This window comes from Blastomonas sp. (genome assembly GCF_030373265.1).
Lineage (GTDB): Bacteria > Pseudomonadota > Alphaproteobacteria > Sphingomonadales > Sphingomonadaceae > Blastomonas.
This window is the reverse complement of sequence record NZ_JAUCZC010000004.1, coordinates 108557-163657: the sequence shown is the minus strand read 5'-3', so window position 1 is coordinate 163657 and position 55101 is coordinate 108557. Positions and strand designations below refer to the sequence as shown.

Sequence of the window (55101 nt, the reverse complement as noted above, 5' to 3'; positions counted from 1 at the left end):
GCAAGCATGGCGAGCATGGGGCGGTGGCGCGGTTGTTCACGCCCGAGCATGGTTTGCAGGCGGGCTATGTCCAGGGTGGGCGATCGACAGCGATGCGTCCGGTGCTGATGCCAGCGAATCTCGTGACGGCGGAATTGCGCAGCCGTTCGCCTGACCAGCTTGCCAGTCTGACGGTCGAGCTCGCGACCAGCCGCGCGCCGTATTATGCCGAGCCGCTGGCGGCGGCGGCGTTCGAGTGGGTGACTTTGCTGACGGCAACAGTTGCGCCCGATGACCAGCCGTTCCCCCGACTGTACGCGGCGCTGGCGGCGTTGCTCGAACTGGTCTGCGTTGCGCCCTCGGCGCGGTGGTGGGCGCGGGCGATGGTGCAGTATGAGGCGTTATTGCTGACTGAACTCGGTTTCGGGCTGGACCTGACGCGTTGCGCGGTGACGGGCGAGCGGGGGGATCTGGCCTATGTCAGCCCGCGCACCGGGCGCGCGGTGACGCTGCACGCCGCAGGGGTCTATGCCGAAAAATTGCTGGCGCTGCCTCCCTTCATGACCAGCGATGCCGAACCAGATTGGGAGCAATTGCTGCAGGGCTTTGCGCTCACCGGGCACTTCATCGAGCGCCAATTCTTCGCCGAACGTCGTGCGGATCCGCTTGCGGCGCGGGTGATGATGATCGACCGGCTGAAACGGATCGCTTGCTGAAATCCACCTTCACGCAAAACAATGTTGCTTGATTGCGCCACCGGACGCTATGCGCGCGGCGATAACTGACAGGGACACACCATGAAAATTGCAATCCTTCCGGGCGACGGCATCGGACCCGAGATCATGGCCGAGGCGCTGCGTGTGCTGCGCGCGCTCGATCTGCCGGGGACGGAACTGCACGATGGCCTGGTCGGCGCTGCGGCGTGGCGCGTGCACGGCCACCCGCTGCCGCCCGAGACGCTGCGCCTGATGCACGACTGCGACGCAATCCTGTTCGGCGCGGTGGGCGATCCCGCCTGCGATGGCCTCGATCGGCATCTGCGCCCCGAACAGGCGGTGCTGGGGATGCGCAAGGAATTGAGCCTGTTCGCCAACCTGCGCCCGGCCAAGGTATTTCCGGGACTTGAGGCGCACAGTTCGCTTCGCCCCGAGGTCGCAGGCGCGATCGACCTGATGATCGTGCGCGAGCTCAATGGCGATGTCTATTTCGGCGAGAAGGGCATGCGCACCACCGCTGATGGCCAGCGGGAGGGCTATGACATCATGTCGTACAGCGAGAGCGAGGTGCGTCGCATCGCGCATGTCGCCTTCCGCACCGCGCAAGGCCGGTCGGGCCGTCTGTGCTCGGTCGACAAGGCCAATGTGCTCGAAACCTCGCAATTGTGGCGCGATGTGATAATCGAGGTCGCGGCGGAATATCCCGATGTCACGCTCGAACATATGTATGTCGACAACGCCGCGATGCAGCTGGTCCGCGCGCCGGGCAAGTTCGACACCATCGTCACCGGCAACCTGTTCGGCGACATCCTCTCGGATCAGGCGAGCATGTGCGTTGGCTCGATCGGGCTGCTCGCCTCGGCCTCGCTGGGCGCGGAGCAGACCGCGTTCGGCACCAAGGGCGCGTACGAACCGATCCACGGCAGCGCACCCGATATCGCGGGCAAGGGGCTGGCCAATCCTGCAGCAATGATCCTCTCCGCCGCGATGATGCTGCGCCACAGCTTCGGGCTTGAGGCAGAGGCGGCGCGGATCGAGGCGGCGGTGGCGAGCGCGCTCAACGCAGGCGCGCTCGGCGCGGACCTTGGCGGGACGATGGGAACGGCCGCGATCGGCGACGCGGTGCTTGCGGCGCTGGATTGATCGTCAGCGTCCGGATGCCCTGTTTCCCGGCTACTGGGTCGCCACCCACCAGTGGTGGCCAGCCGGATCGGTGAATCCGCCTCTCAGGTCATCGTCGGACGTTTTCCGCACCGGGGTTTGAACCGGCGCGGCCCCGGACGCCAATGCGCGGTCATACACCGCTTGCGCATCTGGGACGTAAACGTGGACATGCACCTGCGCCGACAGGTACTCGGTCGCACCTCCGCCAATCATCACGATGCTGTCGTCGATTCGGAGCTCGGCGTGCATCAGCGATCCGTCCGGCCGATCAAAGCGGCGGACCAATGCTGCGTCGAACACGGCGATCAGGAAATCGATCAGCCGCTCGGGCTCGCCGCAGATTAGATATGGGCTAATCGAAGGATAGGCCGAAGGTTTCCAGTCATTCATGGCCATCCCTCCCCGATAAGCACCAAGCGCTTGGCCCTTAGTCCGCATAAGCAGTTTATCGCATGGTGCGCCGGAGTGAAGTGACTATCAGCCCCGCTCGCGCGCCACTTCGCGCCAGCCGATGTCGCGGCGGCAGAAGCCGGTGGGGAAGGTGATCGCGTCGACGGCGGCATAGGCCGCAAGCTGCGCCTCGATCAGGCTGCTGCCGGTGCCGGTGACGTTCAGCACGCGGCCGCCATTCGCGACCAGCGCCCCGTCCTTCATCGCGGTGCCTGCGTGGAAGACCTTTGCGTCGCTGACATTGCCGAGCGCGATCGCGCCGCCCTTTTCGGGAGTGCCGGGATAGCCCTTGGCGGCCATCACCACGGTCAGCGCATAGTCGTCCGAGAAGCGGGGAGGGGGGCAGTCCGCAAGCTCGCCCTTCGCGGTCGCCAGCAACAGTTCGGCCAGATCGCTTTGCAGCCGGGTCATCAGCACCTGGCATTCGGGGTCGCCGAAGCGGCAATTGTATTCGATCAGCTTGGGGCCCCCGCTGGTGAGCATCAGCCCGGCGAACAGCACGCCCGAATAGGGCATGCCTTCTGCTGCCAACGTCGCGACGGTCGGCGCGATGATCCGCTCCATCACCTCGGCTTCGAGCTCAGCCGTCAGCACCGGGGCGGGGCTGTATGCGCCCATGCCGCCGGTGTTGGGGCCGGTATCGCCTTCGCCGACGCGCTTGTGGTCCTGCGCCGATCCGAACGCGACGATCGCGCTGCCATCGGTGATCGCGAAGAAGCTCGCTTCCTCGCCCGTCATGAACTCCTCGATGACGACTTCAGCCCCGGCCTCACCAAACGCACCCGCGAACATGTGCCCGATCGCGTCCTCGGCCTCTTCGGCGGTTTCGGCGATGATCACGCCCTTGCCCGCGGCGAGGCCATCGGCCTTGATCACTACCGGCAGGTCGAAATCGGCCAAAGCCGCGCGTGCTTCGGCGGCATGGCTGGCGCGAACATAGCGCGCGGTGGGGATGTCGGCGCGGTCGCACAAAGCCTTGGTGAAACTCTTCGAGCCTTCGAGCTGCGCGGCGTTTGCGGAGGGTCCGAACACGGGAATACCCGCGGCGCGCAGGCTGTCGGCAAGCCCGTCGACCAAAGGCGCTTCGGGGCCGATCACGACCAGCCCGATGGCATTGTCCGCACAGAACGCCGCAACCGCCGCATGATCGGTCATCGCAAGCTCGACACAGGTCGCATGCTCTGCAATGCCCGGATTGCCCGGCGCGGCGAAGATGGTGTCTACCTGCGGGGATTGCGCCAGTTTCCAGCACAGGGCATGTTCGCGGCCACCGCTCCCCACCAACAGGATATTCATGCCCGACCCCTTTTCAGATGATGCTGCTTCGCGCTCGGGCGGGCTGTTAGCCCAGATGGCACCGGGCGACAACGCCCCGCCGCTGTCGGTGTCCGAAATCTCGAACCTGCTCAAGCGCACGGTCGAGGACCGCTTTGGCCATGTGCGGATTCGCGGCGAGATTTCGGGCTTCAAGCGCGCGGCGTCGGGGCACTGCTATCTCGCGCTCAAGGACGACAAGGCGCTGATCGACGGGATCATCTGGAAGGGCACGGCACAACGGCTGAACTTTGCGCCCGAGGACGGGCTCGACGTCATCGCCACCGGAAAGCTGACGACCTTCCCGGGGCGCTCGAAGTATCAGATCACGATAGAATCGCTAGAACTCGCCGGCGAAGGCGCGCTGATGCAGCTGTTCGAGAAATTGAAGGCGCGGCTTGCGGGCGAAGGCCTGTTCGATCCCGCGCGCAAGCGGCCGCTTCCGTTCCTGCCGCGCACCATCGGCGTGGTGACCTCGCCGACAGGCTCGGTGATCCGCGACATCCTCCACCGGCTCGCCGACCGTTTCCCCAGCCATGTGCTGGTCTGGCCGGTGCTGGTGCAGGGCGATGGCGCTGCGGCGCAGGTGGCAGCGGCGGTGCGCGGCTTTGGCGCAATGCCCGAGGCGAGCCGCCCCGACCTTCTGATCGTCGCGCGCGGCGGCGGCTCGATCGAGGACCTGTGGGCCTTCAACGAGGAACCGGTGGTCCGTGCGATCGCCGAAAGCCCGATTCCCGTGATCTCGGCGGTGGGGCACGAGACCGACACCACGCTCGCCGATTTTGCCGCCGACAAGCGCGCGCCCACGCCGACGGCTGCGGCGGAAATGGCCGTGCCGGTGCGCGCGGATCTTCTTGGGGCCTTGGGCGAACTTGGGCTGCGGGCCAGCCGCGCGGTCAACCGCGCCCATGGACTTGCGCGCGAACGGCTCGATGCGCGCGCACAGCGGCTTCCAAAGCTGCCAGATCTGCTCAGTCCGCAGCAGCAGCGCGCCGATGATCTGGGCGAGCGGCTGCGCGCGGCGCTCGGGCTGCAGCTCGCGCACGCGCGCGGAGCGCTGGGCCGGGTCTCGGGCGCCCTGCGCCCTGCGGTGCTCGATGCGCGGGCAGGGCTGGCACGCGAGCGGCTGGCGCGGCTGCAGCTGGACCCCGTCATGCTCGAACGGATCACGGCGCGGGCGGGCGAGCGGCTCGCCGGGCTGGAACGCGTGCTGGCGCAGCTCGACCCCGACGCCCCGCTGCAGCGCGGCTATGCGCGGGTCGCCGCTGCCGATGGCCGCACCTTGCTGGACCGCACCGCGGCCGCAGGCGAGCCGAGGCTGGCGCTGCATTTTCGCGACGGCGTGCTCGAGGTGATACCGGCAGATGGTGCGGTTTCGCCGCCGGGCCGCACCCCGCCGCATGCGCCGCGGCCCAAGGCCAAACCGACCGAGCCGCGACAGACCAGCCTGTTCTGACGGCAGGGCAGATTTGCGTGCGCGCGCGCAATATCATATTGTGCCTTCAAACAGCAGGAGCGCGTCGTAAACCTGCGATACACAAATGATGGAGCACTATTCCCCCATGCTGATGTCAAACCGAGATCGCGCTGCGCGTGTGCACTATATGCCCAATGGCTTTCGCCTGCTGAGCGCAGGAGACCACGTGCTGTGCGCACAGACCGGCCAGAAGATCGATCTGGAAGAGTTGCGCTACTGGAGCGTCGAGCGGCAAGAGCCTTACGCCACCTGCGAGATTTCGGTGCGCGCTGCGCTGGGGCAGGGCTGACATCGTGGTGCGGATCGGCATAGCAGCGAGCCTGATGTTCGCAGGCAGTGCCGGCGCAGTGCTCGCCCAGGCCGGGCCGGTGCGCGGCGATGCAGCGGTCGCCACGTCGGGGCAGGCCAGTGGCCCGGACTTTCTGGCACGACCCTTCGGAGCGGTACGGCCGCTTTCCAGCGGCATCCGGCTGAGCGGTCCGCCCGTGCAGGGCGCGCTGCTGCGGGGCAAGGTACCGACCGGCGTCGTGGCGCTGGATCTCGACGGTGTGAAGGTGCCCTTGGCAGAGGACGGCGAGTTTCTGCTCGGCTTTCATCGTGATGCGCCGACTTTGGGTGTCCTCACCGTCAACTTCGCCGATGGTACGGTCATGGCCGAACCACTCGCGATCGAACCGCGATCATGGCGGCGCGAGTTCATTGCGATTGCCGCGCGCGGCGGAGTCCCCAGCGAGGCCTTCATGGCGCGGCGCAAGCCCGAGCTGGAAATGATTGCCGCCGCTCGGCTGCGAGCTTCTGACAGCACTGGCTGGCGTCAGCCGTTCATCTGGCCTGCGACGGGCCGTGTGTCGGGAATTTTCGGATCACAGCGGGTTTATGCAGGCGAGCCCGGCGCGTTTCACAGCGGTGTGGATGTCGCGGGGCCGACTGGAACGCCGATCGTGGCGCCCGCCGACGGAGTGGTCATCCTGGCCGCGCCAACTCCATTCTCGCTCGAAGGCAATCTGCTGATGATCGACCACGGCATGGGCCTCAACAGCGCATTTCTCCACCTTTCATCCATCGACGTGAAGGATGGCGAGCGGGTTCGGCAGGGCCAGCAGATCGGCCGAATCGGCGCCACCGGTCGCGCGACGGGACCCCATCTGCACTGGAGCATGAAGTGGAACGACGCCAGGATCGACCCGCAAAATCTGGTCCCGGCGATGAGTGCCCTCGGTAAATAAGCTTCGTCGCTCAGCATGGGCCAACAGCGAGTGTTGCATTCACGCGACAACGATAAGTCTATCGAAGCTGAGACCGTCGTCTCGCGCTTTTCCAGGTAGCAGACTTCTGGGATCGATGACTCCAGCAACCATACCGCACCGATCGAACGCGGTGATCCACGCTGGGCCGGGGCGTTCGGCACGGATCTGCACTTCGGGCTGTCCGATATCGGCTAAAGGCTGCGCTCCATCGACAAGCAGTCGATCGACACGATCACATCGATCCGGACTGTGTCGGGGCGTCGCCCGACAAGCCCAGGTCTGGTTACGAAGTCTGCGACTTCGAAGCCGCTCCGTCACTCGACCCGGCGAACTCGCGTAAACCCGGTGCGGCCTTCAACCTTGGCCCGATATCCTCCCATCGCTCCGCGATCTATGACCAGCATCTGTCCGGGGCGTGGCGAGAAAATGAAACTGGGCGGGTCTGTCTGTTCCCATCGGCTGCCATTTTCGAGACTGATCACCAGCCGCTTGCTGCCGGGCAGGGTTCGCAGGTCGGAAACCTTGGAGGACAGCGACTTGAGCGGCTCGCCATCGGGGCCGCGCAGCAGCGTACTGTCCCCCACGGACAGGCCAAAGGCCGACTCGCGCGCCTTTTCGACTTCGCGCCGCTCGGCCACGATCACTTCGCCGGTCTTCTCAGCGTCTGCAAAAGCCGCGACCTGCTGATCGAAGCAGGCGAGCCGCGCTGTATCCTCGGTGATCGACCTGCACTGCAACATGCCTTCGAATACCGGTCCGGGGTTGGCTCGAGTCGCCTTCTTCTGCGCAATCGCAGCCGGTGACAGCACCAGCGCCGTTGCAACCGAAAGAGTGGCCAGCGCGACGAAATTACGGTGCCTGATCGCTCGCATGAATGAGTCTCCCACGTGTGAGTTTGCACCCTAAGCCACCCCAACATCGTTGCAAGCGAGGATTGCCAATGGGCGCGGAGGGGCGGCGCCGTTCTGTGACCTTTTTGCTACAGCCATCCGGAAACATCATGTTTGAAAGGCACAGAGTGTTGCGTTTCCGGCGCTTTCTTGCGTAAGCCAAGGTCAAGAAGGGTAAAAATGCTCTTCCAACCACAATTTTTTCAAAAGACGGTCGCTCTCGACGGCGACGCTCCAAGGGGAAAAACGCATGACGTCTCGTTTCAAAATCGGCCTGCTGACTAGCAGCCTGCTGGTGGCTGCTGGCAGCTTTGCTGCTCCCGCCATGGCGCAGGATCAATCGGATGAAAGCGCCGCATCGGACAACCAGGCTATCGTTGTTACCGGTTCGCGTATCGCTCGTACCGACCTGAGCTCGACCAGCCCGACCGCTGTTGTGACCGCAGAAGAGTTCCTGCTCTCTGGCGCCACCAACGTTGAACAGGTGCTGAACACGCTGCCGCAGGTTCTGCCTGGCGTCACCAGCTTCTCGAACAACCCCGGCAACGGTGCAGCCACGCTGAACCTGCGTAACCTGGGCGCACAGCGTACCCTGGTGCTGGTCAACGGCCGCCGCTGGATGTTCTATGATACCAACCAGATCGTCGATTTGAACACCATCCCGCAGTTCCTGCTCGAAGGCGTTGACGTTGTGACCGGCGGCCAGTCGGCCGTTTACGGCTCGGACGCGATCGCAGGCGTCGTTAACTTCCGTCTGCGTCAGGACATCGACGGCATCATCATGGGCGGCAACTACTCGTTGACCGGCAAGGGCGATGGCGCACGCTATGACGTGAACTTCGCAATTGGCACCCCGTTCGCTGACGGCCGCGGTCAGGTTACCGTCTATGGTAACTACCTCCGTCGTGAACCGATCTTCCAGGGCGCTCGTCCTTATTCGCGCTTCGCTGCTGGCGATGGCTGCGTCGTCGCTGGTTCGACCAACACCAGCACCGGTCTAGGCACCAATCTTGGTGGCGCCCTCGGTACCTGCACCGCACGCGGTGGTGAGGTTGGCCTGATTCCCGGCGGTTCGGCTGCAACGCCGATTGCAACTTTGCCCGGCGTCGGCGGCGGAAACGGTTCGATTTTCCAAAACACCGGTGGTGGCATTCGTCCGTTCGAGAATCCCGGCGATCTCTACAACTTCGCGCCTGACAACTATCTGCAGCTTCCCCAGGAACGTTACCTGTTCGGTGGTTATGGTAGCTATGAAATCACGGACGGCATCGAAGCCTACGCCGAACTCAGCTATGTCAATAGCAAGGTAAACCAGGAACTGGCTCCGACTCCGGGTGCGGTCCCTGGCGGTGTTTCCCTGCAGATCAACAGCCCATTCTTCAATGCTGCTACCCAGGCTGCATTGGCTGCGGCTGCCACGCCTGCTGATCTGGCGCTTGGTCGTTCACAGCAACTCGTGAACTACCGCTTCAACCAGAGCGGCCCGCGTAACTCTGAGCAGGGTCGCTCGGCATTCCGCATTCTCACCGGTGTCCGCGGCGAAATCGTCAGCAACATCAACTATGACCTGTATTACAGCTATTCGCGGACGGAAAACACGCAGTTCCAGCAGGGTAACGTTGCCATCAGCCGCTTCCGCGCGGCTCTGGAAACCGAAACCGTTGGTGGCGTGACTCGCTGCCGTGATGCTGCAGCGCGTGCTGCAGGTTGTGTGCCTTTGAATGTCTTTGGCCTGGGTCTGGCTGATCCTGCTGCGCTGGACTATGTCACGATCAACTCGACCAACCTGGAAACTTCGGATCTCCAGAATATCGTCGGTTCGATCAGCGGTACCCTCGGAAGCATCTTCGGCAATTCGGAGCCCATCGGTTTCGCAGTCGGTGGTGAGTATCGTCGCGTTTCGGCATCGTACGTTCCCGATACCTTCCTTTCATCGGGTGACGTGATCGGCTTCAACGCCGGCCAGCCCACCGGTGGCAGCTACAACGCCAAGGAAGCGTTCGCCGAACTTCGCATCCCTCTGGTGAGCGACTCGTTCATTCACCGTCTGGAAGTGACGGGTGCGGCACGTTATTCGGATTACTCGCTGGATAACGTCGGCGGCGTCTGGACCTACGCTGCTGGTGGTGAATTTGCTCCGATCCAGGACATCACCTTCCGCGGCCAGTATCAGCGCGCGGTTCGTGCACCGAACGTGCAGGATCTGTTCGGTGGCCAGTCGGTCGGCTTCCCGCAGGCAATCGATCCCTGCTCCAGCCGTACTCCTCCGGCTTTGCAGACCGATACCATTCGTGCGCTCTGCGTCGCCAATGGCGTCCCTGCTGGCAACGTCTTCACCGTTGCGGTGCAGCCGAACCAGCAGATCCAGGCACTGTTCGGTGGCAACCCCAATCTGGGCGAAGAAACGTCTGATACCTTCACCGTTGGTGCGGTTATCCGTCCGAGCTTCATCCCCCGCCTGAACATCACGGTCGACTACTTCAACATCAAGGTGAAGGACACGATCAGCCTGTTCGGTGGCGGTCTGAACAGCGCGTTGCAGCTCTGCTTCACCGTTGCTCAGGATCTGACCAACCCGATCTGCTCCATCTTTGCCGGTTCACGTGCACCTGGGACCGGGGCTATTGGTGAAGGTCAGGGCGGTGTGAACCCGCCTGTGCTTTCGGCAAACATTGCACGGTTGGAAACCTCGGGTATCGACGTTCAGGTCGACTACAACCTGCCGCTGAACTTCTCGCTCACCGGTTCGGACGAATCCCGCCTGACGCTGTTCTTCCTCGGCACGTATCTCGACGAGTATCGCACCACGGCTGTGGCTGCGATCCCCGAGCGGGTTACGATCGGTGAAGGCACCATCGCTCTGCCGAAATGGCGTCACACCGCCCGTATCGGTTATGTCGATGGACCGGCTCAGATCTCGCTGCGCTGGCGCTATAACGGCCCCGGTATCGATACCCGCATCATCAACACCTTCAATGGTTTGGTTCGTACCGATCAGGATCCTGCTCTGTTCCCGAACCGTCGCGTTGGTGCGTTCAACTACTTCGACCTGACCGGCTCGGTGGCCGTGACGGATAACTTCCAGTTGACCGCCGGTGTGAACAACCTGTTCAACAAGACCCCGGTCGTTCTTGGTGCGGCTCAGGAGCAGGGCAACAACTTCCCTGGCTTCTACGATCCGCTCGGCCGTGACTTCTTCGTAAGCGCACGTCTGAACTTCTGATCAGGTTCAAACTCAAAAGGAATGGCGGCGAACTTCGGTTCGTCGCCATTTTTTTGTGCCCTTGAATATGCGGGTCGCTCGCGGAGCTTGGGCGCCGATCAGGCGCGCAAAAGCCGACGGGGATGGCCCCGCCAGCTTGAACGTAACAATGTGATCAATATCAGCGGCTGAGAAGAGCGTCGAAGGCGACGGTCATCCGCTCGCCCTGCGCAAAGGGCCGGGTTCCGTGGAACATATAGCTGGGAAACAGAGCCAGACGGCCAGGTACCGGCTTGATCGTTTCCAGCGCTTCGAGCGGCAATTCCAGATCTGCCGGTGGCGCCCCGACCTCGAGCCAGCCCGCTTTGTCCGGTCCGTCGGCCTCCGGTGGCACGACGATGTAACAGGCCGAGCTCAACACACCCTGCGGATGAACGTGCGGGACATGGTAGCCGGCATCGGTCAGCCTGACCGACCAGGAGCCTGCAATCCGCAATCTGTCGTCGCGATGCTTGAGCAGGGGATGGCTGGCATCGCGCGGTGGCAGGCCTCGCCAGAAGCCGTCGACAGCTGCCTCGATCGCCCGGGCCAGCGTTTGCACCTTGCGATCCTGCCGCCAGAACAGACGGCCCTTGGTCTGCGTGCCGCCGCGGAGCGACTGGTCAACCGGGTGCGCCTTGGCGGTGTGAAGGCCGCGTAGAACCTCTTCGACCTGGGAAAGTGCGTCCGCATCAAGGTCCAGGGCACACGACTGAACAAGCCCGGGTTGACCGGCCAGCCAGTCATGGCGTGGGTCGCCGAGCAGGCGCCACGCCAATGCCAGATTGGCCCAACCGACGATATCGTCCGGGCTGCGTTCCACCAGGGCTTCGAGCAAGGCAGCCGCCTCGTCAGCCTCGCCCATCCGCAGGGCCAATCTTCCGCGCGTCTGCCGGGTCAGATCGGTGTCGGCCATCGCGGCCAGCGCCGCTTTTGCGTGCGCAAAGTTGCCGCACTCGCCTTCCAGCCTTGCGAATTCGAACGCCCAGTTTGCCTGCGGTCCGCATGCGCGTTCGCCATCGCGCAGCGTCTGCAGCGCCGTTCCAAAATCGTTTGCCGAAGCCAGTACGGCTGCGAGCGCTTCATACAGTCCGGGATGCTTGGGGTACTTCGCGATAGCCTCATGAATATGCGCGACATAAGCGTCACCCTCGGCCGCTTCGGCGCGCAGCTTGGCGAATTCGTGATGTCCCTCCAGCCACAACGGATCCTGTCGCAAGACATCCTCGAGAACGTCGAGGCCACTCAGGTCGCCTTTTTCCATCATTGCCTGGACAATGCCCAGGACGAGCACGCGGTCCCCCTGGGCTTGCTGCAGGGCGGCGATATGCCGGTCGACGGTGTCATCCGCGCCCGTCTCAAGCGCCAGCCGCGCGCGTCCTGCGAGCGCTACACGCCGTGTCGGCTCCTGCGCCAGCGCAAGATCGAAAGCGGCGATGGCGTCATAAGGGCGTTCCATGTCCTTCAGAACCGCGCCGCGCGCGGAATGCACCTTGGCCGAGCCGTGACCTGCCTCGATCATCCAGTCAAATGTGTCCAGCGCCTCCGGCCAACGCTTGAGCCGTTGCAGCGCCAATCCGCGGTTGTAGTGCGCGTCGGCAAAGGATGGATCGATCACCAGGGCCTTGTCGTATTTGTCGACCGCAGCGGCGTGGTCGTCGGCCGCTACCAGAAGATTTCCCCAGTTGACCAGGATCTGGACATCGTGCGGCTGATGCTGATGGGCCACAGCAAAGAGTTGGTTCGCCGCCGCATGGTCTCCAGCCGATTTACGGCAGAGAGCACGAAGGTGAAACACATCGGCATTGGGGCCGCCAATGTGTTCGACCTGGCCGAGCAGCCGTTCCGCCTCGGCCAGATGGCCGGCGGCATAGGCCTGCTGTGCGGCCACGAACCGCTGCTGAATATCCTGCATCAGAAACTTCCTCAAAAACTGGGACGGATGGCGTCGCCTATCTGTCGCGGAACCAGCCGGTGATCGACAGACGTCCCATCGGGGCAAAGGGCGGGACATAGCTGACCAGATGATCCTGCGGCACCGCAAAAAGGCTCAGGCTGTTGAACCGCGGTCGATAGCCGACGATGATGTCTCCATCCTCGTCCAGGAAATTGAGATAGCCCCCCCAGTCTGGCTTCCAGTCATCTGGGGCCAGGCTGAGCACATAGGCGATGCGCCAACCCTCGCCAACATGGCTGTCGCTGTGCTTGCCCAGAAACTGTGACGGACCGAATTGCGTCGCTTGAGCGTCGGCCTTGATCAATTCACCGATGCCGGTCACCGATCGTATAAGGTCCAGAAAGGGCTGATCGTTGATGTGCTCCAGCAGGATATCATGCGGAGAGTCCGGCGCCCAGCGGCCCAGATAGGCATCGAGGATCGGGTAACGGGCAAAGGTGAAAGCATAATCGCCGCGCTGCGCCGCGCCGACCACGCTCTCGGCGATGCGCTGTTGGTCAAATGGAGGAAGCGCCGACATCTCGTCGGGGCGCAAGCCATGGGGGCCATCTGCCCCAGCGTTCCAAGCAAGCCCCCACGGCGTATGCTGCGCAAGGATATGTCTCAATTCACGTGCCGCTTCGGGCTTAAGCACATTGCGAATCTGCAGTCGCCGGTCGACCGCAAATGCCTGTGCCAGGGCCTGCCTGTCGAGTTCCGGGTTCAGTTCCAGAAGATGGAGCGGAGCACGTGTGACAGACGACATGGAAAAGTGGCTTCCTGCATTGTGCTGGCGAGCGTCGTGCATAGCGGGGTCTGGGGCACCTCTCAACCCTGCGTTGGTCGGGAGGTTGGCGCGCCATAGCCTATCTGCGCGTTCAACGCCCCATCGATGGCGAACTGCGCTGACCTGGGGCACACCCCGTCGGCAGATCACCGCTGAAGCGGCGCATCATCGGGGCGTTTGCGCACCACGCAGCAGAGCGCCATGCCCGACGAGGCTGAGGACGCAACCGGCTTGATCCAATGTTCGGGCAGGTGCATGAGCCGTGGATGACTGCGATCTCGTTTTCTCTGAACCCTGACCTAGAACCGCGTCTGTTGCGCCAGGCATACAAACGGCACGGCCGCGTGCGGATTCAGGGTTTTCTGGCAAGCAGTGCGGCGGCCGCGCTGCATACCCAGCTTCTCGAGCGAACGGATTGGCTGCAGGTGATCAATTCTGGTGAATTGCTCTACGAGCTCGACAGGGATATCCGCGCGCAAATGGAACCCGGAAAGGCGGCGGCGCTGGATCAGGCCGTCTACGCAGGCGCTCGCAACGGCTTCCAGTTTCGCTTTGAGAGCATTCGTGTCCCGGATGATGCTGACGCCCGGCTCGCGAGTGCTGACCTCCTGGCGGGGCTCGCGACGTTCCTCTCCTCACCCGCAGTCATCGCGCTGTTCCATGACATAACAGGAGAGGGTGCTATCCGGTTCTCGGACGCACAAGCGACAGCCTACTCGCCGGGCGATTTTCTCACCGGGCACGATGATGCGGTGGATGGCAAGCATCGGTTCGCTGCTTATGTTCTTGGGCTCACACCCCGCTGGCGGCTTGAATGGGGCGGGCAATTGCTGTTCCACGGAGACCATGGCACGATCAGCCATGGGGAAATGCCGGGGTTCAACACGCTGGATCTTTTTACTGTTCCCCAGCTTCACAGCGTCTCGGAAGTGACGCGTGCCGCCGCCAATCGCCGCTATTCGGTGACTGGCTGGCTGAGAGGCTGATCCCCCTTACAGGTCGAACAACCCTTCCTGGGCGCCCTCGGGCGGATTGAGGCCCAGGTGCTTCCAGCCGCGCGCATTGAGGCAGCGGCCGCGAGCCGTCCGGGCGATGAGACCCAGCTGGATCAGATAGGGTTCGATCACGTCCTCGATCGTGTCGCGCGGCTCGGAAAGCCCCGCTGCCAGCGTCTCCACGCCAACAGGGCCGCCACGATAAATGTCTGCGATCATCATCAGGTAGCGGCGGTCCATCGCGTCCAGCCCCAGCCGGTCGACCTCCAGCCGGGTGAGCGCGGCGTCAGCGGCGGTCGCATCCACCATGGCTTGCCCTGCGACATTGGCGAAATCGCGCACCCGGCGCAGCAGCCGCCCGGCAACGCGAGGAGTACCCCGCGCGCGGCGGGCAATCTCGGTCGCGCCATCGGCGGCGATGCCCAGCCCCAGCAGGCGTGCGGCGCGCGTTACCACCGCTTCGAGTTCGCCCACGGTATAGAAATTGAGCCGCACCGGGATGCCGAACCGGTCGCGCAACGGCGTGGTCAACAGACCCTGGCGCGTTGTCGCCCCGATCAGCGTGAACGCCGGCAGGTCGATCCGAACGCTGCGCGCCGAGGGGCCTTCGCCGATGATCAGATCGAGCGCGCGGTCCTCCATCGCCGGATAGAGCACTTCCTCGACCACCGGATTGAGCCGGTGGATCTCGTCGATGAACAGCACATCGCCTTCTTCGAGGTTGGTCAGCAAGGCAGCGAGATCGCCGGATTTGGCGATCACCGGCCCCGAGGTCGCGCGAAAGCCCACGCCCATCTCGCGCGCGATGATTTGCGCCAGCGTGGTCTTGCCCAGCCCAGGAGGACCGAACAGCAGGACGTGGTCAAGCGCTTCGGACCGGCTGCGCGCGGCCTCGATGAACACCCGCAGGTTGTCGCGCGCTGCCGCCTGGCCGATAAACTCGGCGAGCGTCTTGGGTCGCAGCGCCGCATCCTGGTCTTCAGGGATGCGGTCGGGGGTGAGGAGGCGGTCTGTGGTCATTGTTCGGCGGTCATGGAGGTCGGTACGTCTCTGGCATGGTGCAGAATGCGAACGATTAGAACTTCATCGTCTGCGCTGCGAAAATAGATGCGATGCGACTTGTACCCGAAACTGCGCATTGCGAAACCCAGATGTTCCTCTGATGTACCGATTAACGGACTTGCTCGCAGGTGGCTGAAGGTGGCCCGTAACCCGTTCAGATACCGCTGGGTTGTGACAGCGCCAAAGGCCGCCTTGCTGTAGATCCTGATGTCGCGCAAATCGTTCTGCGCCGCAACTGCGATGCGCAGCCTAGCCACGCAGATCGGGGTCTTCGGCGATGATCGCGTCTAGAACATCTTCCGGCTCGGCATCGACGATACCGGATGCCAGCCCTTCCTCGATCTGAGCTCTCAACCATGCGCTGTCGTCCGCGGCCTGCTCCTGATCCCGGCGCAGCAGGTCGCGAACATAGTCTGTCGCGTCCGCATAAAGACCCTGAGCGATACGCGCGTCGATCCAATTCTTCAGAGAGGGTGGAATGGAGATGGTGAGCTCTGCCATGCACTAAAGTATAGCCCAAAGTGGCCTGAAGTCCAGCGGCGGCGGTTCACCGCGCCGCCTTCTTGAGCGCCAACCGCACCAGTGCGTCGAGGCTGGCGCCTTCGCCCAGTTCCTCCTCGGCGCCTGCCACCGCTCTTGCCGCGTCGGCGGGCTTGAAGCCCAGGTTCTGCAGCGCGGAGACGGCATCGGCGGCGTGATTGCCGACCAGCGCCGGGATACCCATGCCCGCCGGGCCAAGCGCCATTGCGCCCATCTTGTCCTTGAGTTCGTTGACGATGCGCAGCGCCAGCTTCGGCCCCACGCCCTGCGAACGGGCGATCATCGCCTTGTCGCCCTGCGCCACGGCCCGCGCGAGCTCTTCGGGGGTAAGCGCGGACAGGATCGCCAGCGCCACCTTCGATCCCACGCCCTGCACGCCGGTGAGCAGTCGGAAACCATCACGCTCGCTGGCCGATGCAAAGCCGATCAGCCGCATATCGGTCTCGCTCACCTGCATCTCTGTGTGCAGCACCACTCTGTCGCCCCGGGCAGCGAGGCCCGACAGCGTGCGCGACGAGGCGAACACCAGATAGCCGACTCCGCCGACATCGATCACCGCATGATCATGCCCGATGCTGTCGAGTGTTCCGGTGAGTTTGGCGATCATGCTGTATCTTTCCCTCTCCCTTCCGAGGGAGAAGTTGGGGTTAGCGCAGTTTATCATGCCCCGCCAGATGCGCATGGGTGATCGCCACCGCCAGCGCATCGGCCGCATCGGGTCCGGCGATCTTCACGCCTGGCAGGAGCACCTGCACCATCGCGTCGATCTGCGTCTTTTCGGCCGCGCCGGTTCCGACGATCGCCTTCTTGATCAGCCGCGGTGCATATTCGCCCACCCTCAATCCGGCCCGCGCCAAGCCCAGGATCAGCGCCCCACGCGCCTGCACCAGCTTGAGCGTCGATTGCGGGTTCTTGTTGACGTAGATTTCCTCGATCGCCGCGCTGTCTGGCCGATAGTCGGTGATGATCGCCGCCAGCGCGGTGTCGAGCTCCAACAGGCGCGAAGGCAGAGTGGCCTTGGCGTTGGTCTTGATCTGGCCGTTGGCGATGTGGCTGAGGCGGTTACCCACCGAGCGGATAACACCCCAGCCGGTGGTCCCAAGGCCAGGGTCAATGCCGAGGATGATCAAAGCCCCTCCCCTTCAGGGGAGGGGTTGGGGTGGGGAAGTAACTTCCCAGGCCATCGATCAGGTAAGCTGTCCAACTTTTGCAGGATCAGATCAAGGACCGCTTCAACGCTCTGCCCAACCTCGTAGTTCGTAAACCGCATGGTGACGTATCCCAGTTCGGCCAGAGCGGCATCGCGTTTCGCGTCCCGCACAGGGTCATGCGTGTCACCATCCACCTCCACGATCAGTCCTTTGGACGGGCACAGGAAATCACAGATAAACGGACCGATGACCGATTGACGGCGGAACTTGTAGCCGCCGAGTTGCGAGCTCTTCAGATACTTCCAGAGGACAATTGCGAATGGGGTCGGGTTGTTGCGCAATTCCTTTGCGAACAGAGACAAGCGAAGTGTGTTGTCCATTCCCCACCCCAACCCCTCCCCTGAAGGGGAGGGGCTTTTTTCGAGCTACCCCAGCTTTTCCATCACCTCGTCGGAAACCTCGTAATTGCCCCAGACGGTCTGGACGTCATCGTCATCGTCGAGCGCGTCGATCAGCTTGAACAGCGTCTGCGCATCGGCTTCGGCGACATCGACGCGAACCTGTGGGCGCCAGGCGAGCTTGACGCTCTCGGCTTCGCCCAGCGTCTTTTCCAGTTCGCCGGAGACCGCGTGAAGGTCTTCCATGTTGGTCCAGATGTCGTGGCCGTCTTCGGTGGATTCGATGTCGTCGGCGCCGGCTTCCATGGCCGCTTCAAGCACCTTCTCCTCGTCGCCGACGCTGGCGGGATAGCTGATCAGGCCCATGCGGTCGAAGCCGTGGCTGACCGCGCCCGATGCGCCCAGGTTGCCGCCGTTCTTGCTGAACGCGGTGCGGACATTGGTGGCGGTGCGGTTGCGGTTGTCGGTGAGCGCCTCGACGATCAATGCGATGCCGCCCGGGCCATAGCCTTCATAGCGGATTTCTTCATAGTCTTCGCCGCCGGCAGCCGAGGCCTTGTCGATCGCGCGCTGGATGTTGTCCTTGGGCATCGACTGGGCCTTGGCGGCATTGACCGCAAGGCGCAGGCGCGGGTTCATGTCGGGATCAGGCATCCCCATCTTGGCGGCCACGGTAATTTCGCGGCTGAGCTTGGAAAACATCGCCGAGCGCTTTTTGTCCTGCGCGCCCTTGCGGTGCATGATGTTCTTGAATTTGCTATGGCCTGCCATGGCGGATGTCTGCCTGTATAGTTGAGGTGATGCGAATGCTGGTGCGCGCCTTTACACCAGCCAGATGGTTCATAGCAACCGCTGCCACCAGCCGACATCGCGCCAGCCGTCCAGCTTCCAGCCGACTTCGCGGTAAATTCCGACCGGTGTCATACCCATCGCCTCGTGCAATGCGATGCTGGCAGGGTTGGGCAGGGCGATCCCGGCAAACACCGCGTGGATGGATCGCGCGCGCAGCCGATCGAACAAGGCGGTGTACAGTGCCCGGCCGAGGCCCATGTTTTGTCCATGAGGCGCGACATAGACCGCGATATCAGCAGATGTGGAATAAGCTGCGCGGACCCGGTGGGGGCTCGCATAGGCATAGCCTGCAATGTCCCCGTCGAGCTCGGCTACAACCCAGGCATGCGTGCGGCCATTGCTGGCAATCCTGGCGGACATTTCAGCCGCATCGGGCGCGTCCGTCTCGAAACTCACCCAGGTCTCAGTCACAAAGGGTGCGTAGATCGCGGCGAGCGCTGCCCCGTCTGCCGGATGGGCATCACGGATATGCAGCGCCGCCATCGTTCCGGATCAGCCCAGGCCCAACGCAGCCTTGTAGGTATCGAGGATCAGCTCCATTTCCTGGCGATCGTGCGGCTCCATTTTGCGCAGACGCACGATCTGGCGCATGATTTTGGGGTCGTAGCCCTGCGATTTGGCTTCGGAATAGGTGTCGCGAATATCGTCGGCGACGCCCTTTTTCTCTTCTTCCAGACGCTCGATACGCTCGATGAAAAGGCGCAGCTGGTCGTCAGCCGACATGATGGGTTCGCTCATGATATGTCTTTCAGTCGGGGTGGGGCACCGGGCGAATCTCCCGGCGCGAAAAATGGTGGACCGCTCCCTTAAGAGTGGTCGGCGTTCTTCGCCACGCTTTCCTTCATCCGGGCAAGCTGTTCTTCGCTAGCCTCGCCCTGGTAGCGCGATTTCCACTCCGCAAAGTCCATGCCGTAGATCAGGCGGCGCGCGGAATCGCGATCTTCGGCGCCGCCGGCCTCCTGCACCCAGTCGGCCAAGCAGTTGCGGCAGAACCCGGCCAACCCCATCAGATCGATGTTTTCGGCATCGTGGCGGTGACGCAGATGGCGCACCAGGCGGCGGAACGCGGCTGCGGCCACGTCATCGGGAATGTCGACATCCATTGGCGGAGCAGGGACGGTCTGTGTCATCACATTATTTCCATACAGGTTTTGCGATTGGTGACGCTCTGGCCTAAGCATCGCTCGACATATGCCGCTGCGATGCAAGAGGTCGCAGCACAGACCAGTGCAGGGGAAATCAGTTGAGCAGGACTATCGCCAAGCGCAGCCGCAAGGTCAAGATTCTCGCAACGCTGGGACCGGCCAGCAACAGCCCGGAAATGATCGAACGGCTGTTCCGGGCGGGTGCCGACGCCTTCCGCGTCAACATGAGCCATGGCGACCACGCGACCCATGCGAAGACGATCAACACCATTCGCCAGATCGAAACCAAGCTGCAGCGGCCGATCACGGTCCTGTGCGATCTGCAGGGGCCGAAACTGCGCGTCGGCACCTTCGAGGGCGGCAAGGCGTTCCTCAAGCATGGCCAGCATTTCACGCTCGATTCGAACCCGGCGCCGGGCAATGACGAGCGCGCCTATCTGCCGCACAAGGAGATCTTCGCGGCGCTCGACAAAGGCCAAAGGCTGCTGATCGACGACGGCAAGATGGTGATGCGCGTGCTGCGCCCGGGCGAGAGCGAGATCCTGTGCTCGGTGGAGGTCGGCGGATTCATCTCGGACCGCAAGGGGCTCAACGTGCCCGACAGCCTGGTGCCGATGGCGGCACTGACCGAAAAGGACCGCCGCGATCTGGCTTTCTCGCTCGAGATGGGCGCGGACTGGATCGCGCTGAGCTTTGTCCAGCGCCCCGACGACGTCGCCGAGGCGCGCAGCCTGATCGGTGGCCGCGCGGCGTTGATCGCCAAGATCGAAAAGCCTGCCGCCCTGAACTCGCTTGAGGAGATCATCGAGCTTTCCGATGCGGTGATGGTCGCGCGCGGTGATCTGGGCGTGGAAATGGCGCCCGAGGAGGTGCCGGTGATGCAGAAGCGCATCGTCGAAACCGCACGCCGTTCGGGCAAGCCGGTGGTCGTTGCGACCCAGATGCTCGAATCGATGATCACCAGTCCGTCGCCGACCCGCGCCGAAGTCTCCGATGTCGCCAACGCCGTTTATGATGGCGCCGATGCGGTGATGCTGTCGGCCGAGACCGCAGCGGGCGACTGGCCCGAGCTGGCGGTCAGCATGATGGACCGGATCGCGACGCAAGTGGAAAGCGACCCCGGCTATGCCGCGCGCGTGCACTTCATTGAGACACTGCCAGATTCCACGACCGCAGATGCCCTGTCGGCAGCCTGCGCCGAAATCGCCAAGACGGTCAGGGTCAGCGCGGTTGTCTGCTTCACTCTGTCGGGATCGACCGCGCGACGGGTGTCGCGCGAGCGGCCCTCGGTGCCGGTGATGGTGCTCACCCCGTCGCGCGAGACGGCGCGGCGCGTCGGGCTGCTGTGGGGCGCCTATCCGGTGGTCACCCGCGACATCGGCAGCTTCGAGGAGATGATCGGCAAGGGCAAGCGCATGGCGCTACGGCACGGCTTCGGCGAGGCCGGCGGCCGGATCATCACGCTGGCAGGTGTTCCGTTCGGTACGCCGGGGTCTACCAACGTGCTGCACATCGTCACGCTGACCGGCGAAGAACTGAAGGGTTACAAGGACTGATAGGCCTGCCGCCGTCGGGCAGGGGCAGGCTAACACCAAGGCATTTTTGCTGCGCAAAAATGTGATGCGGAGTTGGCGCCGTGCCAGGTGCGCATGTCAGTTCGAGGTGAGTTCCAGAGTGCCCCTTGCTGCAAGGTCGGCATACAAGGTTTCGGCGTCGTGGAAGACATGGCCCTGCAACCCGCAGGCGATGGCGCCTTCGATGTTCTCTGCGCGGTCGTCGATGAACAAGGTGCGGGCCGGATCGATGCCGAAGCGATCGATGGCGAGACGGTAGATGGCAGGATCGGGCTTGGTTAGTTTCTCCGCGCCCGACACAATGATGTCCTGGAACAGGTCGAACACCGGGGCGGTGGGGCGGAACATCGCCCAGAACTCGACGCCGAAATTGGTGATGCCGAAAATGGGATAGCCCAGCAAGGCCAGCCGCTCGACAAGATCGATCATGCCGGGCACGGGCCCGGGGATAGTCTCCAGCCAGCGTGGCACATAGTGCGCGATCAATGCGGCGTGGTCGGGATATTGCGCGCTCAGTTCGGCCACCATCTCGGAAAGCGGCCGACCGGCGTCATGCTGGTCGTGCCATTCGAGCGTCAGCACGTTGCCCAAGAAGTGGTCGAGTTCCGCCGGGTCTGCGATCAGCTTGGCGTAGAGATTGCGGATATCCCACTGATACAGCACCTTGCCCACATCAAAGATGATGGCATCAACCGGTTGCATCAAATCCCCCTCGAACACGCAAGCAAAAGGCCCCGGAGCCTGCCGGAGCCTTTGCATGATAATCGCAGCTTCAAGCGGTTCGGCACCGTGACCGGTGCGCGCGCCGAATCAACCCTGGCGGGCCTTGAAGCGACGGTTGGTCTTGTTGATCACGTAGGTGCGGCCGCGACGACGGATCACGCGGTTGTCGCGGTGGCGATCCTTGAGCGACTTCAGCGAATTGCGAATCTTCATGACGTTCAGGCCCTTGATTGAAACTTCTGATACAGCGAAAGCCCCTGGCGACCCCGCGTATATGACGCGAATGCCGTGCTGGAGCTTCCATGCCGGAAAGCGGCGCGGATACGTGGCGGGGCTGCTAAAGTCAAGCATCGCCACCGCCGATGGAACCGTTTTTTGTGCGCTTCATTGGTCATTCATCACCAGTTGCGTTAGGCATCAGTCTGGCAGGTCAGGTCAAGCGCCTGAATGTCGCCGAAACAGGAAAGGGCGCAGACATCATGGGCTTCACACCCACACCCCGCAATCTGGCAGTGACCATGGCCGCGGCACTGACGTTGCTGGCCGGCGCCTGTGTCTCGCCTGCCGGTCCCGTGGAGGCGGTGCGTTTCGTTTCGCCCGATCGCGCCGCCGAACTCGGACGTGGTCCGATTCGCGTCATTGCGGGCGAGGGGATGGATTCGACGTCGCTCGAATTTCGGAGCTATGCGGCTGCGGTCGAGCGCGAGCTTGAACGCGTAGGCTATCAGGTTCTCCCGGTCGGCGCAGGCGCTGCCCGCGATGTGCAGACTGCGGTGATTCGTATCGATCGGATGGTGGTCGCGGCGGGCGGACCTCAGCGTAACCCGGTGAGCGTCGGTGTCGGCGGTGGTACTGGCGGATTCGGATCGGGTCTGGGTGTGGGCATCGGCCTCAACCTGGGTGGCCGCCCCAAGGACCGTATCGCTACTGAGCTGTTCGCCAATATCCGCGCCGGGGACGAAGCCGTGCTGTGGGAAGGGCGCGCAATGGTAGAAGCCAAGGCCGGCTCGCCAATGGCCGAAACCCAGTTGAATGCCAGCAAACTGGCCGAGGGCCTGTTTACAGACTTCCCCGGTGAATCCGGAATGACTATCGAGGTTCCATGAGCACAGACACTATCCCGAGCATTTCAAGCGCATTCGATTCCGGAAACATCATCGTCCAGTCGGTTTCTCCGGCTCCCTCAGGGGGCTGGCAGGCCGAGCTGGCGATTCGCAAGGACAAGGATTCGGACTTTTTCCAGTGGTTCCATTTTCGCGTCGCGGCTCAGCCGGGCGACGAGCTGGAACTGGTGATCACCGGCCTCAAGGATTCGGCCTATCCCGGTGGCTGGCCCGGCTATCGCGCCTGCGTCAGCGAGGACCGCGATTTCTGGGGGCGCACCGAAACGTCCTATGACGAAGCGGCAGGCGCGCTGACCATCCGCTACCAGATGACGGGAGGCGTCGCCTGGTTCGCCTACTTCGCACCCTATTCGATCGAGCGGCACCACGACCTTGTCGCCGAGATGGCAAGCCGCGCCGGTGTGCGCCACCGCGAATTGGGCCTCAGCCTCGACGGCCAACCGATCGATTGTCTGGAGATGGGCGAGGGCCCGGTGCAGGTGTGGTTTTATGCCCGCCAGCACCCGGGCGAAAGCATGGCAGAATGGTGGATGGAAGGCGCGCTCGAGAAGCTCACCGATCCGGCGGATCCGCATGCGCGGCTGCTGCGCAACAAGTGCACGCTGCACATCGTGCCCAACATGAACCCCGATGGCTCTGTGCGGGGTCACCTGCGCACAAACGCGGTCGGCGTGAACCTCAACCGCGAATGGCACGAGCCGACCGCCGAGCGTAGCCCCGAAGTGCTGTGCGTGCGCAATGCTATGGACGCCACCGGTGTCCATTGGGCGATGGACGTGCATGGCGACGAGGCCATCCCAGCGGTGTTCATTGCCGGGTTCGATGGCATCCCGTCGCGAACCCAAGAGCAGGGCGCGCGCTACGAACGCTATCTCAGCCTGCTGGCCAGCCGCACGCCCGATTTCCAGACGGAGAAAGGCTATCCGCGCACCCCTGCGGGCAGGGCCAATCTGTCGATGTCGACCAACCAGCTTGCCGAGCGCTTCGGCCCGTCACATGGCTGTGTGGCGATGACGCTGGAAATGCCGTTCAAGGACAATGACGACCTGCCCGATCCCGATCAGGGTTGGAGCCCGGAACGGTCAAAGCTGCTGGCGCATGATTGTCTGGCGGTGCTGGCGGAGATGATTGCGGACTGACTCTCGCCATTGTTCATGGCCAGGAAAGGCGAAATGCGGCATTCTTCCGGTCACCCGAACCGGAAGGACTGCCGCCATGTCGCTTCATCGTCGCCTGATCGCCACCGGACTGATCGCCACCGGAGCTGCTATATTCGCGCTCCAGCCCCTGGCGATTGCCCAAGACAAGGCGCCCAAGAAGTCGAAGGTTCCTCCTGCCGAGATTACCGGCGAGCCGGTAAGCTGCATCAACCTGTCGCAAATCCGCAATACCGCGGTGCGCGACGATCGCACCATCGACTTCATCATGTCGGGGGGCAGGGTGTATCGCAACGAGCTGCCCAACCAGTGCGGCAGCCTGGGCTTCGACCGTGCGTTCAGCTATTCGACATCGCTGACCCAGCTGTGCAATGTCGATATCATCACCGTGTTGCAGAACGTCGGCGGCGGGCTGATGCCAGGTGCGAGCTGCGGCCTAGGTGAGTTCACTCCGGTCAAGCTGATCAAACAGCCAAAATAGGCCTGCTTAAACGTCGTCGTCAGAGATCATTTCCTCGCGGTTGAGTTCGCCGGTCATCGCAGCGACGGTGACTGCTACGGCCGCATCTCCGGTGATGTTGGTGGTGGTGCGGATCATGTCCATGATGCGGTCGACCCCGGCCACGAGCGCGATGGTTTCCAGAGGAACGCCAACCGACCCGAACACCAGCGCCATCATGATCAATCCCGCGCCTGGAATGCCTGCTGCGCCAACCGCACCGAGCGTCGATGTCACGGCGATCATGACATAATCACCCCAGCTCAGATCGACCCCGAAAATCTGCGCGCCGAACAGCGTGGCGAGCCCGAGATACATCGCGGTGCCGTTCATGTTGATGGTCGCGCCCAACGACACCACGAAGCTGGAGACGCTGGTCGATACGCCCAGGTTGCGCTGGGTGCAGCGCAGCGTAACGGGCAGCGTGGCGTTGGACGAGGCGGTCGAGTAGCTGACCGCAATGGCATCGATCATCCCGCGGAAGAAATCGATCACCGGTAGCTTGGCCATGAACTTGATCATCACAGAGTACATGACGAGGATGATGATCGCGCACCCAATATAATTGAGAGCCACCAGCTTGGCGAGCGGGATCAGCCCTTCGAAACCGAACGTTCCAGCCACCCACGCCATCAGGGCGAATACGCCGAACGGGGTCAGCTCCATGACCAATATGGTCACCTTCTGCATGATGATCGCACCCGAATCGAAGATCCTGGCGACCGGTTCGCCGTCCTTTTCGGCCATCAGGATACCGATCCCGAGCAGAAGCGAGAACACGATCAGCGCCAGCACGTCCATCGTGGCCATGGCCTCGACGACATTTTCCGGCACCATCTTCAAGATCATGTCGGTGACAGTGGTCTGGGGCGGGGCCGGGGTCTGGGTGACGCCTGCCAGGCTCGCGTCGACACCCAGTCCCGGTTGGATAAGCGTGCCCAGAGTCAGACCCAGAATGACGGACAGTTGCCCTGTCACGAGGAAGAGCAGCATTGCGCGGCCACCGACCGCACCAAGCTTGCGGATATCGCCGATCGAGGCGACGCCCGCGACCAGCGAGAAGAAGATCAGGGGAACGACCAGCATCTTGATCGCGCGGATGAACAGGTCGCCGATCCATTTGATCGCGACAGCGCCTTCACCCCATAGCAGGCCGGTGACGATGCCAAGCACGAGAGCGGCGATGACCCGCTGCCACAGCGGAATACGAAACCAGAAACCCAAATTGCATCCCCTGCTCAGCGCCAGCGCCCGACGCTAGCCATGGCACCGTGTCTTCGCAAGGGCAGGGCTAGCTCAACTGAACGCAACGATCGCCAAACATGTGGCCAGCCCGACCCCGATCGTCAGGGGGATACCGGCCTTGAAGAAGTCGGTGAAGCGATAGCCGCCCGCTGCATACACCAGGGTGTTGGTCTGATAGCCGATCGGCGTGGCGAAACTGGCCGAGGCAGCAAACATCACCGCGATCACCAGGGGGCGCGGGTCGATCCCCAGGTCGGTCCCCAGCTTGATCACGATCGGCGTGACCAGAATGGCCACCGCGTTGTTGGTGATGATCTCGGTGAGCAGCACCGACAGGACATAGACCGCAAATACGACCGCCCAGACGGGGACCCCCTGCAGATAAGGCGCCAGCGCATTCACCACCATCGTTACGCTGCCCGATTCCTCGAGCGCCAATCCCACGGCCAGCATCCCGAAGATCAGCACCAGGACGTTGCCGTCGATCGAACTCCAGGCCTCGTCAGCATCGATGCAGCGCGCGATCAGGATGAAACCGACCGCCAGGATCGCGGCGACCTCGATCGCCATGACGTTGAACGCCGAGAGCAGCACCACGGCCGCCAGCGCCGCGATCGCCAGGGGCGCCTTGTCTCGGCGGAAGGCGAGCGCGCTGGTGTTCGCCACACCGAACAGGTTCGGGTTCTCATACATCCGGGCGATATCGGCTTTTGATCCCGTCACGATGAGCTTGTCGGCAGCATGGATCTTGGCATTGGGCAAATCGGATCGCGGCAGATTGCGAAACCGGCTGAGACCCAAAATGCGCACGTTGAGCATCGACAGAAAGGGAATGTCGTAGAGGCGATTGCCGATGCTGGGGTGACTGGGAGCCACCATGGCCTCGACCACCACATCGCCCATCGCGCCGGCATCACCCTTGCGCACGATGCCGACCTTGAAATCGTCGCTGGTGCGCAGCGACATCAGTTCGGGCAGGTTTGTCCTGATGACGACGATATCTGCAGGATTGAGGATTTCGTTGGCCAGATTGTGCCGCAGATAACGCCCCTCGCGTTTGATCGCCGTGACCGTGATCTTCGACCGTTTGGCGATAGGCGTCTCGCGAAGGGGTTTGCCGCGCAGGGTGGAGGCATTGCGGATGGTCAGTTCGGTCAGAAATTCCTCGTCGGCATCTCCGCCGGCAAGGCCATCGTTGTCCTTGGGCAAAAGCCATGTGCTGAACACGGCGAGCATCGTCATCCCGGCTGCCCCCGCGATCAGCCCGTAAGGCGTGATCTCGAAAATGCCGAAGGCTTCCAGCCCGCTGTCGCGCGCGACGGCATCGACGATCAGATTGGTCGAGGTGCCGATCAGCGTGGTCGTGCCGCCCAGAATGCATACGAAGCTCAACGGGATGAGCAGTTTCTTGGCCGAATATCCGGTCGCCTGTGCCAGCTTGAGGATGATCGGGATCATCACCACCACCACCGGCGTGTTGTTCATGAACGCCGATGCGACATAGACGCCGAAAAACATCTCGGCGACAGCCAGCCTGGGGCGCTTGGACGCGCGCTGGATGATCGCACCCGCAATCGCGTCGATCGTGCCGGTGCGCAGCAATGCGCCCGACAGGATGAACATTGCGGCGATGGTGATCGGAGCGCTGTTCGAGAAGGCCGAAAACAGCTGCTTGGAATCGATGATGCCCAGAAACAGGAACGAGCATGCGCCGAGGATCGCCACCACCGCGGCGGGGAAACGCTCCATGACAAAGCCGACAAACATCAGTGCCAGGATGACGAGACCAATCTGGGCCTGCCAATTTTCAATGAACAGGCGGATGTCATCCATGGTCCGTGTGGTCCCCCTTCACCACGTCATTGCACCACGCTTTACCCGCTCTTGAGTTCCCGTGTCAGCCTCAAACTCGCGCGCCAGAACAGAAAGGCCGGGATCAGGCCAAGCCAGGCTGCGCCATAAAGCACCCAGCGAACGCTGTCCGCGCCCGCCAGCGGCTGGAAGCCATCGGACATCATTCCGAACAGCAGGGGGCCCAGGCCAAGGCCGATCAGGTTTTGCGCAAACACCATCACCGATGCCGCGACCGCGCGCAGTTCAGGCCGGACAAGTCCCTGCACGCAGGCATAGGCCGGGCCATAGTACATCGCGTTCATGATCGTGGGCAGGAACAGCAGTGCCATCGATACCCGCCAGTCGGTGGCGGAATAGGCGAGGAACAGGATGGGCGCAGCAACCGCCATCGCGATCGCCGGGCCGGTCAGCAGATGCTTGCGGTCGCGCTTGCCGAAATGGTCCGCCAGCTTGCCGCCGATCCAGGTGCCGAGCATTCCGGCGATCCCTGCACTGACCCCGAGATACAGGCCGGTCTGGCCAGGGCTAAGCTCAAAGGTGCGGATGAACAGCACCGCCACCCACACCGCCTTGCCATAGGAGAGGAACGCGGTGACGCCGCCCGCCAGGCACAACAGCACGAAGCAGCGCGAAGTCGCCAGTTCGCGCAAAGCATCGCGGACCGGGACCTGCACCTTGGCCGCGGGCTGCTTGGCGCCAGCGACCATTCCGGCGCGGCGCGGTTCCTTCATCAGGAACGGGACCAGCAGCGCCAGCACGATACCCGGAATGCCCACCGCCATGAACGCGGTGCGCCAGCCATAAGCGTCCGCCAGCCCGCCGCCGATGACCATGCCCAGCAGCGATCCGATGGGGATGCCGAGGCCATAGAATGCAATGGCCGAGGAGCGCTTTTCGGGTGGTACGCTGTCGCTGATCAGCGAATGCGCGGCCGGCGTGCACCCCGCTTCGCCGACGCCGACACCGACGCGGGCCAGCAGCAGTTGCGGGAAGGTGCGCGCCATGCCGCACGCCATCGTCATCGCGGACCAGATCGCGACCGACCAGGCGATCAGTGACACCCGGTTGGTGGTGCTACGGTCGGCATAGCGCGCGATCGGGATGCCCAGCAACGTGTAGAACAGCGCGAAGGCCAGCCCGGTCATCAACCCGAGCTGCGTGTCGCTCAGCCCGAAATCGCGCTTGATCGGCTCGGCCAGGATCGAGACAATCTGCCGATCGAGAAAGTTGAAGATATAGATGACGAGCAACGTCCACAGCATCACGCGCGGTACGGCAGCGGTGGGCACGGGCGCGGTGGAAACGGTCGCAGGCGCAGCCGTTCCGGGCGGCGGCAACACGGCGCCTGGCCCTTGAGGGTTCACGGTCATTCACTCTCCAGTCGCGCCATCTTCTGCTCTGCTGAGCGGATGGCTGCTTGCGGAGCCATGCTAGACACAGATAGGGCGGAGAGGCAATCGCTCTTCGGTGAATCGTTACGTTTACGTCAACTGCACGTGGTTCGTGATAGGGTCAGCCGCATTGCGCGCGATGCAGCAGCTTCTGATCGGCCAGCACCAGCGCGACCATCGCCTCGACCACCGGGGTTCCGCGGATGCCGACGCACGGATCGTGGCGGCCCTTGGTGACGATCTCGCTGGCCTCGCCGTGCCGTGTGATCGTCTCGACCGGGGTGAGGATCGAGCTGGTCGGCTTGAACGCGACGCGCACCACCACGGGTTGGCCCGTCGAGATTCCGCCCGCGATGCCGCCTGCGTGGTTGGCGAGAAACTCCGGATCGCCATCGACCCCCGGACGCATCGGATCGGCATTGTGCTCTCCCGACAGGCGGGCAGCTGCAAAGCCGTCGCCGATTTCGACGCCCTTGACCGCGTTGATCGACATGCACGCCGCGGCAAGCTCGCTGTCGAGCTTGGCATACAGCGGCGCACCCCAGCCGGCCGGAACACCGGTTGCGACGCATTCGACCACCGCGCCCAGCGAACTGCCGGCCTTGCGCGCGGCATCGACCTTGGCCTCCCAGCGCTTGGCGGCTTCGGGGTCGGGGCAGAAGAACGGGTTGCGCGCGATTTCGGCGGCGTCGAAGCGGGCAGGGTCGATGCTGTCACCACCCAGTTCCGCGACATAGGCGATCAGCGTTACCTCGGGTATCACCAGCCGCGCGACACCACCAGCCGCGACCCGCGCTGCGGTCTCGCGCGCGCTCGAGCGGCCACCGCCGCGATAGTCGCGAAAGCCGTACTTCTTGTCATAGGCATAATCGGCATGGCCAGGACGATAGGCCTTGGCGACCTCGCTGTAATCCTTGGAGCGCTGGTCGACGTTCTCGATCATCAGCGAAATCGGCGTGCCGGTGGTGCGGCCCTCGAACGCACCCGACAGGATCTTCACAACGTCAGGTTCCTGCCGCTGCGTGGTAAAGCGCGAGGTTCCGGGGCGGCGCGCATCCATGAACGGCTGGATGTCGGCCTCGCTGATCGGCAACCCCGGCGGGCACCCATCGACCACCGCGCCCAGCGCAGGGCCATGGCTCTCCCCCCAGGTGGTAAAGCGAAACACGCGGCCGAAGGTGTTGAAGCTCATGGGCAAGTCCAGTCAGGCGCAAAAGGTCGCCTGCGCTTTGCGGCAATGTGCCTGCGCTGTCCAGATGGCTAACCGGTGTGCGTCAGAACCGGTTACGCTGCGCGCGACGATGGTCGTGTCATATCGCCCCGACCGGCGATCAATCCTGCGACGGAAATATCCTCATCGATTTCGTCCCAGTGCAGCCCAACGGGCGACAAAGTGACCTCGGCACGCTGTTCCGGGGTAGCATCCAGCAGGCGAGGAAACCACGTCAGCGGGATGCCCAGCGTCCGCCCATCCGACAGGTCAACCCACAAGGTATCCTCGTCGCAACGGGCCGAGGTTGGGCTAATTGAAATATCCATGCCACGCTCTTTCAAACTGACTGCGCTTTGCTCGAACAACCATCATAGCATATGCCAGATCGCGCCGATTCAATCCATGATTGTATGCAAGCGCGATCTCCTCACCGATCCAGAATTTTGCTTCTCCGTCGCCCTTGCTGACATGAATATGGCACGGCTCAAGTGGACTGCCCTCGTCCGAGTAAAAGAAATAGCGAAATCCGCGATCTCTCAGGACAGTCGGCACTGGCTCACTGGTCCAGAGCGATGTCCGGGGCGTCTTCCTGCTTCATGCCGACGACATGATAGCCGGCGTCGACATGGTGCGTCTCGCCGGTGACGCCCGAAGACAGGCTGGAGCACAGGTACAGACCCGCGCCGCCGACATCGTCGATCGTCACGTTGCGGCGCATCGGGGCGTTGTATTCGTTCCATTTGAGGATGTAGCGGAAATCGCCGATCCCGCTCGCCGCCAGCGTCTTGATGGGGCCTGCGGAGATCGCGTTGACGCGGATGTTCTCCGGACCCAGATCGTTGGCGAGATACTTCACGCTCGCCTCCAGCGCGGCCTTGGCGACGCCCATGACGTTGTAGTGCGGGATCACCTTTTCGGCGCCGTAATAGCTCAAGGTCACGATCGATCCGCCATTGGGCATCATTGTCCGTGCGCGCTTGGCGACCGCGACCAGCGAATAGGCCGAGATGTTCATCGTCATCAGAAAGTTTTCGAGACTGGTGTCGACATAATGCCCGCGCAACTCGTTCTTGTCCGAAAAGCCGATCGCGTGGACGACGAAATCGATCGTTGGCCAGCGTTCGGCCAGCGTGGCGAAGGCACTGTCGAGCGCGTCCATATCGGACACATCGCATTCAAAGGTGAAGTCGCTGCCCAGCTCGGCGGCGAGCGGCTTGACGCGCTTGCCCAGCGCCTCGCCCTGATAGGAGAAAGCAAGCTCTGCACCCTGCGCAGCGAGCTGCTGCGCGATGCCCCAGGCGAGCGACTTGTTGTTGGCGAGGCCCATGATCAGGCCGCGTTTGCCCTGCATCAAACCGTTCATGGATGTATCCTTATTCAATAGCTGTGTTCTGCGGCACGCCGCCGCGCGCGCGGGCGATCGCCGCGTTGAGTTCGGCCCCGATTACCATAGCAAGCCCGATGAGGAAGAAGAAAATGAGGCTGACCATCACGCCGGCCAGGCTGCCATAGGTCAGGTCGTAATTGGCAAAATTGCTGAGGAAAAACGGCAACACCGAAAGGCTGACCATCCACCAGATGCTGATGAACACAGGCCCCGGCCAGATCGGATGCCTGGCGCGCCGATAGGTCGTGGGGGTCAGCATGCCGAAGATGAGATACAGCATACCCAGCAGCACCAGGAAGGTGAACACCTGGCTGAACGCCACCAGCGACAGCGCGTCGTCAGGAAACCGGAAGCTGGCGGCGATCACCTCGGCCGCGCCGACCAGCACCACCTGCATGCTGAGCGCGAGCATGGTGGCGATCACCGCGACGATGATCAGCGCCACCGATCCCAGGCGATAACGCCAGAACGGCTTGTCTGAGGTGGCACCATAGGCCCGGCGGATCAGCGACCGGATCGTCTCGATCAGGCTACCGGTGGTCCACAGCCCGACGATCACCGCGAGCCACAGCAGCGGGCCGGACCGCGCCGTCATCGCCGACTCCATCGGTGCTGCAATGACCGCCGCGGTGCTGGGCGGAACCGCAGCCAGAAAAGCGTTCACCGCTTGCTGTCCATATTCGCTGCGGCCGAACACCCCGCCCAGCGCCGCTGCGACGATGAAGAACGGGAAGATGGTGAGCAGTGCCAAATAGGCAAAGTTGCCAGCCACCACGCCGCCGTGGACGAACACATTGCCTGTCACCTCGATCACGATCGCCTTCGACCGCGCGTAGGTTTGCCAGAAATTCTTCGGCTTCAGCAGATCGGTGCGCGACATCCCGGCAAGCGGATCAGGCGATCAGGCCGCTGCGCGGATCGTAATCCGCCTGCCAGCCTTCGACGAATTTCGTAAGCGCCGCATCTCCGGCCTCGGGCAGGCGGATCTGCAGCTCGATGATCTGGTCGCCGCGAACGCCGGTCTTGCCGTGAAAGCCCTTGCCCTTGAGCCGCATCTGCTGGCCCGACTGGCTGCCCGGCTTGATCTTCATCATCACCGCGCCATCGACGGTGGGGACGCGAACCTCACCGCCCGCCACCGCTTCCTTGAGCGTGATCGGCAGGTCGAGCCGGACGTTGTCGCCATCCCGGCGGAAGAAGCGGTGCGGACGCACTTCGATCGTCACGATGCCATCGCCAGCGCCGCCGGGGCCGGGCTGACCCTTGCCCGAAAGACGCATATTGGTGCCGGTTTCGACGCCGTTTGGCAGCTTGAGATCGATCGTCTTGCCATCGGCGAGCGTGATCCGCTGCGGCTTGAGCGCGGCGGCGTCGGTAAAGTCGACTGCGAGCTTGTAGGCGACATTGGCCCCCTTGGGCGCCGAACTGCGCCCGGCGCCGCGATAGGTGGCACCGCCGCCGAGGCCACCGAACAGCCCGTCGAAAATGTCGGCAAAATCGACGCCATCGTTGCCGAAGCCCGAGAAACCGGCGTTCTCGTTCGCACGGCCCTGCTGGCGATACCCGCCGCCACCGCCGCCGAAGCCGAAGGGCGCTGCGGGATTGCCGTCGATATCGATCTCGCCCCGGTCGAACCGCGCGCGCTTGTCCTTGTCGGACAGCAGGTCATAGGCGCGGGTTACCTCGGAAAAGCGCGCGGCGGCCTCTGCATTGTCCTTGTTGTAGTCGGGGTGCAGTTCCTTGGCGAGCTTGCGGTACGCGCTCTTGATGTCCTTTTCGCTCGCGCCTTTGGACACGCCGAGAATTGCATAGGGATCAGCCATGAATGTGGTCGCCATCGTTGGTAGGAATGTCCATTGTTGCCGATTTACAACAATATCTGGGGTTGGGGCAGGGCATATTTCAAGCCGGTATCAGATGATCCGAGCGACCGCGCAGAAAAAATCCACGCAAGCCCAGATACAAAGCCAACCCGAAGGGCCCCGCCGCAAAGGTGAAGAACAGGATGGGAGCCTGGATCAGCCGGCCTTTCAGACCGTCCAGACCGTGCGCATCGGTGTTGCGCGCGATCCAGAGGCCGACGAACAGGTCGAAGGTCAGATAGTGCACCCAGCCGATGGTGACCCCGGGATCGCTGGCAAAGATGCTGCGCACGCCTTCGATCGTGGAGAAATCGGCGCCGCCGCCGGTCGGCACTGCCCCGGTCAGCACCAAGGTCAGCCCGGTCGCATAGCCCAAAGCGAGGATCAGCACGGGGCCGAAGAACAGCGCGCGCATAACGATTTCGCGCCGGGGTGCCAGGATCAGCACCGCCCAGGCGAGCATCGCCAGCAGGTTGGCGGCCCCGAAAATCTGCTCCCACATCCTGGTAAGCGCCCCTTTTGCAAAATCCAGTTCATCGCACGGCCGTTGCGCGCTAAGACGCAGCAACGCCGCGCGAACTGTCTTATCGGATTAAGGCAGTCAATGAAACCGGCTCCTGCAGGACGAGACATTCATGGCTGACGATCCCTTTGCCCTATTCGACGAGTGGTACGTCCGCGCGCGCGAAACCGAGATCAACGACAGCAACGCGATGGCCCTGGCCACCGCGGACGCGGCGGGCCACCCCTCGGTGCGGATGGTGCTGCTGAAGGGGCATGGTCCCGATGGTTTCGTGTTCTACACCAATTATGAAGGCCGCAAGGGCGGCGAACTGCTTGCCAACCCGAACGCGGCCTTGCTGTTCCACTGGAAGTCGCTGCGCCGCCAGATCCGGATCGAAGGGCCGGTAACCCCGGTCGATGATGCGACGGCGGATGCCTATTTCGCCACACGCTCGCGCGACTCGCAGCTCGGCGCCTGGGCATCCGATCAGTCGCGCCCGCTGCCCGAACGCGGCATCTTCGAAAGCCGCTTTGCCGAGGTGGAGGCGCGGTTCGCCGAAAAGCACGTGCCGCGCCCGCCGCACTGGTCAGGTTTCCGCGTGACGCCGCAGCGGATCGAATTCTGGGAAGACCGCGACCACCGGCTGCACCACCGCCGCCTGTTTACCCGCACCCCCACCGGCTGGGACGAAGGACTGCTGTACCCATGACATATTCGCCCGAAACGCTGCCCTATTGCCATATCGATGCCTTTGCCGACCGGCCTTTCACCGGCAACCAGGCCGCGGTGATGCCGCTCGATGCCTGGCTCGACGATGCTGTGCTGCAGGCAATCGGCGAGGAAAACAACTTCGCTGAAACCGCGTTCATCGTCGCCATCGACAGTGCCGAGGCCGATTACGAACTGCGCTGGTTCACGCCTGCGGTCGAGATCGCGATGTGCGGTCATGCAACGCTCGCTTCGGGCCATTACGTCTTCGAGAACGGATTTACCGGCGAAACGGTGCGGTTTGCGACGCGCAAGGCGGGCGTGCTGGTGGTCACGCGTAACGGCGATCGGCTGGCGCTGTCGCTGCCGGCTTATGCGCCATCGCCTGCGCCATTGCCCGATTGGACTGCGGCGCTGGGGGCGCTTCCGGCGGAATATCATGTCTATCCCGGCGATTATCACGTGCTGCTGTTCGACCATGCCGACGAGGTGCTCGCGCTCAAGCCTGACATGAAGACGCTGGCGGCGTTGGGCGATCACCAGTTCATCTGCACCGCCCCGGGCAGCGACACCGACGTGCTCAGCCGGGTATTCGTGCCGGGGGCAGGGGTCGACGAGGATAGCGTCACCGGATCGGCGCACGCGGTGTTGACTCCGTTTTGGGCCGCAAGGCTAGGACGGACAAGCTTCACCGCGTTCCAAGCGAGCAAGCGCGGCGGGCTGCTCCACTGCACTCTAGTGGCAGGCGGCGACGGCGACCGCGCGGTGCTTGGCGGGAGTTGTGTGACCGTGGTGACTGGCACGTTCCGGTTGCGGTAAGCGCAAGTTTCTCCCCTCCCGCCTGCGGGAGGGGCAGGTCCGGCTTGCCGGACCGGGGTGGGCTGGGAGCACAATTGGCTGCGGCGCAGGCCCACCCCGTCTTCGCCTTTGGCTCAGACACCCCTCCCGCAAGCGGTAGGGGAGAGTTCAGTGTCCACCTTAAGGAAATGCCGAATTCGGCACACCCTTGCTGGCCGCCACCTTTGCATCCCAGGTCGGCCAGTCGATACTCCGCCCGGGATACGCGACCTTGGCGAACGGCCAGTCCCTCGCCACCCACGCGCGGGCCCAGGCGTATAGCTCGGCGTCGAAGCCTGCGTCGTACTCCGCCTTGGTGACCCACATCGTCACCACCGCATCATAGCCCTCGACCTCGCTGGGATAGACATAGACGCAGCCGCGCTCGCGGCTGCCGTCGGGGGTCAGCACCGCATAGGCAAACGATGTGCGTTTCTCGAACCGTGCCTGCTCGGTCTGCATGTCCTTCATCGCATCGGCGGAAGACACGTCCTTGTGCGGCCAGCTGGTGGATCGGGTGAATGTCTGCTGCAGGTGCTCGATCGACGACATATAGGCGGCGAAATCGATGTCCACGAGCTCCGGGCCCAGTGGGACGATCTTGAAGCCGGGTGTTTCAACCAGCGTCGGCACCTTGAAATCCGCTGCGACAAAGGAATTGGATGACGCGGGTCCGGCCACCGTTTGCGCGGATACCGGGTCCGCGAAGGCGGGATGACCCGCTATCAGGATTGCCAATGCCGCAATGACGCCGCCCTGCTGCTTCCAACCCATGCCGAACCCCCCAAGATATGATCCAGCGCCCAGTCTGACAGAGGAAGGGCGGTCAGCCTAGCCCCTGGGCAACTAGTCCCGCGGGAACAGCACCGCGATCCTGCCGAGCTGCTCCTTGACCGGCTCGAGTTCGTTGTCCTGCGTCTTGCCCAGCCGCACGATGGTCAGCCGCTGGCTGGGGCTGACGATGACGAACTGGCCCAGATGTCCTTGCGCGGCGAAAACATCGCCGGGGAGCAGATCGGGATAGAGGATCTTGCGCTGCCCCGCGGCGCTCGGCTTGTTGAGCCAGATGTGGCCGCCATAGGTCGGATTGTTGGGCGAACTGGTCAGCATGAAATCGACCCAGCCGCGGGTGAGGAACTGGTTGCCCGAAATCGAGCCCTTGTTGCGCAGGAATTCGCCGAATTTTGCCCAGTCGCGGGCATTGCCCTGAATGATCGACCCGCCGATCATCGTGCCCGATGCGTCGAATTCGGGCACCATCGAGGTGATACCCAAGGGTTCGAACAGCCGCCCGCGCATATAGTCGAGCATCGCCCGGCGACGCATTTCGGGGTCCTTGCTGTCGGTGAGCTGGCGGGTGATGATGTCGGCGAGGATGACTGAGGTGTTGGTGGAGTATTCGAACTTTGCGCCGGGTTCGGCCTCCAGCGGCTGGCTGGCGGCATAACGCACCATGTCGTCGCGGCCGTCGAGGAACAGCATGCGCACCTCGTCCGATTCAAACGGCGGATCGCCCGCTTCGGTGTGCTGCAGGCCCGATGCCATGTGCAACAGATGGCGCAGCGTGATCGCACCGCGCGGATCGCCGGGGCGCTTCCAGTCGGGCACCGGGGCAGGGGCATCAAGCGCCAGCCGTCCATCGGCCACCATCAGGCCGACCAATACCGCAGTCATGCTCTTGGCCATCGACCAGCTGATGAAGCGGGTGTCGTGATCGTAACCCGGCGCGTAGCGCTCGGCCACGATCTCGCCGCCGCGCATGATCAGCAAAGCACGAGTCTCGGCCATCTCGTCTTCGTCGAAGAGCCTGTCGATCTCGGCGTTGAGCGTCGCAGTGGACACGCCGGGCACGTCGGCGATCATCGTCTCGCCGCTGTCGGCCGCCTTGCTCTCGATGCCATAAAGGCCGAAAGCGGTTGCGCCAAGAAGGCCGGTTGCGGCAAGGGCGAGGAAAATGCGGTGCTTCATGGCTGCATCCATCAATCAGGCGGGGACCAATGGCAACTCGAATTATCAGTGCGATGCAGGGCGGCGGTGGGCACAGCAAGGCCAAATGGGTGCTGCTGGCGCTTCTGGTGCTGATCGTGGCGGTGTTGATCTATGCGTGGCCGACCATGCGCGCCTACAGCCAGACCGGGGCGGCCTATTCGGCGCGGGTGGTCTGCTCGTGTCGCTATATCGGCGGGCGCGGGCTTGATGACTGCGAGAAGGATCTGGAGCCGGGAATGCAGATCGTCAGCCTTAGCGAAGCCGCCAATGCGAAACGCATCGATGCGACGGTGCCGCTGATGGCGAGTGAAGCGGCCGAGTTTAGAGAAGGTTTCGGCTGTGTGCTGATGACCGAGAAGGCGCGCGAGGCCGCGCGCTGAGCGGTCGATGATCAAAAGTTGAGGATCATCTGTCCATAGGCGTAACGGGTATCGCCAAACCCCGGTGCATTGGGTGCGTCATCCAGATAGCTGCCAGTGGTGAGCAGCGCGGTACCGGCCTCCAGCCGCACCCTGTCTTCGATCAGCCAGTGGCCGAGTCGCACTTCAAGCATGTGCCCGGCAAATCGGCCCGATGTTCCTGAAGGGTCGGCAGGACCGCTGTTGCTGAACCGGTCCCGCCGGCTGTGCACCCAAGCGGGGCGCCACAACGCCATCACGTCCCAGCGCGATGCGGGTGCTGCCTCAAGCCTCAGCCCGGGCGCGATGATGTTGGTCCGCGCAAGCGGGCCGAAAATACCACTTGGGCCGAACTCCCATCGGCGCGCCCCATACAGAGTGTCGAAACGCGTGAACGTCGCGCTGCGTGGATCGTCGCCGCTGGCGATGTCGAACATCAGCGACACCCGCGGATCGCCCGGCAGGTCGGCGCTATAGCCGATTTCGGCATGCCCGAAGAACGCCCTGACGTCCTGGCGCTGCGCATTGGGCGCCAACGACTGGCGGATGGTGCCGGTCTGGACAGCCCCTTCCATGTCGATATCCCACGTGCCGGCCTCCGGCGCGCGATGCAGCCTTGCGCCCGCGGTCAGCAACTGGCGGTTGCGCGTGGCGCCATTGTCGCCATCGCGTTCGTTCAGGCCGAAGACGTTGGCCTGCAGCGTTATGCCATCGAACAGATCCGGCCGGGTGTAATGCGCCCCCCAGAAAGCGAGGTCGAAGCTCTCGCGGTCCCAGCGGACGCGGTTGGCGATCACCCCCTCACGATCGTTGGGCAGCCGGGTATGCGGCAGGACATAAAAGGCGGTGAGGGTGTCGTCGTTCGGGCCGTTCCAGTCGAGCCGCAGCCCGGTGAAGCTGTTGATCGTGTTGCGAAAGGCGTTGCGGGCAGACAGCCTGCGCGAGCCGAGGTTGAGATGCAGCCGCCCCGCCGTCAGCGCCACCGGCCCGTCGCGATAGCCGATAGACGCGCGGCTGAGCTCGAGCGCGTTGATCTCATTGGCGCCGGTGGCCCCGGGCGCATCGATCCAATAGCCGCGCGCGTCGACAAGCTCGGCCGAGAGGTGCCATGGCCCGCTGCGATAATCGGCGGCAATGGCGGTCTGGACAAAGAGACCATCGTCGCGGGACGGCAGGGCGGGGCGGTACTGCCCTTCGAGCATTTCATAGCGCACGCGCAGCGCACCCGAGAGGGTGAGGCCATCCTCGTCCGATGATTGCGCGTGCGCCGGGGCAGTGGCCATGCAGGCTGCCGTCATCACAGATAGGATTGCAAACGTGCGCACGGACATCCCCCGTGCGAAGGGATAGCCCAATTGCCGCAGGTTGTTGAGAGCGAACCGCTCAGGCAGCGAGGGCGGCAACGACCGGCTCGGTGCTGGCGATCCAGCCGCCGCCCAGCACGCGGGTGCCCGCATAGAGCACCGCGGCCTGGCCGGGCGCGACGCCGTATTCGGGCTGCAGGAACACCAGCCTGCGGTCCGGCCCGGTGCCTTCAATCCGCGCGGGCGCAGGCTTGGCAAGCGAACGCACCTTGACCTGCATCGGGCCTTCATAGCTGCCGCCGATCCAGTTCATGTCCACCACCTGCGCAGCGCGGGTTGCCAGTGCCTCGCGCGGGCCGACGATCACCTGGCGCGTGGCCGCGTCGATCTTGACGACATAGAGTGGCTCGGGCTGTCCGCCGATCTCGAGCCCCTTGCGCTGGCCGATGGTGAAATGGATCAGCCCCTTGTGCTCGCCCAGCACGCGGCCATCGATATGCACGATCGCACCGCCGGTATCCGCGTCGGGGCGGATCTTGCGCACCACCGAGGCATAATCGCCATCGGGGACGAAACAGATGTCCTGGCTGTCAGGCTTGGCCGCAACAATCAGCCCCATCTGCTGCGCCAGTTCGCGCACCTGCGGCTTGGGCAGATCGCCCAACGGAAAGCGCAGGAAATCCATCTGAGCATCGGTGGTCGCGAACAGGAAATAGCTCTGGTCACGCGCAGGGTCGTGCGCGCGGTGCAATTCGGAGCGGCCATCGCTGCCCGTCATCCGGCGGACATAGTGCCCGGTGGCAAGGCAGTCCGCCCCCAGATCGCGCGCCATCTGCAACAGATCGGTGAATTTCACCCCCATGTTGCACTGGATGCAGGGGATCGGCGTCCTGCCGGCCATATATTCGTCGGCAAAGCGCTCAACCACGGATTCGCGGAAGCGGCTTTCGTGGTCGAAAACGTAGTGCGAGATTCCGAGGCGATCGGCGACGGCGCGCGCATCGCGGATATCCTGGCCTGCGCAGCATGATCCCGCGCGCTTGACCGCAGCGCCATGATCATAAAGCTGCAGCGTGATGCCGATGGTTTCAGCGCCCGTTGCGGCTGCCAGCCCCGCCACCACCGACGAATCGACTCCACCCGACATCGCCACGACGATTCGCCGGGCCTTCATTTCGCCGTTCAGCTGGAAATCGGGGGTCATAAGGGGCTGCATGCGGCACCATGTAGCGGTGACGGCAGCTTTCTGCCAGCCCGCACCGGCAAAAAATTGCCGCCGCGTCATCGCGCCAAAATGCCGGAATTGCGGGGGTTCAGCAGCATTGGTCATGCCGAATTAACCAAGGCTAATCAGCGATGAAGGCCGCTTTTACCTGCTCTTACGGATTGGTTGGTAGACGGCTCACTATGGAAATGAGCTTCCCCCATGACATGCCCGTTCCGGCCAGCAGCACCGCGATAAGCCTGCGCCGCCTGGATATGGACATTCTGCGCGTGCTCGCCTTTTCGCCAGTGATGGCGTTGAGGCGTGCGCGGTTCGCGGGGTCTGCGATACAAGGTGGTGACCACACTCTGATGGCGCTGTTTGCCGGCACCGGACGGGCTGATCATGTCGCGATGGGAAGCTTCAATCCACACTTTGCCGTGGCGCTCGACCAGTTGAGCGTGGCGGAACAGCAAGATGAAACTGGCGTTTACCATTCTGCTTCAGTCAATCGCAAAGCCGCTCGATTACTCCGTTCGAACGCACCCATTGAAACAAATCAGGCCTTTTGAGGACATGATGATCGAGAATCAGAAAATCAAACCAGCCCAGGTCATTGGTCCGCTCGGCGAGCCTTTGACTCTGGATAACCTGCCGGCCCCCGGCACCAAGCGCTGGGTTGTACGTCGCAAGGCTGAGGTCGTGGCTGCGGTCAACGGCGGACTGCTGACGATCGACGAGGTCTGCGAACGGTATGACCTCACACTGGAAGAGTTTGCCTCTTGGCAGCGCGCGGTCGATCGGTCGGGCATGCCCGGGCTGCGGGTGACCCGCATCCAGCACTATCGCGATCTTTACGAGCGCCAGCAGCGTTACTGACGCCCGCCAATCGGCGACGAGACACGAGAAAGGGGTGCGATCCGGCTTGGATCGCACCCCTTTCTCGTTTCAGTGGCCTTGCCGCCGGGGAAGGATCCTCAGCTTTCGGCTGTGGCAGCCTCGACATCGCCCGACTCGGCAGCCTTGCGACGCGGGGCCGCGCGGCGCTTGGGCTTGGGAGCGTCTGCTTCCGGAGCGGTTTCAGGCGCTGCGCCGATGGCAGGCGGCAGGATCATCGGATCGAGACCGTTGCCTTCGGCGCCTTCGGCCGCGCGCGGCGGACGACCACGGCCCCGGCGCGGAGCCGCAGACTGATCCTGTTGGGCAGAAGCGACAGGCGAGGGCGCCTGGGGAGTATCTTGTCCGGCCTGCGGGCGGGCAGTGCGTTCCCCACGCGGCCGCGACGAACGCTCACCACTGGAATCATCGTTGCGGCTGGCATCGCGGTTGGAGTCGCGGCCTTCCGGCCGATCCTCACGCGGACGCCGTTCACGCCGAGGCTGGTTGTCGCGCGCCTCGTTGCTGCGGCCTTCGCTCTGGCGGGATTCACCCTGGCGGCTTTCGTTCTGGCGGCCCTCATTGTGACGGTTGCCCGAACGGACGTTGCCCCGATTGTCGTCGTCGCCTTCGTCCTGATCGTCATCCTGACCGTTGCGGCTCTGCTCGTCGGCATGGTCGAGCGACGAGGTATAGCCGCGCTGGCCATTGCCCTGATTGCCTGAATAGCCGCCGGTGTTGTCGTCATCGTCATCGGCATAGTCGCTGCCGGCATCGCGTCCCTGGTCTTCGCGGGGACGACGATATTCGTCCTGGCGAGCCCGGTTGTCGGCCAGCACGCGGAAATAGTGATCGGCAAACTGCAGATAATATTCGGTGGCCACGCGGTCGCCGTTCATCTGCGCGTCGTGCGCCATCTTCTTGTATTTCTCGAGCATCTGGGTGGCATTGCCACGTGCCCGGCTGTCGATCCGGTTGCCCTGATCCATGCCGCCGCTGCGGCCGGTGGGCTGCGGACGGTTATTGCCACGGCCGCGACGACGGCTCGTTCCACGATTGTTGTTCAAGATAGACGCTTCCTTATCAGTCGCAAATTGCCTGCGTGTCCTCTGCGCGCCCGTGCAGCCCGACACCTAAGAGGTGCGCGGCGCGTCCCAAGCCTTTCATCTGCTTTGAGTGGCCTTGATAAGCTGCCCTAATAAGATGACTGGGGTCAGCAAGCGTGACGGGCCATCTGCCTACATCACCTGCCTTGCTGTTCCGGTGGTAGCGGGTCGCCAATGCCTTGCCAAGCGAAATATCAAGCGACGCTGTTCCGGCGCAACATCAGTGCGCGGTCGTGCCCGGCGAGGTCCTGACGGCACGTGACCTCGAAACCACATGCTGCCGCCAGCGCGGACACATCTGCACGCTGGCTCGCGCCGATCTCTAAGATCGCGATGCCGTCTCCGGCCAGCAGATGGGGCAGGGCGGGGATGAAGATCCGGTAATCGTCGAGCCCATCGGCGCCTGCGAACAAGGCGCTGTGCGGTTCGTGCTGCATGACCTGTTCGGCAAGCGCGGCATCGGTCTCGACATAGGGCGGATTGCACAGGATCAGGTCGAACGGGCCGGGCATGCCGCGGTGCCAGCCGTCCTTCAGCCAGTTCCCATCGAGCATGTGCGCGCGGTCATCGAACCCGAGCGCCGTGGCATTGGTCCGAGCAATGTCCAGGGCGTCGGGGCTGGCATCGATACCGATGCCCTGTGCTGCGGGCCATTGCGCGAGCGCCGCCAGTAACAGCGCGCCGGATCCGGTGCCCAGATCGAGAATACGTTGCGGGGGGTGGTCCGCCAGCGCGTCGATTGCCGCCTCAATCAGCGTTTCGCTGTCGCTGCGCGGGATCAGAACGGCTGGGGTCACCTTGAGGGTCAGCGTCCAGAAGTCCTGCCGACCGATAATATAGGCCACTGGCTCGTGCGCCTGGCGGCGGGCGAGCAGGGCAGCGAAGCTGTGCGGGGCTTCATCGCGCATGCGGCTGAGCAATAGCGCGCTGCGGTCGATGCCCAGGCACTCGGCCATCAGCAGCTCGGCGTCGAGCCTGGGGGTGTCGGAGGCCCCTGCCAACGTCTGCGCCGCATCGCGCAGCGCGTCTGCAATAGGTGTCACCCTACCACTCTCGTCATTCCTGCGAAGGCGGGAATCCCGCTTTTGCGCAGCCGTTGCCGAGAAGCGGGACCCCCGTCGCCGGGGCGACGGCGCAGGTGTGTGGTGCAGCCAAGGCCATCACCCCGCCATTTCCATGTTCGCCAGCCGGCTCGCTTGGTCCTGCGCGGTGAGCGCGTCGATCAGTTCGCTCAGGCCGGCACCCGCCAAAATCTCGTCGAGCCGGTGCAGCGTCAGGTTGATGCGGTGGTCGGTCACGCGGCCTTGCGGGAAATTGTAGGTGCGGATGCGTTCGGACCGGTCGCCCGATCCGACCATCGACTTTCGCGCATCGGCCTCGGTTGCCGCCGCCTTGCTGCGTTCGAGCTCGTACAGCCGCGCACCCAGCACCTTCAGCGCCTTGGCCTTGTTCTTGTGCTGCGATTTCTCGTCTTGCTGGGTGACGACGAGGCCCGAGGGCAGGTGGGTGATCCGCACCGCGCTGTCGGTGGTGTTGACGTGCTGCCCGCCCGATCCCGATGCGCGATAGACATCGATGCGCAGATCGTTGTCGTTGATCTGGATGTCCACCGCTTCGGGCTCGGGCAGCACCGCGACTGTCGCGGCCGAGGTGTGGATGCGCCCGCCGCTTTCGGTGACGGGGACTCGCTGCACCCGGTGCACGCCGCTTTCGTATTTCAATCTGGCGAACACGCCCGCACCGTTGACCGAGGCGATGACTTCCTTGAACCCGCCGACGTCTGACGAACTCGCCGACATGATCTCGATCTTCCAGCCCTGCTCTTCGGCAAAGCGCGAATACATCCGCAACAGGTCACCCGCAAACAACGCGGCTTCATCGCCGCCGGTGCCAGCGCGGATCTCGAGCATCGCCGGGCGCATATCGGCACTGTCGCGCGGCAGCAGCTGGATCGCGAGGTGCTGTTCGGCCGCGGGCAACCGGTCGCGCAGATCCTGTGCTTCCTCGGCCGCCATTTCGATGATTTCGGGTTCGGAATCGGGCGCTGCGATCAGCCCCTGCAGCACGTCGAGCTCGGCACGCAATCGCCGCACTTCCCCCGCGGCGCGCGCGACCGGCTCGAGCTCGGCATAGTCCTTCGAGGTCCGCACGAACTCCTCGCCATCGAGCGCGCCCGACGCCATCCGCGCCTGCAGTTCCTGATAGCGCGCCTCGATCTGCGCGATCCGTTCGGGGGAGATGCGGGTCATTTAGACGCCCTGCCGATGGTCCGGTCCCCTGCGAAGGCAGGGGACCGTCTCCGCAAGGTGGTGCCGGATGCGAGCGCAGGAGATGGACCCCTGCCTTCGCAGGGGATCATGATCGGGCGTGGAGAGGTCAACGCGACCTTCATTCCCTGGCGATTCCCTGATCCAACAGTTCGGCCACCCTCGCGTGGATAGCGCTATCCGGCGCGGCCTTGATGTTGGCCTTCGCCGCCTCGCCATCATGCTGGAAGGAAATCAGCACCTTGGCGTTGATCTTTGCTGCCTTGTCGTAGCGCTTGCGCGGCGATCCGGTGGTGATCATGTCGCTGGAAATGCCGTGGTTGCGCAACGTCGCCTGCGCGGACGTGGCATCCGCGAGCGCCCGGTCATCCTCAAGCGCGATAATCACGTCGAGGCCATTGCCCAGGGCTGCAGTGTCACACAGCATCGCCAGCCGCTCGATCCCTGCGGCCCAGCCGACCGCAGGGGTGGCGGGGCCGCCAAGGGTCTCGATCAGCCCGTCATAGCGGCCACCCGCCAGCACCGTGCCCTGCGCGCCAAGCCGGTCGGTGACGAACTCGAACGCGGTGTGGCGGTAATAATCGAGCCCGCGCACCAGCCGCGCGTTGCGCGTCCAGGCAACGCCAGCGGCATCGAGACCGCTGGTCACGCTCTCGAAAAATGCACCCGCCTCGTCGGTCAGGAACCCATCGATATCGGGCGCACTGTCGGCGATCGGGCGGTCCTGCGCCTCCTTGCTGTCAAGAATGCGCAAGGGATTGCGCTCCAGCCGATCCTGCGAATCCTTGGAAAGATCGCCTTCATGCGCCTGAAAATGCGCGATCAGCGCGGCGCGCCACGCCTCGCGGCTCGTGGCATCGCCCAGCGTGTTGAGCTGCAGCGTCACGCCATCGGTGATGCCAAGTTCGCGGAGAATATGGTCGGCCATCACCAGCAGTTCGACATCGGCATGGGCGTCGCCCGCACCAATGATCTCGGCGTCGATCTGGTGGAACTGGCGGTAGCGCCCCTTTTGCGGGCGCTCGTAGCGGAACAGCGGTCCGTGCGTCGCCAGCTTGAGCGGCGCATATTGCTGCCAGCCATTGGTGAGATACGCGCGCGCTAGCCCTGCGGTGAACTCGGGCCGCAGCGTCAGCGAATCGCCGCCCCTGTCATCGAACGAATACATTTCTTTCGACACCACATCGGTGGTCTCGCCCAGCGACCGCGCGAACACCGCAGTCGCCTCGAACACCGGCATTTCCACCCGGCGAAAGTTGTAGAGGCGGCGCACGCGACCGAACGTATCGACCACATGGCCGAAGCGCTCCTGCTCGTCGCCAAAGATGTCCTGCGTCCCGCGGATCGCGCCCGGTGTTGTAATTTTGCCCATAATCCGCCGCCATTAGCGACTTTTTCGCGTCACGCCAAACAGGCGGGTGCATTTTTTTGGGACGGAGGCTTATGGTGAGGTTCAATTGCCGGTCACCGGAACGCAAGCGCCATCAAATCCTCTCCTGGAACGGAGAGGTGGCAGCCCGCCAGGGCTGACGGAGGGGAAGCGGGATTGCGCCTTTTCTGCCAAAAGGCGCAATCCCGCTTCCCCTCCGCCGCTACGCGGTCCCCCTCCCTGTACCGGGGAGGATTTTGAATGATAAGAAGGGTCGAACACTTGCGTCATCTCCTCACTGCCTCCTGCCTTGCCATTTCCCTCGCAGCCTTTCCCGCCTTTGCTCAGGCACCGGTGCAGAACAGCGTGCCGCAGCCGCAGCCAATCGTCGATACGGTCCCCGCCGCGCGCGACATTGCCTTCCCCGGGGTCATGGCGATCGAGGTCGACGCAACCGACGTCCAACGCGCGATCTTTTCGGTCAAGCAGACCATTCCGGTACCGCAGGATGCTCGCGCCGCCGGGCGGTTTACCGTGCTGTACCCGCAATGGCTGCCGGGCAACCACGCACCGCGCGGCGAGATCGAGAAGGTGGTGGGACTGACATTCAGTGCCGGCGGCAAGCCTTTGGCGTGGCAGCGTGATTCGCTCGACGTCAACGCGTTCCATGTCACCGTTCCGGCAGGCGCGCGCGATATCGTCGCGAACTTCCAGTTCGTCAGTCCTACGGCCTCGAACCAGGGCCGGGTGGTGATGGCGCCCAAGATGATGAACCTGCGCTGGAACAACGTGTCGCTGTACCCGGCGGGCTATTTTGCCCGCAACATCCCCGTCGATGCCAGCGTCACCTGGCCTGCAGGCTGGCAGGCGGGCAGTGCGATGCGCGCCAAGCGCACGACAGGGGCCAAAGTCGCCTACGAACGCGTCGATTTCGATACCCTGGTCGACAGCCCGATGTTCGCCGGCGCGCATTTCAGAAGCTGGCCGCTGTCCGACAAGGTGACGCTCAACGTCGTGGCCGATGCGCCCGAGTTCCTCGCCGCCACCCCCGACCAGATCGAGGCGCACAAAAGGCTGGTGGCCGAGGCCGAGCATCTGTTCGGCGCGCGCCAGTATGACCGCTACGATTTCCTGCTGTCGCTGTCGGACGAAATGAGCGGGATCGGCATAGAGCATCACCGCAGCAGCGAAAACGGTGTCGGCACGGGCTATTTCACCGACTGGGCCAAGGGACCGGGATCGCGCAACCTGCTGCCGCACGAGATGACGCACAGCTGGAATGGCAAGTTCCGCCGTCCGCAGGGCATATGGGCGCCGGATTTTCGCACCCCCAGCCGCGACGATCTGTTGTGGGTGTATGAAGGCCAGACCCAGTTCTGGGGCTATGTGCTGGGCGCGCGATCGGGGCTGTTCAGCTTTCAGGACACGCTCGATGCCTTGGCCAATATCGCCGCAGGGCTGGACCGCCGCACGGGGCGCGAATGGCGACCGCTGGTCGATACCGCGCATGATCCCATCATTTCCGCGAGGCGCCCCAAGGCCTGGGCGAGCTGGCAGCGCAGCGAGGACTATTACAATGAGGGGATGCTGGTGTGGCTCGAGGCCGACCAGATCATCCGCCGCGAATCGGCGGGCACCAAATCCCTGCAGGATTTTGCGCGCAGCTTCATGGCCGGGCGCGATGGCGATTGGGGCGTCGTGACCTACGAGCTGCCTGATGTGATCGCCGCTCTCAACGCCGTGCAACCGTACGATTGGCAGGGATTTCTCCAGAGGCGCGTTTACGAGGTCACCAAGGAAGCCCCCAAGCAGGGGCTCGAGCTGGGGGGCTATGAGCTGGTCTATGTGGCGGAACCCAGCGCCTATATCCGGTCCGGCGAAGCCGCGTCGGGCACTGCGGATTTGAGCCATTCGATCGGCCTGACCGTGGACCGCGAAGGCAAGGTCACGCAGGTGATGTGGGGCAGCCCGGCGTTTGACGCCGGGATGACGGTGGGCGATCAGATCACCGGTGTCGGCGGCCGCGATTACTCCGGCGATGCGCTGAAGGCGGCGGTTGCCGCAACCAGCAGCGGCACCAAGCTCGAGCTGTTGGTCAAGCGTGGCAAAAGATACCGTGAAACCACGCTTTCCTATAAAGGCGGCTTGCGCTATCCGGCGCTCCGCAAGACGGGGCAGGGCGAGACAGGCCTTGACCGGCTGCTTGCGCCGCAAACCCGCTGAACGCTGAAAAACGGGCGCGACCGTTCAGCGAAAAACCAGAACAAAGGCCTTCTTCCTTATGTTTATCAAAGAAATTCCGATCGGCAAGAATCCGCCAAACAATGTCAATGTCATCATCGAGGTGCCCACTGGCGGCGAACCGGTGAAGTACGAGTTCGACAAGACGTCGGGCGCGCTGTTCGTTGACCGTATCCTGCACACGCCGATGCGCTACCCCGCCAATTACGGCTTTATCCCGCACACGCTGTCGCCCGATGGCGATCCGCTCGATGCGCTGGTGGTGGCACGTTCACCGTTCATCCCCGGATGCGTGGTCCGCGCCCGGCCGATTGCGGTGCTCAATCTGGAAGACGAACACGGCGGCGACGAGAAGATTGTCTGTGTTCCCGACACCGACACCTTCCCGTACTATACCGATGTCCGCGAAAAGAGCGACCTGCCCGACATCGTCTTTGCGCAGATCGAGCACTTCTTCACCCACTACAAGGATCTGGAAGCCGAAAAGTGGGTGCGAATCGGCAAATGGGGCGACGCTGCAGAAGCGCGTCAGGTGATCATCGAGGCGATCGAACGCGCCAAGACGACCAAGGCCGGCTGATGCGCCGCGGGCCAGGGGATCGTCGCACGACGCCGCGCATCTGCGCGCTGGTCGCGATCGGTGCCTCTGCCCTGATGCTTGCCGGGTGCGCGACCCCTGAGGCGCGCACCCGCGCCGCGCTGGAAAACACCGGTCTCAGCGCTCCGGTCTCGGAGTGCATGGCGCAGCGGATGGTCGACCGGCTTTCGCTGGCGCAGTTGCAGCGGCTTGGTCGCCTCGGGCGCCTACAGCGCGCTGGCGACTTCGAAGAATTCCTGCGGCTGACGCGCGGCTTGCGCGATCCTGAAATCCTGGCTGTGGTCAGTTCGTCGGGAGTGGTGTGCGTTGTGCGCAACTGAGCGGCACCCAACACAGACCGACTGGCGCGATTGCGGGGTTTCCTTTACGGCGCGTCTATGCTTTAGCGCCCCTCACAACCGTTCATCGACCGCTTACTGGCCCGGTGTCGACCGCTTGTGAGTCGCACGCCCGGCCCGCTCAGAAAGGCATGGGATCCTTCATGAACATCCACGAATATCAGGCCAAGGAACTGCTCGCGAAGTACGGCATCGGCATCCCCACCGGGCATGCTGCATTGACCGTCGAAGAAGCGGTAGCCGGCGCCGAAAAGCTCCCCGGACCGCTGTATGTCGTCAAGGCGCAGATCCATGCCGGTGGTCGCGGCAAGGGCAAGTTCACCGAACTGGGCGCGGATGCCAAGGGCGGTGTCCGCCTCGCCAAGTCGATCGACGATGTCCGCAAAGATGCCGGCGAAATGCTCGGCAACACGCTCGTCACGATCCAGACCGGTGACGCGGGCAAGCAGGTCAACCGCCTGTACGTCACCGACGGCGTCGATATCGAATCCGAGTACTATCTCTCGATGCTGGTCGATCGCAAATCGGGCCGCGTCGCGATGATCGTCTCGACCGAAGGCGGCATGGACATCGAGACCGTGGCGCATGACACCCCTGAGCGCATCACCACGATCACCATCGATCCCGCGCAGGGCTTCCAGCCGCACCACGGCCGCGCCGTGGCGTTCGCGCTCCGGCTGACCGGTGACCTCAACAAGCAGGCCGCCAAGCTTGCCCAGCAGCTCTATACCGCATTCATGGATCTCGATTGCGCGATGCTCGAGATCAACCCGCTGGTCGAAACCAAGGACGGCAAGCTGCTGGTGCTCGACACCAAGATGAGCTTCGATTCGAACGCGCTCTATCGTCACCCCGATGTCGAGAAGCTGCGCGACGAGACCGAGGAAGACCCGATGGAGGTCGAAGCCTCCAAGTACGACCTCGCCTATATCAAGCTCGATGGCGACATCGGCTGCATGGTCAACGGCGCCGGCCTTGCCATGGCGACGATGGACATCATCAAGCTCAACGGCATGTTCCCCGCCAACTTCCTCGATGTCGGTGGCGGCGCGAGCAAGGAAAAGGTGACCGCGGCGTTCAAGATCATCCTGTCCGATCCGGCGGTGAAGGGCATCCTGGTCAACATCTTCGGCGGCATCATGAAGTGCGACATCATCGCCGAAGGCATCGTCGCTGCGGCCAAGGAAGTGAACCTTTCGGTGCCGCTGGTGGTTCGTCTCGAAGGCACCAACGTAGCCGAAGGCAAGGCGATCCTGGCCAATTCGGGCCTGCCGATCGTCAGCGCCGACAATCTGGGCGACGCTGCCGAGAAGATCGTCGCACAGGTCAAGCAGGCGGCTTGAGCTTGCGATCCCGGTCCCCTGCGAAGGCAGGGGCCCATCTCCTGACCGCTGCGTCCAGTTGACAGCTTAGGAGATGGACCCCCGCCTTCGCGGGGGACCGGGGCTTGGGGCGCAGGGGACATCTGTGCACCACTTGACGTTTACGTGAACGGAAACTAAATCTGTCTCACGACCATTAGGGAAGGAAGCGCCATGAAGATCCTTGTGCCCGTGAAACGGGTTATCGATTACAACGTGAAGCCGCGCGTGAAGGCGGATGGGTCGGGTGTCGACCTCGCCAACGTCAAGATGAGCATGAACCCGTTCGACGAAATCGCCGTCGAAGAGGCGCTGCGCATCAAGGAAGCGGGCAACGCCGAAGAGGTCATCGCCGTCTCGGTCGGGCCTGCCAAGGCTGCCGAAACGCTGCGCACCGCGCTCGCCATGGGCGCCGATCGCGCGATCCTGATCGAAACCGACGAAACCGTCGAGCCTTTGGCCGTCGCCAAGCTGCTCGCCAAGGTGGCGGCTGAGGAAAATCCCGGCCTGATCCTGCTGGGCAAGCAGGCGATCGACGATGACAGCAACCAGACCGGCCAGATGCTCGCAGCCTTGCTCGGCTGGGGCCAGGCGACGTTCGCCAACACGGTCACCGTAGAAGCCGGCAGCATCACCGTCGCGCGCGACGTCGATGGCGGCCTGCAGACGGTCAAGCTCAATACGCCTGCGATCGTCACCACCGATCTTCGCCTCAACGAGCCGCGGTATGCCTCGCTGCCCAACATCATGAAGGCGAAGAAGAAGCCGCTCGATACCAAGACCCCTGCGGATTACGGCGTGGACATCACCCCGCGTCTGACCACGCTCAAGGTTGCCGAACCGCCGGTGCGCAGCGCCGGCATCAAGGTGGCGGATGTCGACGCTCTGGTTGAAAAGCTCAAGACAATGGGAGTTGGCGCATGAAGACGCTCGTATGGGTTGAACATGACAATGCGGTCATGAAGGATGCAACGCTGGCTGTGGTCACCGCCGCCAGCCAGCTGGGTGAAGTCCACGCGCTGGTCGCGGGCAAGGGCTGTGCTGCGGTGGCCGATCAGGTCGCCAAGGTCGCCGGTGTCAGCACCGTGCACCTCGCAGATGACGCGGCACTCGAAAACGCATTGGCTGAAAACGTCGCGCCGCTGATCGCCGACCTGATGGGCCATCACGACGCGTTCCTCGCGCCCGCCACCACCACCGGCAAGAACATCGCGCCGCGCGTGGCTGCGCTGCTTGACGTGATGCAGATCTCGGACATCCTTTCGGTCGAGGGTCCCAAGACCTTCACCCGTCCGATCTATGCCGGCAACGCGATTGCCACCGTCGAATCGTCGGATGCAAAGCTGGTGATCACTGTGCGCGGCACCGCGTTCGACAAGGCCGCGACCGAAGGCGGCTCGGGCAAGGTCGAATCGATCGGCGGCGCATCGGATGCCGGCCTGTCGAGCTTCGTCAGCGCCGAGATCGCCAAGAGCGAGCGGCCTGAACTGACCAGCGCCAAGATCATCGTATCGGGTGGCCGTGCGCTGGGTTCGGGCGAGAAGTTCGAGGAAGTGATCACGCCGCTCGCCGACAAGCTCGGCGCAGGCATCGGTGCATCGCGCGCCGCGGTCGATGCCGGCTATGTCCCCAACGACTATCAGGTCGGCCAGACCGGCAAGATCGTTGCGCCTGAGGTGTACATCGCGGTCGGCATTTCCGGCGCGATCCAGCACCTTGCCGGCATGAAGGACTCCAAGACCATCGTCGCCATCAACAAGGACGAGGACGCCCCGATTTTCCAGGTGGCCGATATCGGCCTGGTCGCGGACCTGTTCACCGCGGTACCGGAGCTGACCAGCAAGCTTTGATCGACGGGACCAACCTATTGCAGAAAAGGCGGCTCTTGCGGGCCGCCTTTTTTGTGTCTGATGCGTTATACGGTTCTGTAGCGGCGCTTTTCGGATGCCGAACCGGGCTCTCGGCCATGGTTTGCCGGGATATTCGCCTTGAACCTGGATCGCCGCCATGCTGCCAATAATGCAATGGGTGCTCAAGCGCGGCTTTCAGCTCTTGGCGCTGTTCCTGCTGATCGTGACGATCCTCGCATTGTGGCAGAACCTGCCCGGCCGGGTCGCCGAATGGCAACGCGAAGCGGTTGCGATCCAGTCGACATCGGATACGCTGACCGCATCGCAGGGCGCGTTCGCGCAGCAGGCCGACAGTGCTGTCCGATCCGCCGACGCCGAAATCGAACGTTTGCGCGGGGCCACGGCGGCGCAGCTCGATATCGCAGCGCGTGACATCGCGGACAGGCGTCGTCGGACGGACGCGCGTATCCTGTCGCCGACGCAGCTGGCTCTGGCCGCCGCCCAGGGATCATCGGAGCGTATCCTTGCGAGCTACCGCGCCGAATATGTCGACAGTCCGGTGCTCACACGGGCGGCCGCGCTCGTCGCATTGCGGCGGCAGAATCTGGCGACCGCGTTTGAGCGCCAATCGCTTGCATCGGCAACAGCGGCGCACGAACGCCAACGCCAGGCCTTCAATGCGCGGGTGCGCCAGCGCAATGCCCTGGCCCAGCTGGCGCGGACCCAGCGTCGCGATCCGCTGTGCCGCAGTGTGGCTGTCCCGGTGGTCTGCACACGGGTGATCCAGCTTCGGCAGATGGACAGCGAACTGGACACAGCGCGTGCGGCGCTGGCGGCCAGCGCTCAAACGCTCGCGGGCCGGCGCGCGGCTGTGCGCGCCATGTCGCTGCAGCGCGAGACCGTGGCGGATAGCGCGCAGATCGCTCGCGAGGCCAACCGCGCATTGGCTCAGAGGGTCGATGCTCTGTCGGCAGATGCCGCTTCCAGAGCCCCTAATCTGGTTCGCTCGGCGCTGAAGCAGCACGGATTGCATGCGGCCCTGCTGGTGCTGCTCGCGGTGCTGCTTCCGCCGGTTTATGCGATGTTCCGCTACTTCGTGCTGGCAAGGTTGATCGACCGAAGCACCGGGCTGACGCTTCGCGACGCTGGTCCCGGTTCCGCTGCCAGCCGATCGGAAACCTCGATCCAGGTTCCGATCGACAGCCACACCGAATTGCTGCTGCGATCAGGCGTGCAGGAACGCGCGGTCCATGCGCGCGCCGATGATGTTCTGGTGCTCGACTGGTCGATTCCGTTGACCTGCCTGGCAGCGGGTCTGGTCAATCTGCAACGCTTTAAAAGCCCCCAGCCCGATCATGTCACGGTTTCGGCAGCCGATGGCGAGCAGCACCATGAACTGGCGCTGGTGACGGTCCCGGCTGGTGGGGCCGTGGTGCTCAAGCCGCGCGCGCTGATCGGTGTGATCAAGCCGCGCGGCGAACGTCTGGTCATCGAGCGCCGGTGGCGGTTCGGGTCGCTGGTCTCGTGGATGACGATGCAGTTTCGGTATCTGATCTTTGCAGGGCCGTGCACCTTGATCGTGCAGGGCAACCGGGGGGTGCAGGTCACCCAGGCGACCGATGGCCGGGCGATCAGCCGGCGGCTGGTGCTCGGGTTCGATGCCGGGCTGGCTTACAGCGCGGTGCGCTCCGCCTCGTTCCGCCCGTATCTCTTCGGTCAGGCCAGTCTGTTCGACGACCGGTTCGATGGGACAGGCAGCTATATCCACCAGCCCCGGCCAGACGGGGCGGTCCGACGCGGGTTTCTGGGGCGCGGGCTGAAGGGCGTAGGCGACGCGGTGCTCAACGCCTTTGGCGTTTGATCACCGCGCAGCATCATCAGTGCCTGAAATGGCGCATCCCGGTGAAGACCATCGCCAGGCCCGCCTCATCGGCTGCGGCGATCACTTCGTCATCGCGCATCGAGCCGCCCGGCTGGATCACCGCGGTGGCGCCTGCTTCGACCGCTGCCAATAGCCCATCGGCGAAGGGAAAGAACGCGTCCGACGCGACCGAGGAGCCCTTGGTGCGGGGTTCGGACCAGCCAAAGGTTTCTGCGGCCTCGATCGCCTTGGAAGCGGCGATCCGCGCCGAATCGCGGCGGTTCATCTGGCCTGCGCCAATTCCTGCGGTCGATCCATCCTTGGCGTAGACGATCGCGTTCGACTTGACGTGCTTGGCGACGGTCCAGGCGAACAGGCAATCGGTGAGCTCCTGCTCGCTCGGTGCGCGCTTGGTCACGACCTTGAGGTCATCGCGGGTGATCCGGCCGTTGTCGCGCGACTGGAACAGCGCACCGCCCGCGATCGTGCGCAGGCTCATGCCGCCGCGCGCGGGATCGGGCAGATCGCCGGTGAGGATCAGGCGCAGATTCTTCTTTTTAGCGAACACGGCTTTCGCGGCCTCATCGGCATCGGGCGCGCAGACCACTTCGGTGAAGATGTCGCTGATCGCCTCGGCGGTTGGACCGTCGAGCGGACGATTGACCGCGATGATCCCGCCGAAAGCCGATACGCTGTCGCACTGCAGCGCGGCCTTGTAGGCGCTGACCAGATCATCGCCGCTCGCCACACCGCACGGGTTGGCGTGCTTGACGATGACCACGGTCGGCGGGCCGTCGCGGAATTCGGCGACTAGTTCGAGCGCGGCATCGGCGTCGTTCAAGTTGTTGTAGCTCAGCTCCTTGCCCTGCACCTGGCGGTGGTCGGCGAGCGATCCGCCGGGCGCGAAGGCGGGGAG

Annotated in this window: 59 protein-coding genes (2 of these 59 only partly in view); 23 read left to right on the top strand and 36 right to left on the bottom strand. The window is 63.6% G+C overall.

Annotation, left to right across the window (positions count from 1 at the left end; all coding sequences use genetic code 11):
• Positions 1 to 695: the 3' portion of a DNA repair protein RecO gene (gene recO, locus QUV11_RS04020; RefSeq protein WP_300880679.1), read on the top strand. The gene continues 40 nt to the left of window position 1, outside the view; only the last 695 of its 735 coding nucleotides appear in the window; its start codon lies off the left edge, out of view; its stop codon occupies positions 693 to 695.
• 81 nt (positions 696 to 776) lie between these two features.
• Positions 777 to 1838 carry a 3-isopropylmalate dehydrogenase gene (leuB, locus tag QUV11_RS04015; protein WP_300880678.1) on the top strand — a complete coding sequence of 354 codons (1062 nt, stop codon included), beginning with the start codon at positions 777 to 779 and terminating at the stop codon, positions 1836 to 1838.
• Between the two features lie 30 nt (positions 1839 to 1868).
• Here the strand turns inward: leuB and QUV11_RS04010 are convergent, their stop codons facing one another.
• A complete protein-coding gene (locus QUV11_RS04010) occupies positions 1869 to 2249 on the bottom strand; it encodes a VOC family protein (protein WP_300880677.1) in 381 nt (126 codons plus the stop codon).
• Between the two features lie 87 nt (positions 2250 to 2336).
• Positions 2337 to 3605 (bottom strand): phosphoribosylamine--glycine ligase, encoded by a 1269-nt coding sequence (purD, locus tag QUV11_RS04005; protein ID WP_300880676.1) that lies wholly within the window; start codon positions 3603 to 3605, stop codon positions 2337 to 2339.
• On the opposite strand from purD, the gene xseA reads away from it, so the two are divergent.
• The 3 genes from xseA to QUV11_RS03990 all read left to right on the top strand — a co-directional run bounded on the left by xseA (position 3604) and on the right by QUV11_RS03990 (position 6326).
• Positions 3604 to 5079 (top strand): exodeoxyribonuclease VII large subunit, encoded by a 1476-nt coding sequence (gene xseA, locus QUV11_RS04000; protein WP_300880675.1) that lies wholly within the window; start codon positions 3604 to 3606, stop codon positions 5077 to 5079. The genes purD and xseA overlap by 2 nt on opposite strands.
• Positions 5080 to 5185: 106 nt before the next feature.
• The gene (locus tag QUV11_RS03995; protein ID WP_300880674.1) at positions 5186 to 5389 is read left to right on the top strand and encodes a DUF2093 domain-containing protein; all 204 of its coding nucleotides are present in this window, start codon (positions 5186 to 5188) and stop codon (positions 5387 to 5389) included.
• 34 nt (positions 5390 to 5423) lie between these two features.
• Positions 5424 to 6326, top strand: a complete 903-nt coding sequence (locus QUV11_RS03990) for a M23 family metallopeptidase (RefSeq protein WP_300880673.1) — start codon at positions 5424 to 5426, stop codon at positions 6324 to 6326.
• Positions 6327 to 6661: 335 nt separating this feature from the next.
• Here the strand turns inward: QUV11_RS03990 and QUV11_RS03985 are convergent, their stop codons facing one another.
• Positions 6662 to 7219, bottom strand: coding sequence for a hypothetical protein (locus QUV11_RS03985; protein ID WP_300880672.1), 558 nt, complete (start codon positions 7217 to 7219; stop codon positions 6662 to 6664).
• 268 nt (positions 7220 to 7487) lie between these two features.
• Between QUV11_RS03985 and QUV11_RS03980 the strand changes: the two genes are divergently transcribed.
• The gene (locus QUV11_RS03980; protein WP_300880671.1) at positions 7488 to 10460 is read left to right on the top strand and encodes a TonB-dependent receptor; all 2973 of its coding nucleotides are present in this window, start codon (positions 7488 to 7490) and stop codon (positions 10458 to 10460) included.
• 160 nt (positions 10461 to 10620) lie between these two features.
• On the opposite strand, the gene QUV11_RS03975 is transcribed toward QUV11_RS03980, so the two are convergent.
• Together QUV11_RS03975 and QUV11_RS03970 are read right to left on the bottom strand one after the other, a co-directional pair.
• Positions 10621 to 12492, bottom strand: a complete 1872-nt coding sequence (locus QUV11_RS03975; RefSeq protein WP_300880670.1) for a putative 2OG-Fe(II) oxygenase — start codon at positions 12490 to 12492, stop codon at positions 10621 to 10623.
• On the bottom strand, positions 12431 to 13180 hold the full coding sequence (locus QUV11_RS03970; protein WP_300880669.1) for a 2OG-Fe(II) oxygenase family protein: 750 nt from the start codon (positions 13178 to 13180) through the stop codon (positions 12431 to 12433). The genes QUV11_RS03975 and QUV11_RS03970 overlap by 62 nt, the downstream gene beginning before the upstream one ends.
• 287 nt (positions 13181 to 13467) lie before the next feature.
• Between QUV11_RS03970 and QUV11_RS03965 the strand changes: the two genes are divergently transcribed.
• Positions 13468 to 14187 (top strand): 2OG-Fe(II) oxygenase family protein, encoded by a 720-nt coding sequence (locus QUV11_RS03965; protein WP_300880668.1) that lies wholly within the window; start codon positions 13468 to 13470, stop codon positions 14185 to 14187.
• Between the two features lie 6 nt (positions 14188 to 14193).
• On the opposite strand, the gene ruvB is transcribed toward QUV11_RS03965, so the two are convergent.
• The 10 genes from ruvB to QUV11_RS03920 form a co-directional block, all read right to left on the bottom strand.
• A complete protein-coding gene (gene ruvB, locus QUV11_RS03960; RefSeq protein WP_300880667.1) occupies positions 14194 to 15216 on the bottom strand; it encodes a Holliday junction branch migration DNA helicase RuvB in 1023 nt (340 codons plus the stop codon).
• Complete coding sequence (locus QUV11_RS17180; RefSeq protein WP_367279840.1) at positions 15213 to 15515, bottom strand: type II toxin-antitoxin system RelE/ParE family toxin; 303 nt, start codon at positions 15513 to 15515, stop codon at positions 15213 to 15215. The genes ruvB and QUV11_RS17180 overlap by 4 nt, the downstream gene beginning before the upstream one ends.
• A complete protein-coding gene (locus QUV11_RS03955; RefSeq protein ID WP_300880666.1) occupies positions 15508 to 15759 on the bottom strand; it encodes a type II toxin-antitoxin system ParD family antitoxin in 252 nt (83 codons plus the stop codon). Before QUV11_RS03955 ends, QUV11_RS17180 begins: the two co-directional genes overlap by 8 nt.
• Positions 15760 to 15805: 46 nt before the next feature.
• Entirely contained in the window at positions 15806 to 16405 is a 600-nt protein-coding gene (gene ruvA, locus QUV11_RS03950; protein WP_300880665.1) for a Holliday junction branch migration protein RuvA, read from the bottom strand.
• 40 nt (positions 16406 to 16445) lie between these two features.
• Complete coding sequence (gene ruvC / locus QUV11_RS03945; protein ID WP_300880664.1) at positions 16446 to 16928, bottom strand: crossover junction endodeoxyribonuclease RuvC; 483 nt, start codon at positions 16926 to 16928, stop codon at positions 16446 to 16448.
• Positions 16925 to 17329 carry an endonuclease domain-containing protein gene (locus QUV11_RS03940; protein ID WP_300880663.1) on the bottom strand — a complete coding sequence of 135 codons (405 nt, stop codon included), beginning with the start codon at positions 17327 to 17329 and terminating at the stop codon, positions 16925 to 16927. Before QUV11_RS03940 ends, ruvC begins: the two co-directional genes overlap by 4 nt.
• Before the next feature lie 45 nt (positions 17330 to 17374).
• Positions 17375 to 18118: a YebC/PmpR family DNA-binding transcriptional regulator gene (locus QUV11_RS03935; RefSeq protein ID WP_300880662.1), complete on the bottom strand. Its 744-nt coding sequence runs from the start codon at positions 18116 to 18118 to the stop codon at positions 17375 to 17377.
• A 69-nt stretch (positions 18119 to 18187) separates the two neighbouring features.
• Positions 18188 to 18682: an arsinothricin resistance N-acetyltransferase ArsN1 family B gene (locus QUV11_RS03930; RefSeq protein ID WP_289618915.1), complete on the bottom strand. Its 495-nt coding sequence runs from the start codon at positions 18680 to 18682 to the stop codon at positions 18188 to 18190.
• 9 nt (positions 18683 to 18691) lie between these two features.
• On the bottom strand, positions 18692 to 18937 hold the full coding sequence (locus tag QUV11_RS03925) for a DUF2312 domain-containing protein (protein ID WP_289618916.1): 246 nt from the start codon (positions 18935 to 18937) through the stop codon (positions 18692 to 18694).
• A gap of 68 nt (positions 18938 to 19005) precedes the next feature.
• Positions 19006 to 19329, bottom strand: a complete 324-nt coding sequence (locus QUV11_RS03920; protein ID WP_300880661.1) for a DUF1244 domain-containing protein — start codon at positions 19327 to 19329, stop codon at positions 19006 to 19008.
• A 113-nt stretch (positions 19330 to 19442) separates the two neighbouring features.
• Between QUV11_RS03920 and pyk the strand changes: the two genes are divergently transcribed.
• Positions 19443 to 20900 (top strand): pyruvate kinase, encoded by a 1458-nt coding sequence (gene pyk, locus QUV11_RS03915; RefSeq protein WP_300880660.1) that lies wholly within the window; start codon positions 19443 to 19445, stop codon positions 20898 to 20900.
• Positions 20901 to 20996: 96 nt separating this feature from the next.
• Here the strand turns inward: pyk and QUV11_RS03910 are convergent, their stop codons facing one another.
• Both QUV11_RS03910 and ykgO read right to left on the bottom strand, forming a co-directional pair.
• Positions 20997 to 21620, bottom strand: a complete 624-nt coding sequence (locus QUV11_RS03910) for an HAD family phosphatase (protein WP_300880659.1) — start codon at positions 21618 to 21620, stop codon at positions 20997 to 20999.
• A 108-nt stretch (positions 21621 to 21728) separates the two neighbouring features.
• Positions 21729 to 21854, bottom strand: a complete 126-nt coding sequence (gene ykgO, locus QUV11_RS03905; RefSeq protein WP_003046794.1) for a type B 50S ribosomal protein L36 — start codon at positions 21852 to 21854, stop codon at positions 21729 to 21731.
• A gap of 149 nt (positions 21855 to 22003) precedes the next feature.
• Between ykgO and QUV11_RS03900 the strand changes: the two genes are divergently transcribed.
• From QUV11_RS03900 to QUV11_RS03890, 3 genes are all read left to right on the top strand, one after another.
• The gene (locus tag QUV11_RS03900) at positions 22004 to 22747 is read left to right on the top strand and encodes a DUF4136 domain-containing protein (protein ID WP_300880658.1); all 744 of its coding nucleotides are present in this window, start codon (positions 22004 to 22006) and stop codon (positions 22745 to 22747) included.
• Positions 22744 to 23904, top strand: coding sequence for a M14-type cytosolic carboxypeptidase (locus QUV11_RS03895; RefSeq protein WP_300880657.1), 1161 nt, complete (start codon positions 22744 to 22746; stop codon positions 23902 to 23904). Before QUV11_RS03900 ends, QUV11_RS03895 begins: the two co-directional genes overlap by 4 nt.
• Positions 23905 to 23980: 76 nt before the next feature.
• A complete protein-coding gene (locus QUV11_RS03890; RefSeq protein WP_300880656.1) occupies positions 23981 to 24403 on the top strand; it encodes a hypothetical protein in 423 nt (140 codons plus the stop codon).
• Between the two features lie 6 nt (positions 24404 to 24409).
• Here QUV11_RS03890 and QUV11_RS03885 read toward each other — a convergent pair whose 3' ends face one another.
• The 10 genes from QUV11_RS03885 to QUV11_RS03845 form a co-directional block, all read right to left on the bottom strand.
• Entirely contained in the window at positions 24410 to 25645 is a 1236-nt protein-coding gene (locus tag QUV11_RS03885; protein WP_300880655.1) for a dicarboxylate/amino acid:cation symporter, read from the bottom strand.
• A gap of 72 nt (positions 25646 to 25717) precedes the next feature.
• Entirely contained in the window at positions 25718 to 27499 is a 1782-nt protein-coding gene (locus QUV11_RS03880; RefSeq protein ID WP_300880654.1) for an SLC13 family permease, read from the bottom strand.
• 41 nt (positions 27500 to 27540) lie between these two features.
• Positions 27541 to 28890 carry an MFS transporter gene (locus tag QUV11_RS03875; protein ID WP_300880653.1) on the bottom strand — a complete coding sequence of 450 codons (1350 nt, stop codon included), beginning with the start codon at positions 28888 to 28890 and terminating at the stop codon, positions 27541 to 27543.
• A gap of 142 nt (positions 28891 to 29032) precedes the next feature.
• Positions 29033 to 30103 carry a chorismate synthase gene (aroC, locus tag QUV11_RS03870; RefSeq protein WP_300880652.1) on the bottom strand — a complete coding sequence of 357 codons (1071 nt, stop codon included), beginning with the start codon at positions 30101 to 30103 and terminating at the stop codon, positions 29033 to 29035.
• A gap of 92 nt (positions 30104 to 30195) precedes the next feature.
• Positions 30196 to 30450, bottom strand: a complete 255-nt coding sequence (locus QUV11_RS03865; RefSeq protein ID WP_300880651.1) for a DUF2442 domain-containing protein — start codon at positions 30448 to 30450, stop codon at positions 30196 to 30198.
• Positions 30434 to 30676 (bottom strand): DUF4160 domain-containing protein, encoded by a 243-nt coding sequence (locus tag QUV11_RS17175; RefSeq protein ID WP_367279839.1) that lies wholly within the window; start codon positions 30674 to 30676, stop codon positions 30434 to 30436. The genes QUV11_RS03865 and QUV11_RS17175 overlap by 17 nt, the downstream gene beginning before the upstream one ends.
• A gap of 4 nt (positions 30677 to 30680) precedes the next feature.
• Positions 30681 to 31487, bottom strand: coding sequence for an enoyl-ACP reductase FabI (gene fabI / locus QUV11_RS03860; protein WP_300880650.1), 807 nt, complete (start codon positions 31485 to 31487; stop codon positions 30681 to 30683).
• 10 nt (positions 31488 to 31497) lie between these two features.
• Complete coding sequence (locus QUV11_RS03855; RefSeq protein WP_300880649.1) at positions 31498 to 32391, bottom strand: YihY/virulence factor BrkB family protein; 894 nt, start codon at positions 32389 to 32391, stop codon at positions 31498 to 31500.
• A gap of 13 nt (positions 32392 to 32404) precedes the next feature.
• Positions 32405 to 33334 (bottom strand): J domain-containing protein, encoded by a 930-nt coding sequence (locus tag QUV11_RS03850; RefSeq protein ID WP_300880648.1) that lies wholly within the window; start codon positions 33332 to 33334, stop codon positions 32405 to 32407.
• 79 nt (positions 33335 to 33413) lie between these two features.
• On the bottom strand, positions 33414 to 33875 hold the full coding sequence (locus QUV11_RS03845; protein WP_300880647.1) for an ABA4-like family protein: 462 nt from the start codon (positions 33873 to 33875) through the stop codon (positions 33414 to 33416).
• Positions 33876 to 34008: 133 nt separating this feature from the next.
• On the opposite strand from QUV11_RS03845, the gene pdxH reads away from it, so the two are divergent.
• Entirely contained in the window at positions 34009 to 34587 is a 579-nt protein-coding gene (gene pdxH, locus QUV11_RS03840; protein WP_300880646.1) for a pyridoxamine 5'-phosphate oxidase, read from the top strand.
• The gene (locus QUV11_RS03835; RefSeq protein WP_300880645.1) at positions 34584 to 35405 is read left to right on the top strand and encodes a PhzF family phenazine biosynthesis protein; all 822 of its coding nucleotides are present in this window, start codon (positions 34584 to 34586) and stop codon (positions 35403 to 35405) included. Before pdxH ends, QUV11_RS03835 begins: the two co-directional genes overlap by 4 nt.
• Before the next feature lie 159 nt (positions 35406 to 35564).
• Here the strand turns inward: QUV11_RS03835 and QUV11_RS03830 are convergent, their stop codons facing one another.
• The gene (locus tag QUV11_RS03830; RefSeq protein WP_300880644.1) at positions 35565 to 36197 is read right to left on the bottom strand and encodes a twin-arginine translocation pathway signal protein; all 633 of its coding nucleotides are present in this window, start codon (positions 36195 to 36197) and stop codon (positions 35565 to 35567) included.
• A 72-nt stretch (positions 36198 to 36269) separates the two neighbouring features.
• Positions 36270 to 37391 carry a serine hydrolase gene (locus QUV11_RS03825; RefSeq protein WP_300880643.1) on the bottom strand — a complete coding sequence of 374 codons (1122 nt, stop codon included), beginning with the start codon at positions 37389 to 37391 and terminating at the stop codon, positions 36270 to 36272.
• Between the two features lie 29 nt (positions 37392 to 37420).
• Here QUV11_RS03825 and QUV11_RS03820 point away from each other — a divergent pair, with 29 nt between their 5' ends.
• Positions 37421 to 37792: a hypothetical protein gene (locus tag QUV11_RS03820; protein WP_300880642.1), complete on the top strand. Its 372-nt coding sequence runs from the start codon at positions 37421 to 37423 to the stop codon at positions 37790 to 37792.
• A gap of 11 nt (positions 37793 to 37803) precedes the next feature.
• Here QUV11_RS03820 and QUV11_RS03815 read toward each other — a convergent pair whose 3' ends face one another.
• A complete protein-coding gene (locus QUV11_RS03815; RefSeq protein ID WP_300880641.1) occupies positions 37804 to 39093 on the bottom strand; it encodes an alginate export family protein in 1290 nt (429 codons plus the stop codon).
• Positions 39094 to 39193: 100 nt separating this feature from the next.
• The gene (gene mnmA, locus QUV11_RS03810; RefSeq protein ID WP_300880640.1) at positions 39194 to 40318 is read right to left on the bottom strand and encodes a tRNA 2-thiouridine(34) synthase MnmA; all 1125 of its coding nucleotides are present in this window, start codon (positions 40316 to 40318) and stop codon (positions 39194 to 39196) included.
• Between the two features lie 152 nt (positions 40319 to 40470).
• Between mnmA and QUV11_RS03805 the strand changes: the two genes are divergently transcribed.
• A complete protein-coding gene (locus QUV11_RS03805) occupies positions 40471 to 40890 on the top strand; it encodes a hypothetical protein (RefSeq protein WP_300880639.1) in 420 nt (139 codons plus the stop codon).
• A 7-nt stretch (positions 40891 to 40897) separates the two neighbouring features.
• Positions 40898 to 41197 (top strand): DUF1153 domain-containing protein, encoded by a 300-nt coding sequence (locus QUV11_RS03800; protein WP_017670538.1) that lies wholly within the window; start codon positions 40898 to 40900, stop codon positions 41195 to 41197.
• 98 nt (positions 41198 to 41295) lie between these two features.
• On the opposite strand, the gene QUV11_RS03795 is transcribed toward QUV11_RS03800, so the two are convergent.
• From QUV11_RS03795 to hisS, 4 genes are all read right to left on the bottom strand, one after another.
• A complete protein-coding gene (locus QUV11_RS03795; protein ID WP_300880638.1) occupies positions 41296 to 42261 on the bottom strand; it encodes a DUF4167 domain-containing protein in 966 nt (321 codons plus the stop codon).
• A gap of 233 nt (positions 42262 to 42494) precedes the next feature.
• Complete coding sequence (gene prmC / locus QUV11_RS03790) at positions 42495 to 43343, bottom strand: peptide chain release factor N(5)-glutamine methyltransferase (protein WP_300880637.1); 849 nt, start codon at positions 43341 to 43343, stop codon at positions 42495 to 42497.
• A gap of 117 nt (positions 43344 to 43460) precedes the next feature.
• Positions 43461 to 44549, bottom strand: coding sequence for a peptide chain release factor 1 (gene prfA / locus QUV11_RS03785; RefSeq protein WP_300880636.1), 1089 nt, complete (start codon positions 44547 to 44549; stop codon positions 43461 to 43463).
• 139 nt (positions 44550 to 44688) lie between these two features.
• Entirely contained in the window at positions 44689 to 45939 is a 1251-nt protein-coding gene (gene hisS / locus QUV11_RS03780) for a histidine--tRNA ligase (RefSeq protein ID WP_300880635.1), read from the bottom strand.
• 279 nt (positions 45940 to 46218) lie between these two features.
• Here hisS and QUV11_RS03775 point away from each other — a divergent pair, with 279 nt between their 5' ends.
• The 7 genes from QUV11_RS03775 to QUV11_RS03745 all read left to right on the top strand — a co-directional run bounded on the left by QUV11_RS03775 (position 46219) and on the right by QUV11_RS03745 (position 54185).
• On the top strand, positions 46219 to 48159 hold the full coding sequence (locus QUV11_RS03775; RefSeq protein WP_367279838.1) for a M61 family metallopeptidase: 1941 nt from the start codon (positions 46219 to 46221) through the stop codon (positions 48157 to 48159).
• 58 nt (positions 48160 to 48217) lie between these two features.
• A complete protein-coding gene (gene ppa / locus QUV11_RS03770) occupies positions 48218 to 48757 on the top strand; it encodes an inorganic diphosphatase (protein ID WP_300880633.1) in 540 nt (179 codons plus the stop codon).
• Positions 48757 to 49095, top strand: coding sequence for a hypothetical protein (locus tag QUV11_RS03765; protein WP_300880632.1), 339 nt, complete (start codon positions 48757 to 48759; stop codon positions 49093 to 49095). The genes ppa and QUV11_RS03765 overlap by 1 nt, the downstream gene beginning before the upstream one ends.
• A gap of 161 nt (positions 49096 to 49256) precedes the next feature.
• Positions 49257 to 50456, top strand: a complete 1200-nt coding sequence (gene sucC / locus QUV11_RS03760) for an ADP-forming succinate--CoA ligase subunit beta (RefSeq protein ID WP_300880631.1) — start codon at positions 49257 to 49259, stop codon at positions 50454 to 50456.
• A gap of 192 nt (positions 50457 to 50648) precedes the next feature.
• Positions 50649 to 51398, top strand: coding sequence for an electron transfer flavoprotein subunit beta/FixA family protein (locus QUV11_RS03755; protein ID WP_300880630.1), 750 nt, complete (start codon positions 50649 to 50651; stop codon positions 51396 to 51398).
• Positions 51395 to 52324 (top strand): electron transfer flavoprotein subunit alpha/FixB family protein, encoded by a 930-nt coding sequence (locus QUV11_RS03750; RefSeq protein WP_300880629.1) that lies wholly within the window; start codon positions 51395 to 51397, stop codon positions 52322 to 52324. The genes QUV11_RS03755 and QUV11_RS03750 overlap by 4 nt, the downstream gene beginning before the upstream one ends.
• Positions 52325 to 52481: 157 nt before the next feature.
• On the top strand, positions 52482 to 54185 hold the full coding sequence (locus tag QUV11_RS03745) for a hypothetical protein (protein ID WP_300880628.1): 1704 nt from the start codon (positions 52482 to 52484) through the stop codon (positions 54183 to 54185).
• Between the two features lie 16 nt (positions 54186 to 54201).
• On the opposite strand, the gene purH is transcribed toward QUV11_RS03745, so the two are convergent.
• On the bottom strand, positions 54202 to 55101 hold the 3' portion of the coding sequence (gene purH / locus QUV11_RS03740) for a bifunctional phosphoribosylaminoimidazolecarboxamide formyltransferase/IMP cyclohydrolase (RefSeq protein WP_300880627.1). 690 nt of this gene lie beyond the right edge of the window; only the last 900 of its 1590 coding nucleotides appear in the window; its start codon lies beyond the right edge, outside the window; its stop codon occupies positions 54202 to 54204.

Excerpts from the sequence above, each read along its gene's own strand:
- leuB (WP_300880678.1), top strand. The coding sequence starts at position 777 with ATGAAAATTGCAATCCTTCCGGGCGACGGCATCGGACCCGAGATCATG.
- QUV11_RS04010 (WP_300880677.1), bottom strand. The coding sequence starts at position 2,249 with ATGAATGACTGGAAACCTTCGGCCTATCCTTCGATTAGCCCATATCTA.
- xseA (WP_300880675.1), top strand. The coding sequence starts at position 3,604 with ATGCCCGACCCCTTTTCAGATGATGCTGCTTCGCGCTCGGGCGGGCTG.
- purD (WP_300880676.1), bottom strand. The coding sequence starts at position 3,605 with ATGAATATCCTGTTGGTGGGGAGCGGTGGCCGCGAACATGCCCTGTGC.
- QUV11_RS03995 (WP_300880674.1), top strand. The coding sequence starts at position 5,186 with ATGCTGATGTCAAACCGAGATCGCGCTGCGCGTGTGCACTATATGCCC.
- QUV11_RS03990 (WP_300880673.1), top strand. The coding sequence starts at position 5,424 with ATGTTCGCAGGCAGTGCCGGCGCAGTGCTCGCCCAGGCCGGGCCGGTG.
- QUV11_RS03985 (WP_300880672.1), bottom strand. The coding sequence starts at position 7,219 with ATGCGAGCGATCAGGCACCGTAATTTCGTCGCGCTGGCCACTCTTTCG.
- QUV11_RS03980 (WP_300880671.1), top strand. The coding sequence starts at position 7,488 with ATGACGTCTCGTTTCAAAATCGGCCTGCTGACTAGCAGCCTGCTGGTG.
- QUV11_RS03975 (WP_300880670.1), bottom strand. The coding sequence starts at position 12,492 with ATGTCCCGCCCTTTGCCCCGATGGGACGTCTGTCGATCACCGGCTGGT.
- QUV11_RS03970 (WP_300880669.1), bottom strand. The coding sequence starts at position 13,180 with ATGTCGTCTGTCACACGTGCTCCGCTCCATCTTCTGGAACTGAACCCG.
- QUV11_RS03965 (WP_300880668.1), top strand. The coding sequence starts at position 13,468 with ATGACTGCGATCTCGTTTTCTCTGAACCCTGACCTAGAACCGCGTCTG.
- ruvB (WP_300880667.1), bottom strand. The coding sequence starts at position 15,216 with ATGACCACAGACCGCCTCCTCACCCCCGACCGCATCCCTGAAGACCAG.
- QUV11_RS03955 (WP_300880666.1), bottom strand. The coding sequence starts at position 15,759 with ATGGCAGAGCTCACCATCTCCATTCCACCCTCTCTGAAGAATTGGATC.
- ruvA (WP_300880665.1), bottom strand. The coding sequence starts at position 16,405 with ATGATCGCCAAACTCACCGGAACACTCGACAGCATCGGGCATGATCAT.
- QUV11_RS03940 (WP_300880663.1), bottom strand. The coding sequence starts at position 17,329 with ATGGACAACACACTTCGCTTGTCTCTGTTCGCAAAGGAATTGCGCAAC.
- QUV11_RS03935 (WP_300880662.1), bottom strand. The coding sequence starts at position 18,118 with ATGGCAGGCCATAGCAAATTCAAGAACATCATGCACCGCAAGGGCGCG.
- QUV11_RS03930 (WP_289618915.1), bottom strand. The coding sequence starts at position 18,682 with ATGGCGGCGCTGCATATCCGTGATGCCCATCCGGCAGACGGGGCAGCG.
- QUV11_RS03925 (WP_289618916.1), bottom strand. The coding sequence starts at position 18,937 with ATGAGCGAACCCATCATGTCGGCTGACGACCAGCTGCGCCTTTTCATC.
- QUV11_RS03920 (WP_300880661.1), bottom strand. The coding sequence starts at position 19,329 with ATGACACAGACCGTCCCTGCTCCGCCAATGGATGTCGACATTCCCGAT.
- QUV11_RS03910 (WP_300880659.1), bottom strand. The coding sequence starts at position 21,620 with ATGCAACCGGTTGATGCCATCATCTTTGATGTGGGCAAGGTGCTGTAT.
- ykgO (WP_003046794.1), bottom strand. The coding sequence starts at position 21,854 with ATGAAGATTCGCAATTCGCTGAAGTCGCTCAAGGATCGCCACCGCGAC.
- QUV11_RS03900 (WP_300880658.1), top strand. The coding sequence starts at position 22,004 with ATGGAACCGTTTTTTGTGCGCTTCATTGGTCATTCATCACCAGTTGCG.
- QUV11_RS03895 (WP_300880657.1), top strand. The coding sequence starts at position 22,744 with ATGAGCACAGACACTATCCCGAGCATTTCAAGCGCATTCGATTCCGGA.
- QUV11_RS03890 (WP_300880656.1), top strand. The coding sequence starts at position 23,981 with ATGTCGCTTCATCGTCGCCTGATCGCCACCGGACTGATCGCCACCGGA.
- QUV11_RS03880 (WP_300880654.1), bottom strand. The coding sequence starts at position 27,499 with ATGGATGACATCCGCCTGTTCATTGAAAATTGGCAGGCCCAGATTGGT.
- QUV11_RS03875 (WP_300880653.1), bottom strand. The coding sequence starts at position 28,890 with ATGACCGTGAACCCTCAAGGGCCAGGCGCCGTGTTGCCGCCGCCCGGA.
- aroC (WP_300880652.1), bottom strand. The coding sequence starts at position 30,103 with ATGAGCTTCAACACCTTCGGCCGCGTGTTTCGCTTTACCACCTGGGGG.
- QUV11_RS03865 (WP_300880651.1), bottom strand. The coding sequence starts at position 30,450 with ATGGATATTTCAATTAGCCCAACCTCGGCCCGTTGCGACGAGGATACC.
- fabI (WP_300880650.1), bottom strand. The coding sequence starts at position 31,487 with ATGAACGGTTTGATGCAGGGCAAACGCGGCCTGATCATGGGCCTCGCC.
- QUV11_RS03855 (WP_300880649.1), bottom strand. The coding sequence starts at position 32,391 with ATGTCGCGCACCGATCTGCTGAAGCCGAAGAATTTCTGGCAAACCTAC.
- QUV11_RS03850 (WP_300880648.1), bottom strand. The coding sequence starts at position 33,334 with ATGGCTGATCCCTATGCAATTCTCGGCGTGTCCAAAGGCGCGAGCGAA.
- QUV11_RS03845 (WP_300880647.1), bottom strand. The coding sequence starts at position 33,875 with ATGTGGGAGCAGATTTTCGGGGCCGCCAACCTGCTGGCGATGCTCGCC.
- pdxH (WP_300880646.1), top strand. The coding sequence starts at position 34,009 with ATGGCTGACGATCCCTTTGCCCTATTCGACGAGTGGTACGTCCGCGCG.
- QUV11_RS03835 (WP_300880645.1), top strand. The coding sequence starts at position 34,584 with ATGACATATTCGCCCGAAACGCTGCCCTATTGCCATATCGATGCCTTT.
- QUV11_RS03830 (WP_300880644.1), bottom strand. The coding sequence starts at position 36,197 with ATGGGTTGGAAGCAGCAGGGCGGCGTCATTGCGGCATTGGCAATCCTG.
- QUV11_RS03825 (WP_300880643.1), bottom strand. The coding sequence starts at position 37,391 with ATGAAGCACCGCATTTTCCTCGCCCTTGCCGCAACCGGCCTTCTTGGC.
- QUV11_RS03820 (WP_300880642.1), top strand. The coding sequence starts at position 37,421 with ATGGCAACTCGAATTATCAGTGCGATGCAGGGCGGCGGTGGGCACAGC.
- QUV11_RS03815 (WP_300880641.1), bottom strand. The coding sequence starts at position 39,093 with ATGGCCACTGCCCCGGCGCACGCGCAATCATCGGACGAGGATGGCCTC.
- mnmA (WP_300880640.1), bottom strand. The coding sequence starts at position 40,318 with ATGACCCCCGATTTCCAGCTGAACGGCGAAATGAAGGCCCGGCGAATC.
- QUV11_RS03805 (WP_300880639.1), top strand. The coding sequence starts at position 40,471 with ATGAAGGCCGCTTTTACCTGCTCTTACGGATTGGTTGGTAGACGGCTC.
- QUV11_RS03800 (WP_017670538.1), top strand. The coding sequence starts at position 40,898 with ATGATCGAGAATCAGAAAATCAAACCAGCCCAGGTCATTGGTCCGCTC.
- prfA (WP_300880636.1), bottom strand. The coding sequence starts at position 44,549 with ATGACCCGCATCTCCCCCGAACGGATCGCGCAGATCGAGGCGCGCTAT.
- hisS (WP_300880635.1), bottom strand. The coding sequence starts at position 45,939 with ATGGGCAAAATTACAACACCGGGCGCGATCCGCGGGACGCAGGACATC.
- ppa (WP_300880633.1), top strand. The coding sequence starts at position 48,218 with ATGTTTATCAAAGAAATTCCGATCGGCAAGAATCCGCCAAACAATGTC.
- QUV11_RS03765 (WP_300880632.1), top strand. The coding sequence starts at position 48,757 with ATGCGCCGCGGGCCAGGGGATCGTCGCACGACGCCGCGCATCTGCGCG.
- sucC (WP_300880631.1), top strand. The coding sequence starts at position 49,257 with ATGAACATCCACGAATATCAGGCCAAGGAACTGCTCGCGAAGTACGGC.
- QUV11_RS03755 (WP_300880630.1), top strand. The coding sequence starts at position 50,649 with ATGAAGATCCTTGTGCCCGTGAAACGGGTTATCGATTACAACGTGAAG.
- QUV11_RS03750 (WP_300880629.1), top strand. The coding sequence starts at position 51,395 with ATGAAGACGCTCGTATGGGTTGAACATGACAATGCGGTCATGAAGGAT.
- QUV11_RS03745 (WP_300880628.1), top strand. The coding sequence starts at position 52,482 with ATGCTGCCAATAATGCAATGGGTGCTCAAGCGCGGCTTTCAGCTCTTG.